Source organism: Streptomyces cyaneofuscatus (assembly GCF_042718795.1).
GTDB lineage: Bacteria > Actinomycetota > Actinomycetes > Streptomycetales > Streptomycetaceae > Streptomyces > Streptomyces cyaneofuscatus_A.
Genome location: NZ_JBHXOX010000002.1, coordinates 219186 through 276856, shown reverse-complemented (window position 1 = coordinate 276856; position 57671 = coordinate 219186). Strand labels below are relative to the sequence as shown.

The following is a 57671-nucleotide window of genomic DNA, read 5'->3' as shown; positions in this document are numbered from 1 at the left end:
CCGCCGCTGCACGAGTTCCTCCCGGACATCACCGAGCTGTCGGTGCGCGTCGCGCTCGCCGAGTCCCGCAAGGACGCCAACGAGAACGACCTGCGCCTCCTCCAGGCGGTCCACAAGCTGCACGAGCAGAACCCGATGCTGGGTCTGCGCGGGGTGCGGCTCGGGCTGGTCATCCCCGGTCTGTTCGCCATGCAGGTACGGGCGATCGCCGAGGCGGCCGCCCAGCGCAAGAACGCCAAGGGCGACCCGCGCGCCGAGGTCATGATCCCGCTCGTCGGTACGGTCCAGGAGCTGGAGATCGTCCGCGAGGAGGCCGACCGGGTCATCGCCGAGGTCCAGGCCGCCACCGGCACCGACCTCAAGCTGACCATCGGCACCATGATCGAGCTGCCGCGCGCCGCGCTGACGGCGGCCCAGATCGCCGAGGCCGCCCAGTTCTTCTCGTTCGGCACCAACGACCTGACCCAGACGGTGTGGGGCTTCTCCCGCGACGACGTGGAGGCCTCGTTCTTCACCGCGTACCTGGAGAAGGGCATCTTCGGCGTCTCGCCGTTCGAGACGATCGACAAGGACGGCGTCGGCTCGCTCGTCCGCAGCGCCGTGGAGGCCGGCCGGGCCACCCGCCCGGACCTCAAGCTCGGCGTCTGCGGCGAGCACGGCGGTGACCCGGAGTCGGTGCACTTCTTCCACGAGGTGGGCCTGGACTACGTCTCCTGCTCGCCGTTCCGCATCCCGGTGGCCCGCCTGGAGGCGGGCCGGGCGGCGGCGCAGTCGCGCGGGAGCGACAGCCGCTGATGCGGTACGAGTGACCAACTCCGGGGATTTATAAGGGAATTGGGCTGGATCCCTCACCGGCCCGCCATCCCGGCGAGATCCCCGGAACACCCAGAAGCGGCGGCACCCTGTGCGGGGGTGCCGCCGCTTCGTCTTGCCCGCGGAATATGTGGTGGACGCCGCCGGAAGGCGGCCCGTAGCGGAATACGAGCTACCGATGTGTCGTAGCCCACATTGCTTCGTTTAATGCGCAAAGAAATTGGGGTGGCCGCCCGGTGGATCGGAGGGGGACCGGGGTGCGGTCCATGGATCCCCACCCATGGACCGCACCCGGCTTTACCCCCGTCGGGTACGGAGCCGCACCGCCGCCCGCCGCCGCCGAACACACAAAGCCCCCCACGGCCTTCACGTGCTCATCCGGCGGGCACCGGATGCGTACCCGACGTCGTACAGCTTTTCGGGTGAAGCGGAACGGGGCGAGACGTTTCACTTCTGGCCGAAACCCCGTGGTGACCTCCTGTGACGCTGTGCATACCCTTCGGTGGGGGCAATTGCGGATGCAACAGGTGGGGGCGGTAGTGCTGCGGATCCATGTGTCCAGGCTGGACCTTTCGCGGGTGCGGATGGCCACGAGACCGGACGTGTTGTGGGAAACGATTCTCAGTTTTCACCGGCTGAGGGACCGGCGGGCTTCGACGGTCTTCGGGAAATGGCGGACAGAAACACGGGCTCGGTTGAATGGTGAAGCGCAACTGCTGTCGGCGGTCGTCCCGCCCCGCGGCTATTTCCCGGATTTCCTGACGCCCTCGCAGGAAGGCGCCGAGCCTTTCGGGCTCGACGTGGGAATGGAGGCCCTGCGGGACACCCCCGCCGACCGCATCCGCCGCGAGCTGGACCTGATGGCGGCCGGACGGCGGCGCCAGCGCGGCGGACGGGGCCCCGGCTGCCCGGACGCCGGCGCGGGACGGGGCACGGCCGCGCTGCCCGCCGCGCTCTCCGAGGGCCGAGCCGAACCCCTGGCCCGGCTCATCGGCGCCCTGCGGAGCTACCACGACGCCGCCGTCGAGCCGTACTGGCCGCACATCCGGGCCTCCATCGAGGCCGACCGGGCCGTGCGGGGCCGCGCGCTCCTGGACGGTGGAGCCGACGGGCTGCTGGCCACCCTGCCGCCGATGATCCGGTGGCGGGCGCCGGTGCTGGAGGCGGACTACCCCGTCGACCGCGACCTGTATCTCGACGGGCGGGGGCTGCTGCTCCAGCCCTCGTTCTTCTGCCGGGGCACCCCCGTCGTCTACCGCGACCCGTCGCTCCCGCCCGTGCTCGTCTACCCGGTCACCCACCCCGGCGCCCCGGAGTTCGCCGAGCCCGGACCCTGGCTCGGCCGGCTCGTCGGACACACCCGCTCCGCCGTCCTGCAGTCCATAGGCAACGGCTGCACGACGAGCGAACTGGCCCGCCGGGCCGGGGTGTCGCTCGCATCGGCGAGCCAGCACGCCTCCGTCCTGCGCGAGGCGGGCCTGGTCCTCACCCTGCGCCACGGCAGCTCGGTGCTCCACACGCTGACCCCGCTGGGCGGCTCACTGCTCCGGGGCGGGGCGCCGCTCGCGCTGTCCTGAGGGGCCCCGCCGGGGGTGGTGGAAATCCGTCGCGCGTTCGGCGATGAGTTCCGGGCGACCCCGCCGTCTACCCCTTCGACAGCGCCCACGGGGCAGCCTGCGGGACAGCCCGAAGGTCACGCCCTCGGGACAGCCCGAAGCACAGAGGAAGAGGCAACGACCATGGCTCAGATGATTTTCGTGAACCTGCCGGTGAAGGACCTGGAGACCTCGAAGGGCTTCTTCGAGAAGCTCGGCTACGGGCTCAACCCGCAGTTCAGCGACGACAGGACCGCGTGTGTGGTCATCAGCGACACGATCTTCGTCATGCTGCTGACGGAGCCGCGCTTCAAGGACTTCACCAAGAAGGACATCGCGGACGCCTCGAAGACGACCGAGGCCATCTTCGCCCTGAGCGCCGACAGCCGTGAGAAGGTCGACGAACTCGCCGACGCGGCCCTGGCGGCCGGCGGGTCCCCGGCGGGCGAGACGCAGGACCTGGGCTTCATGTACGGCCGCTCGTTCCAGGACCCCGACGGCCACATCTGGGAGGTCATCTGGATGGACCCCTCCGCCGTCGAGGGCGAGGCCTGAGCCACGCGGGCGTGCGCCGGGGCCACGGGGGAGCCCCGGCGCACAGGCGGGGCGTCAGCTACGGAACGGCCCCGTCACCTCGTACGTGATGCCCCCGGACGAGCTGCCGCTCGTGCCGCGCTGCGAGGAGAAGTAGAGCCGCGTGCCGTTCGGGGAGAACGCCGGGCCAGTGATCTCCGAGCCGGACTGGCCGGTGATCCGCAGGAACGGCGCCACCGTGTCGTCGGGCGTGATCAGGCAGATCTCCATGTTTCCGCCGTCCTCCGCCACGTACAGGTCGCCGGAGCCGGCCCGGGTGACGTTGTCGACACCCGTCAGCGGGGCGGCGCCGCCCGTCACCAGCGAGTCGTCGTACGCCAGCGAGATCGACGAGGTGTTCGCGTCGTACGCCCACACCCGGTTGTCGCCCTTGGTGGTGAACCAGCAGGTGCCCGCCGCGTAGAAGCAGCCCTCGCCGCCGTTGAAGACCTTGGCGCCGGAGACCTGGTGGCGGGTCTGGGTCGAGGAGGCGGCCGGGTCGGGAACGTTCGCCCAGGTCACCGGCCCGGAGGTGCCCGTACCCGCCACCAGGACCTGGAGCGTGCCGCTGGACAGGTTGCCCCAGGTGGTGGGCCGGAAGCGGTAGAAGCGGCCGTCGGTCTCGTCCTCGGTGAGGTAGACGTACCCGTGGTCGGGGTCCGCGGCCGCCGCCTCGTGCTTGAACCGGCCGAGCGCGGGCCGCCGCACGGAGGCGTTCACGCCCCACGGGTCGGTCTCGTAGACGTACCCCCGGGTGACCTCCTCGCAGGAGAGCCAGGTGTTCCACGGGGTGGAGCCGCCCGCGCAGTTGTTGTTCGTCCCCGACAGGATGCGGTACGCGGACGTCACCGTGCCGGAAGAGTTGAACCGCACGGCGCTCGCCCCGCCACCGCTGCCGGACGACACCTCGGCGTTGGACACGTAGATCCAGCCCGAGCCGTCGGCGTAGGTCGCCCCGCCGTCGGGGGCGCTGTGCCAGCGGTAGGAGGTGCCCGCCACGGTCTGCCCCGACCGGGCGATGATGCGGCTGGTGAAGCCGCTCGGCAACTGGATGCCGTTGCCGTTGGCCGCCTGCAGCGCGCCGTACGGGCCGGGGGCCGGCTGGGCGGGTGCGGCGGAGGCGGCGCCGCGCCACAGGGTGCCGCCGAAGGCCGCCGCCGAGGTGCCGACCACCGCCGTACGCAAGAAGGTCCGACGTTCCACGATCACTCCACGGATGAGTGAGGGCCCGCCGCTCCGGACGGACCGGCGGGTCGCGCGTCAGGACTATAGGAGTACGTAATTGACGCCCCGTCAATACGGGGTGAACGGCCGGGGGACGGCGACGGGCCGGGCGGTCACTCCACCCGCACCGCGTACACCGCCACCGAGACCTCCTCGTCGTCCAGGCACACGCCGGTCTCCAGGTCGAAGCGCTGCTTCAGCAGCGGCGAGGCCACGAACGGCCGCCCGCCCGCCGAGCCGAGCAGCCCGCGCGAGAGGACGTACGCCCCGGTGAACGGGTCCCGGTTGCCGATCGCCCGCACCACCCCCGCCCGGTCCATGAACAGGGCCGCCTGCCCGCCGTCCGGCAGCAGCACCGCGGCGCCGCGCCCCGGGCTCAGCCGGTCCGCGTCGCAGACGGTGAGCCAGCCCCCGTCGTGGGCGACCCGGACGACGGCAGCGTTCAGGGTTTCGGTGGCCATCAGGACGGGGTCCCTTCGAGGGTGCGGACGGCGAGCACGGGACCCGCGAGCAGCTCCAGATCGGGCTTGATCTGGTCCCGCTCGGGGACGAACCTCACCGAGGGATCCGGGGCGTCGGGGGCGTTGACGAAGCTCACGAACCGCCGCAGCCGCTCCGGGTCGTCGATGGTCGCGGCCCACTCGTCGCGGTAGCCGGACACATGGTCGGCCATCAGCCTCTCCAACTCGTCGCAGAGCCCCAGCGAGTCGTGGACGACGACGTCCCGTACGTGCTCCAGGCCGCCGTCGATCCGCTCCAGCCAGGCCGAGGTGCGCTCCAGGCGGTCCGCCGTACGGATGTAGAACATCAGGAACCGGTCGATGAGGCGCACCAGTTCGGCGTCCGACAGGTCCTGCGCCAGCAGGTCGGCGTGGCGCGGGGTGGCCCCGCCGTTGCCGCCGACGTAGAGGTTCCAGCCGCCGGCCGTGGCGATGATCCCGAAGTCCTTGCCCCGGGCCTCCGCGCACTCCCGGGCACAGCCGGAGACCGCGGACTTGAGCTTGTGCGGGGAGCGCAACCCCCGGTAGCGCAGCTCCAGGTCGATCGCCATCTTCACGGAGTCCTGCACGCCGTAGCGGCACCAGGTCTGCCCCACACAGGACTTGACCGTCCGCAGCGACTTCCCGTACGCGTGCCCGGACTCGAAGCCCGCGTCCACCAGCCGGGTCCAGATGAGGGGGAGCTGGTCGACCCGTGCGCCGAAGAGGTCGATGCGCTGGCCGCCGGTGATCTTCGTGTAGAGGCCGAAGTCACGGGCGACCTCGCCGATCACGATGAGCTTCTCCGGGGTGATCTCGCCGCCGGGGATGCGCGGGACGACCGAATAGGAGCCGTTGCGCTGGAGGTTGGCGAGGAAGTGGTCGTTGGTGTCCTGGAGGGACGCCTGCTCCCCGTCCAGGACGTAGCCGCTGGCGCCGAGCGTCGGGGCGAGCGAGGCGATGACCGAGCCGACCGTCGGCTTGCAGACCTCGCAGCCCTCCCCGCCGCGCGCCTCCTGCCGGCCGTGCGAGTCGAGGAGGGCGGCGAAGGAGGTGATGCCCAGCGTGCGGACGATCTCGTACAACTCGCTGCGGCTGTAGGCGAAGCAGCCGCACAGGCCGGTGTCCTGGTTCTGCGGGAGCAACTGTCCGATCACCGTGACGCAACTGCCGCAGCCGGTCCCGGCCCGGGTGCACTTCTTCACGTCGGGCAGGGTGGTGTGCTCGCAGATCGCGCCCTTGGTCACGTTGTGGCAGGAGCAGATGACGGCGTCGTCCGGCAGCGCCGAGGGGCCGAGCGCCACCGGCCCGCCCGCTCCGGCCGGCAGCACGAACTGCTCGGGGGGAACGGGCAGTACGCTCCCGGTCATCGGCCGCAGGGTCCCGTAACCGTCCGCGTCCCCGACCAGCACCCCGCCCAACAGGGTGCCGTCCGCGCCGATGACCAGCTTCTTGTAGACGCCGGAGCGGGAGTCGGCGTACACGACATCCAACGCGCCCTCGGCGCTCCCGTGCGCGTCGCCGAAGGAGGCCACGTCCACGCCGAGCAGCTTCAGCTTCGTCGACATGTCGGCCCCGGTGAACTCGGCCCGCCCGCCGCCGAGCACCTCGGCCACGGTCTCCGCCATCTCGTACCCCGGCGCGACCAGCCCGTAGACCCGCCCGTCGGACGCCAGCGCGCACTCACCGATCGCGAACACGGCCGGGTCGGACGTACGGCACTCCTCGTCCACCACGATGCCGCCCCGCTCCCCGACCGCGAGCCCGCAGTCGCGCGCCAGTTGGTCACGCGGCCGGACCCCGGCGGAGAACACCACCAGATCCGTGGCCAGCGAGGACCCGTCCGAGAGCGCCATCCCGTTCACGGCCCCGTCCGCGCCCGCGGTGACCGACTGCGTACCGACCCCGGTGTGCACGGTCAGCCCCATGTTCTCGATGGTCCGCAGCAGGGCCGCGCCGCCGCCCTCGTCCACCTGGACCGGCATCAGCCGGGGCGCGAACTCCACCACATGGGTGCGCAGCCCGAGCCCCTTGAGCGCCCCCGCCGCCTCCAGGCCGAGCAGCCCGCCCCCGACCACCGCCCCGGTCTCCGCCCCCTTCGCGTACTCCTCGATCGCGAGCAGGTCCTCGATCGTCCGGTACACGAAACAGCCCCGGGAATCCTTCCCCGGCACCGGCGGGACGAAGGGATACGAGCCCGTCGCCAGCACCAGCGTGTCGTACGGGAACACCGCCCCGGACCGCGCGGTCACGGTCCGGGCCGCCCGGTCGACGCTCTCGGCCGGGTCGCCGACGTACAGCTCGATCCCGTGCTCCGCCATGAAATCCGGTTCCACCAGCGAGAGTTGCTCGGGGGAGCGCCCGGCGAAGTACGAGGTGAGCTGCACCCGGTCGTAGGCGGGCCGGGGCTCCTCGCAGAGCACGACGATCCGGGCCCGCCCGGCGGCCGGGGTCAGCCCGCGCGCGGCCAGGGACTCCAGGAACCGCTGGCCGACCATGCCGTGTCCGACGAGGACGAAGGTGGGGGTGTTCGGGATGGTGGTGTCCGGGATGGTGGGGTCCGGCATCTCAGTGGCCTCCGTCGTCGGTGAGCAGGTGGAGCAGGGACATGGCGGGCGGCAGCGGTTCGTCGTCCTGCCAGGTGCGGGCGAGGCCGGCGACCGCGCCGAGGTCGCCCAGGAGCACCCCGCCGGCCAGCCGGCCGTCGCGGACGACGACCGTGCGGTACGCGCCCCGGGTGGCGTCGGCCAGCCGGACCACGTCGTCGCCCGGCAGCGGCCGGGCCTCGCCGAAGGCGGCGAGATCGAGCCCTTCGACGGGGCCCGGGGAGCGCAGCGAGAGCCGGGTCAGGGCCCGGGTGCCCTCGTACCGGGCGGGCCGCCCGGCCAGCACCTCGGCCAGCACGTCGGCCTGCTCCAGCGCGGGACCGGCCAGCCCGTAGAGCGTGGAGCGGTGCTCGGCGCAGTCGCCGAGGGCGTGGATGTACGGGTCCGAGGTGCGCAGTTCGTCGTCGACCACGATCCCCTTGCCGACCTCCAGACCGGCGGCCCGGGCGAGCCCGGTCCGGGGCCGTACGCCGCAGGCCAGCACGGTGAGGTCGGCGGCGAGCTCGTAACCGTCGGCGAGCTGGACGGCCCGTACGGCTGTCGGCGCGGTGGCGCGATCGGGTGTCGGCTCTGTGCCCCGTACGGACTCTCCGGTCGCCACGGTCGTGCAGCGCAGCCCCCGCACCCGGCACTCGGTGTGCACCTCCACCCCGAGCGCTTCCAGGTGGCCGCGCAGCAGGGCGGCCGCTTCCGGGTCGAGCTGGCGCTCCATGAGGTGCTCGCCCTGCTGGGCCAGCACCACCTGCGCGCCGCACTCGGCGAGCGCCCGGGCCGCCGAGACCCCGAGGAGCCCGCCGCCGATGACGACCGCCCGCGCTCCGGGGCGTACGGCGGCGCGCAGGGCCAGGGCGTCGTCGAGCGTACGGAAGGGGTGGACCCCGTCCGGCAGGGTGGTTCCGAGCCCGCGCAGCGGCGGCAGCACCGGGTTGGAGCCGGTGGCCAGGACCAGCCGCCCGTAGCGCAGCACGCTGCCGTCGTCGCAGTGGACCAGCCGGTCGGCCCGGTCGATGCGGACTGCCCGCACCCCGCGCCGTACCTCGGTGGCCGGCAGGGCGATGACGTCCGGGGCGTACCGCCCGGCCAGTACGTCGGCCAGCAGCACCCGGTTGTAGGGGGCATGCCGCTCCTCGCCGACGACGGTGACCCCGGGGACCCGCGCGGCGAGCCGGGCACCGGCCATCCCGGCGCCGATCACCACGACGGGCGCGTCGGCGCTCTCCCTCGTCTTCCTCATGGGCACGAGCGTGGACGGCGGGTGTTACCCGGCCGCATCCCGCCGGTTTCCCGGACGGAACCGTGCGCTCAGCGCCGCCCGGCGCCCCCTGTGAGAACGGCTCGCAGCCCTCCCCTTACTGTCGGGTCCATGCCCGACATCACCCTCACCACCCTGATCCTGCTCTGCCTGGCCGCGGCCGCCGCGGGCTGGATCGACGCGGTGGTCGGCGGCGGCGGGCTGCTGCTCCTGCCCGCCCTGCTGCTCGGCCTGCCGAACGTCCCGGCCGCCCATGTCCTCGGCACCAACAAGGCCGTCGCGATCGTCGGCACCTCGGGCGCCGCGATCACGTACGTCCGCAGAGCGCCGGTCCGGGTGGGGCTGGCGGTGCGGGTGGGGCTGATGGCGCTCGCCGGGTCGATGGCCGGGGCGTTCTTCGCCGCCGGGATCAGCAGCGAGGTGCTGCGCCCGGTGATCATGGTGGCGCTGCTCGGGGTCGCCGCCTTCGTCCTGCTGCGCCCGTCCTTCGGTACGGCGGCGGCGGGCGACACCGACGCCCGTCCGGTCACCCGGGCCCGGATCGTCACCGCGGTCGTGCTGGTGGGCGGCGGGATCGGTTTCTACGACGGCCTGTTCGGCCCGGGGACCGGCACCTTCCTGGTGCTCGCGCTCACCGCCGTACTCCACCTGGATCTGGTGACCGCCTCGGCCACCGCCAAGATCGTCAACGTGTGCACGAACGCGGGGGCGCTGGCGATGTTCGCGTACCAGGGCACGGTCCTGTGGCAGTTGGCCGCCGTGATGGCCGTCTTCAACCTGGCGGGCGGGATGGCGGGGGCCCGGATGGCGCTGAGCCGGGGGAGCGGATTCGTCCGGGCGGTGCTGCTGACGGTGGTGTTCTCGCTGGTGGCGAAGCTGGGCTACGACCAGTGGACGGCGTAGGAGCGTGTACGGGGCCGTATCCCGGGCTCACCGGAACGTATCCGGGGCTCACCGGAACGTATCCGGGGCTCACCGGAACGTATCCGGGGCTCACCGGAACGTATCCGGGGCTCACCGCACATCGGTGAGATGGGCGTAGGCCACTACGTTGCCCTGGTAGCCGGTCTCCTTGGAGAACCCGCCGCCGCAGGTGATCAGCCGCAGCGAGGCGTGCGGGGAGTCGCCGTAGACGCGCTGGTCGGGGAAGTCCTTGTTGTCGTACACCTCGATGGCGTCGATCGAGAAGACGGCCGTGCGCCCGTCCTCGCGGACGACCTCGACGCGGGTGCCCTTGGTGAGGGCGCCGAGGGCGTAGAAGACGGAGGGCCCCTCGGCGTTGTCGACATGCCCGGCGACGATCGCGGTGCCCCGGGCGCCGGGCGGGACCCCGCCGGCGTACCAGCCCGCGAGGTTGCGGTCGGTGTCCGGCGGGACGTCCAGGCTGCCGTCGGCACCGAGCCCCAGCCGCATCGTCGGCGCGTCCACCGAGATGCTCGGGATGCGGATGCGGACCGGGTCGGAGGGGTGCAGCGGTTCGGCGACGGGGGAGCCGGGCTGGAGCTGGGGGCCGGCGGCGAAGGCCTGGGCGCCGGAGGGCTGCGGCGGGATCAGTTGGTCGCCGGAGCCGTTCTGGACGAGCCAGATACCGCACAGCACGGCGATGCCCACCAGCCAGCCCCTGGCTTTCTGCGCGCTCTGGGACACGTCGTCGTCCTCGTCAGCGTGGTGAGTCTCGGATCGAAGGCGGGCCGGACGCGCTCGGGGACGCGCCCGGCCCGGTCGGTGAGGCTGCCTCCGGTGGCCTCCCGGGCCCCCCGGCCGGTGGCCTCAGCGGCTCTCGGTGGCCTCAGCTGCCCTCGGTGGGCTCGGTCCGCCGGCGCAGCAGCCACAGACCGCCCACGGCCGCCATGCCGATCACGCCGACGCCGAGGGCGACCTGCGTGGAGTTCGGCTCGACGCTGCCGCCGACCCCGGTCCGCACATGGCCGGACGGACGGTCGTGGTCGGGCCGGTCGGGCTTGCCGCCGCCGATCACCTTGAGGTCCCCGACGGCGTCCTTGCCGTTGTCGCAGGAGACGACGATCTCGTAGACGCCGGGCCGGGTGTCGTGCGGCACGGTGAACTGGCCGACGAGCACCTCCTTGTGCGTACCCTTGCGGACCTCGAAGTCCCCGGCGTCCAGGGAGTTCGCGTCACCGATGCCGGAGCCCTTGGGGCCGCAGGCGGTGGTGTTCACGGTGACCTTGGCGCCGGGAGGCGCGGTCGCGGGGGTGATCTCCAGCCGGCCGAAGTCATCGCCTGCGTACGCGGACGGGGCGGCGGTGAGACCGAGCGCTATGACGGTGACCGCGGCGGTGGCGGTACCGGTCATCAGGCGGGCAGGACTGCGCATGGGGATCCTCCGTGCAGACGGCGCGAGCGATGGTGTCCTGCCCCCGACCTAACGGGCAGCCGCCGCCGCACGCCTTCTGACGCCAGGTCAGCTTTCACCCGTACGGACCGGCGCGGCACCCTTGCTGCCGGAGATCGTCGCAGGTCACGGCGGTGCGACTGGGCCGTTCGGTCCGCGCCGCCGGTCCGGGTGCCGATCGAGTGAGGCTCACCGACAAGGTGTGACTCACATCACACACATGGGCTCGCGGAGTGCGGGCACACGCAAGACACCCCCCCACGGGACGGATCCCCGCCCCCACGGCAACCGCCCCCACCGGCCTACCCCCCTGGTCCCGGTGGGGGCGGTGTCGGATCCGGCGGGGAGGGATCACCCGGTGGGCGCCCGGCCCACACCGGCGCCCGTGCTCGCGCCCGCACTCCAGGAGATCGCCGGCGGCCGCACCCGCGCGCACAGCGGCTGCCCCTTCGCGTCGGTCAGCCCCAGTCGCCCGGTGAGCTGCCCGGAACGCGCGGCGGCTTCGAGGATCTCGGGCTCGATGTCGCTGAACATCAGCTTGGCGCGCCGGAACATGCTGAAGAGCCCGGCCTCGTCCACGGTCCCCCACGACAGATAGATGAACCGCCCGCCCAGCCGGTTCTGGATGTACGGCCCCGAGACCTCGACCCCGTCCGCCGTGGCTTTCGCCGCACACTCCAGGGTCCAGGAAGCGCTCGGAGCATCCCCGGGACAGAGTCCGAGCAATTCGCCGGGCCGGTCCTTGCGCTGAACTCCGACATGAATGTTCTCGAACCCGGGAAAGTCGGAGTCCGGCCCGCAGGTGCGGCCGGGGAGCGCTGAGGCCTCGATATGGATCTGCATGCTCCCCATGGTCCGTCACCGCGACAGAGCGGCCCTGCGAAGGTCGATTTCCGGCCAACCCTTAGAGAGGGTCCGCCGGCACACTCCCGTACACAGCCTCCAATCGCCCCATCACCCCCGCCATCTCCTCATCCCCACCGGCGAACTCCACCGCATCGATCCGCCGCACCGGTGCGATCCCCTGCGAGTTGCAGAGGAAGGCACCCCGGTACACGCCCAGCCCGTCCAGCGTCACGGCCCGCCGGACCGACGGCTCCCCGGCCGCCGCGAGGCCGCGCTCCAGCAGCGTCATGGTGGTGCCGATGAGCGCGGGGGCGTCCGGCCACACCACCGAACCACCGTCCCAGAAGCCGATGTTGGTGGTGGCCCCCTCGGTCACCACGCCGCCCGGCGCGGTCAGCAGGGCCTCGTCGAACCCGGCCCGCGCGGCGAGCATCCCGTAGTACGTCTGCCCGAACTCGCCCGGCCGCTTGATGTGCGGCACGGCCCGGGTGTACGGCACCGACATCAGGCTCCGGCCCCCGGGTGCCATCGAGGCGGGCTCACGGACGGCGACCATCACCCGCGTACGGCTCTCCCCGGGCGGCAGAAACCCGTGCACCCGTACGGCGGCGTCCCGCAGTCCGGCACGGTCCAGGGCGCCCCGGATCAGCTCGCGCACCAGGCCCCCGTCCAGCGGCAGTCGGAACACCTCCCGATTGGCCGCGTCCAGCCGCTCCAGATGCAGCCCGAGCCCTCGCACGCGTCGGCCCCTCACCTGCAGGGCGGTGAAGTGCCCGAACCCGAAGAGCGCGGGGACGCGGAGGTCCTCCTCGGTGGCGGGGCGTCCGTCCATCTCGACGTAGGGGAGGGGGAGGGCGGATGCGCTGGGCGAGTGATACGTCATCCGACCACCGTAGGCGGGGGAGGCTGCCTCATCGGACCGGAGAGGCTGCGCATGCAGCGCCCGGGCGTAGTCCCGACGTGGCGCGTGAAGTGCTGGTTCAGATGGGCCTGGTCGTGGAATCCGACGGCTGTGGCGACTTGGGCGGTCGCAGGCCGTCGAGGTGGCGGCGGCCTCGTGCAGAGATATGCCGACGGGTATCCGGGAGTCGAGCAGTTCGCGCAACCTGCCGGCCAGCCGGTTTGCCTCGCCGCTCGGGGCGCGGGGCCGAAGTGCGCCGAGGTGGACGTGGAGCCGCTCCCGGGTGAAGGAGAGGCGGCATTCGGATGCCAACTCGTCGCCGGCCTGGCCGAGAGAGACATGCGGCTGGTGGATACGGTGCCGCAGCAGCGCGTCATCGAGGACCGGGCTGTCCACCGCACCGCCGACCAGTCGCGATCCCCAGGAGGGCCGATGACCAAGGCGGCCGAGAACTTCGGCTAGGGCCGCTACCGCCGCCCCTCAGGGGGGTGGTCCGGCACGGCGCCTTCTCGGCTCACCCGTACGGCCGGCTGCCCGGCCGGTCGATCGGCCCGGTTCGCCATAGGCGCGGCGCACGGGCTGCCGGCCAGGCCGTCGTCGGGCTGCTCGGTGGGCGACGACGAGGACGCGATCCACCTCGTGCTCAAGGGCGCCGCGCCCACCCGGGTGATATCCAAGGACCCCCTGGTCGTGGCCTTCGGTGCTCAGGACACGGAGTTCGCCGCCCCGCGCACCAGTGGCTGCGGCCCCCTGGGGCGCGTGCTCGACCGGGCTTTGGGCCTGCCGTCGGCGGCGGGAGCGAACGCCTTCGCCATGGAGGTCACGGTGGCCATCCGGCCCTACGCGTAGGCCCGTCCGGGCGCCACTGGCCTCCGGGGCCGCATCGGGGCCGGATGCTCCCGCACGGGCATCGGCTTGACCTCAACCATGGTTGAGGCTGAAGGCTCGACGCCATGGACACCACATCCGCACCCACGATGTCCCCCGCCCCCCTCAAGGTCGCCGTCATCCTCGGCAGCAACCGCGAAGGCCGCTTCGGGCCGGTCATCGCCGACTGGTTCCTCGGCCGGGCCGCCCGCTACGACGGCATCGAGACCGAGCTCATCGATGTCGTCACCGCCCGGCTCCCCACCGCGCTCTCCTTCAGCCCCACCCCCGAGGAGGCCGCCCGGGTCGAGGCGGTCTCGGCCCGGCTGGCGGCGGCCGACGCGTTCGTCGTGCTCACGCCCGAGTACAACCACTCCTTCCCCGCCCCACTGAAGAACCTCATCGACTGGCACCGCGCCGAATGGCAGGCCAAACCCGTCGCCTTCGTCAGTTACGGCGGCAGGTCCGGCGGGCTGCGGGCCGTCGAGCAGCTCCGCCAGGTCTTCGTCGAGATGCACGCGGTCTCCGTCCGCGACACCGTCTCCTTCCACAACGCGGGCGCTCTCTTCGACGACGCGGGGAACCACCGGGACCCGGCGGACGTCGACGCGGCGGCCAAGGCGCTCCTGGACCAGTTGGTCTGGTGGGGCGACGCCCTGCGCGAGGCGCGAAACCGGCATCCGTACAGCGCCTGATCCCCTCCGGGCCGACAATCGGTGCACGGGCGGGAGCACCCCGCCGTCCGGGCAGAAGCCCGCCGTACTCCGAGGAGACCGACGATGACAGCGCCGCCGGCATGGCTGACCGTACTGACCACGACCGACAGCGAGGAGAAGGCCCACGAGCTGGCGCAGGGCGCGGTGGAGGCCCGGCTGGCGGCCTGCGCGCAGATCTCCGCGCCCGTCACCTCGGTCTACCGGTGGCAGAACGCCATCGAGTCGTCCGAGGAGTGGCAGGTGCTGTTCAAGACGGCGGCCGGGCGCTACGAGGAGCTGGAGGAGTACCTCCAGGAGGCGCACGACTACGACACCCCCGAGATCATCGCCATCCCGGTGATCCGGGGCAGCGCCCGTTACCTCGGCTGGGTCACGGCGGAGACGGCTCCCGCAGCCGCTCTGTGACGGCGGCCATGAGCACCCTGGATCCCGGCTCCCCGCCCACCGACGAGCTGCCGTTCTTCGTGTACGGGACGCTGCTCCCCGGCGAACCCAACCACGACCTGTTCCTCCGGGGCCGTACGTCGGGGGAGCGGGCGGCCGTCCTGCCCCGGGCCCTGCTGTACGACGGGCCCGGCTACCCGTACGCCATCGACGGCCACGGCCGCGTCCACGGCACCCTGCTCACCGCCGCGCCCGGGGTGTACGGGGAGCTGCTCGGGCTCCTGGACCATCTGGAGGAGTACCTCGGGCCCGGCCACCCGCGCAATCTGTACGAGCGGGTCGTCCGCGAGGTCGAGCTGCCGGGGGAGGGCGAAACAGGTCAGGAGCCCTCCGGGACGCGCGAGGGTCAGGAGCTCTCCGGGCCCCGCCAGGGTCAGGAGCCTTCCGGGTCCCGCGAGGGTCAGGAGCCTTCCGGGACGCGCGAGGGTCAGGAGCCTCAGGCGACCCGTGCCTGGGTCTACCTCGCCGCGGCCGCCGTCACCCGCTCCCTCCGGACCAGCGGCAGCGTCATCGCCGAGGGGCGGTGGGTCACCGGGCGGCCTCCAGGCGGACCGCGCACACCTTGAACTCCGGCATCCGCGAGACCGGGTCGAGCGCCGGGTTGGTCAGCGTGTTGGCCCGGCCCTCACCCGGCCAGTGGAACGGCATGAACACCGTGTCCGCCCGGATCGCCCCGGTGATCCGGGCCGCCGCCACCGCCCGCCCGCGCCGGGACGTCACCGCGACGGGCTCGCCCTCGGCCACCCCGATCCGCTCCGCCAGGCGCGGGTGCAGTTCCACGAAGGGGCCGGGGGCCGCCGCGTTCAGCTCGTCCACCCGGCGGGTCTGGGCCCCCGACTGGTACTGCGCCACCACCCGTCCCGTCGTCAGCACCACCGGGTACTCCGGGTCCGTCTCCTCGGCCGCCACCCGGTGCACCACCGGCACGAACACGGCCCGCCCGTCCTCCGTCGCGAACCGGTCCAGGAAGAGCCGCGGCGTCCCCGGGTGGTCCGCGTCGGGGCACGGCCAGAACACGCCGTCCTCCGCCGCGATCCGCTCGTACGTGATGCCCGCGTAGTCCGCCGCACCGCCCGCCGACGCCCGCCGCAACTCCTCGAACACCTCGGCCGGGTCGGCTGGGAACCCCTTGCCGTGGCCCAGCAGCCCGGCCAACGCGTGCAGCACCTCCAGGTCGCTGCGCACCCCCTCCGGCGGGTCGAGCGCCCGCCGCCGCAGCACCACCCGGCCCTCCAGGTTGGTGGTGGTCCCGCTCTCCTCCGCCCACTGCGTCACCGGCAGCACCACGTCCGCCAGCGCCGCCGTCTCGGAGAGGACGACATCCGCGACCGCCAGGAAGTCCAGGGAGCCCAGGCGGCGTTCGACGTGCGAGGCGTGCGGGGCGGAGACCACCGGGTTGGAGCCCATCACCAGCAGCGCCCGCACGTCCCGGCCCAGCGCGTCCAGCAGCTCGTACGCGCTCCGCCCCGGCCCCGGCAGGCTGTCCGGATCCACGCCCCAGACCTCCGCGACCCGGCGGCGGGCGGCCGGGTCGGTCAGCTTGCGGTAGCCGGGCAACTGGTCGGCCTTCTGGCCGTGCTCCCGGCCGCCCTGCCCGTTGCCCTGTCCGGTCAGGCACCCGTACCCGGACAGCGGCCGCCCTGCCCGCCCGGTGGCCAGGCAGAAGTTGATCCACGCGCCCACCGTGTCCGTCCCCTTGGCCTGCTGCTCCGGCCCCCGTGCGGTCAGCACCATCCCGCTCTCCGCCCCGCAGAACAGCTCCACCGCCTCCCGCAGCCGCGCCACCGGAACCCCGCAGATCCGCTCCACCAGCTCCGGCCAGTGCGCCATCGCCCCGGCCCGCGCCTCCTCCCACCCGCGTGTACGGCTCCGTACGAACTCCTCGTCCACCCGGCTCCCCGCCACCACCAGGTGCAACATCCCGAGCGCCAGGGCCAGATCGGTGCCGGGGCGGGGCGCCAGATGCAGGTCCGCCTGCTCGGCGGTGCGGGTGCGGCGCGGGTCGATGACGATCAGCCGGCCCCCGTTCGCCCTCAGTTCGGTGAGATACCGCAGGGCGGGCGGCATCGTCTCGGCGAGGTTCGACCCGACGAGGATCACGCACCCCGTCCGCGGGATGTCCTCCAGCGGGAACGGCAGCCCCCGGTCGAGCCCGAACGCCCGCTGGTGGGCGGCGGCCGCCGACGACATGCAGAACCGGCCGTTGTAGTCGATCTGCGAGGTCCCGAGCACCACCCGGGCGAACTTCCCGAGCGCGTACGCCTTCTCGTTGGTCAGCCCGCCCCCGCCGAACACCCCCACCGCGTCCGCCCCGTGCGCCGCCCGCACCCCGCCGAGCCCTTCGGCGATCCGCCCCAGCGCCTCGTCCCAGCCCGCCTCCTCCAGCTCACCGCCGGGCCGCCTCCGTACCAGCGGTGAGGTCAGCCGGACCCCCCGGCGCAGCACGGCGGGCGCACTCCGTCCCTTGCCGCACAACGCACCCCGGTTGACCGGGAACCCGGTGCGTTCCACCACCTCGGCCACCTCCGGGCCCGCCACCGGGCGCAGGATCATGCCGCACTGGAGGGCGCAGTACGGGCAGTGGGTGGGCGTCTCGGTACCGGTCATGGGGCCCAGCCTGCGAGAGCGGTATTACGGGGACGGGGGCACCCGGTTACGCCGCCGGAACGCCCGCCTCAGCCCGCCGCCCACCCCTCTGTGAGGTCCCCCCAGCGTCGGCCCCCCCCACGTCACGGCGTCGCCGACGCCAGCGCCTCCGTCACGCCCGCCTCCTGAGGCCCGAGGAAGCGCGGGTCGGGGCGGAACAGGGCGTCCAGAGCCGCCTTGCCCGACGCGGCCAGCTCCCGGGTGCCGCCGTAGTACCACGTCGCGTCCCGGGGCTCGTCGACCGCGACCCCGTACGCGTCGATCCCGGCGGAACGGCACAGGGTCGTCGCCCGGTGGATGTGGAAGCCCTGGCTCACCAGCACCGCCCGGTCGACCCCGAATATCTTCTTGGCCCGCACGCACGAGTCCCAGCTGTCGAACCCGGCGTAGTCGCTGACGATCCGGCCGTCCGGCACCCCGCGCTCGGTCAGATACGTGCGCATCGCGTCCGGCTCGTCGTACTCCACCCGGCTGTTGTCCCCGGTGACCAGGACGACCTTCACCTTGCCGGTGCGGAACAGCTCGGCCGCCGCGTCCAGGCGGTGGGCCAGATACGGGGTCGGCCGGCCCTTCCAGAGCCCGGCGCCGAACACCATGGCGACCTCCCGGACCGGGGCGTCCGCCGTGGTCCCCACCCGTGCGTCGGAGCCCATCCGCATCCAGGTCGCGGGCAGCAGCGCCAGCACGCAGAGGGCCATCAGCCCCTGCACGGCGAGCCGCCGTCCCCGGCGGGAGCGGGGCAGCCGGAGCGCGGAGAGCCGGGGCAGCCGCAGCCATGGTCTGTGCCTCTTCGCACCGCCCTCCGACGCCCGCCGCACCTCCGACGCCGGCCGCACTTCCGACGCCGGCGTATCCCGCTCCTCCGACGCCGCCCGCGCCCCCGGCGTATCCCGCGCGCCTCGCATTCCCCGCGTCCCCCGCATCCCTCGCACGAGAGCCCCCCCCTCATCGTCCGTACCGTCGTTCGGTCCCACTCCACCTGACGAGCGAAAGACCCGAAAGGTTCGCCGACCGGCAGAAAGGGGTGCAGGCCCCCGCCCCGCACACCGGCCACCACCCCACCGTGAGGGGGCGGAAAACCCCCGTGACCCTCACGCAACGGCCCGGCAACCTCCGCCCGGCACGATCGGGTCCATCACCACCCGGCCCAGCCCAGGCCACCACGCCGGCCGACCACCCAGCCCAGCCCAGCGTCCGGCCCGACCCCCAACCACCCCCCACCCCGACCCCCAACCACCCCCCACCCCGCCTCCCGGAACGGAACCCGCAGGCCCATGCACCGCACCCGCCCCCTCGCCGTGCCCCGGCCCCCCGCCGCACCCCGGCCGCCCACCGGCGCGTCCGCCCCGCCCACCCTCCTCGCCGTCGCCCACGGCAGCCGCGACCCGCAGGCCCTGCGGACCGTCCTCGCGCTCCTGGACCGGGTCCGCGACCTGCGCCCCGGCCTCGACGTCCGCCTCGGCCACATCGAGCTGAACCAGCCACTCCTCCCGGACACCCTGGACGCCCTGCGCGGGGCCGACGCCGTCCTCGTACCGCTGCTCCTCGGGCGCGGCCACCACGTCAAGCACGACCTGCCCGCCGCCGCGGCCGCCGCCCCCTCCGTACGCACCCGGATCGCCGCCCCCCTCGGGCCGCACCCCCTGCTGGTGGAGGCGCTGTACGGGCGGCTCGTGGAGGCGGGCTGGGACCCCGCCGACCAGGGGAGCCGCCGCGCCGCCGTGGTCCTCGCCGCCGCCGGGTCCCGCGACCCCGACTCGGCCCAGGACACCCGGCGTACGGCCCGGATGCTGGCCGAGCGGCTCGGCGGGGTGCCCGTCGTCCCGGCGTACGCCTCCGCCGCCACCCCCACCGTTCCCGCCGCGCTGCGCGCGCTGGCCGCCCGGGGCCGGCACCGTACCTTCGTCGCCTCGTACTTCACCGCGCCCGGCCGTTTCGCGAGCGCCGCCGCGAGTGCCGCCCCCCGCACCGCCGCCGTTCCGCTCGGCGCCCACCCCGCGATGGCCCGCCTCCTCCTCCACCGCTACGACCAGGCACTGTCGGCGACCGCACCCTCCGAGATGGTGAGCTTGCTCGCTTCCGCCTGACTCCCCGGCCCGCTCACGACACGTTGTCCGTCCCGGTCGCTACTGTCGGGACCATGGACGGCACACAGGGCGCACGCGGGGCAGATCAGACACACGGCACGCCAGTCACACAGGGCACACCTGCCGCACCAGCCACACCAGCCACACCAGCCCCCCACAGTGAGCGGGTCACCGGGAGCGGCTACGGGCCCGCCGACACCGAGCGCTTCGACACCGAGCAGGACAAGCGCCCCGGCCGCACCGCCTTCCAGCGCGACCGGGCCCGGGTGCTGCACTCCGCCGCGCTGCGCCGGCTCGCCGGGAAGACCCAGGTGGTCACGCCCGGCACGCGCTCCCTCGTCTGGGACGCCAGCCCCCGCACCCGGCTCACCCACTCCCTGGAGTGCGCGCAGGTCGGCCGCGAGCTGGGCGCGGTCCTCGGCTGCGACCCGGACCTCGTGGAGACGGCCTGCCTCTCCCACGACATGGGCCACCCGCCGTTCGGGCACAACGGCGAGCAGGCGCTCAACGACTTCGCCTCCGACTGCGGCGGTTTCGAGGGCAACGCCCAGTCGCTGCGGCTGCTGACCCGCCTGGAGCCCAAGCGGTTCGTCCACGACCCGCGCACCGGCGAGCTGGTCAGCGTCGGCCTCAACCTGACCCGGGCCGCCCTGGACGCCGCCACCAAGTACCCCTGGCCGCGCGGCGCGCACCCCACCGACCCGCACTCGGTGAAGTTCGGGGTGTACGCGGACGACCTGCCGGTCTTCGAGTGGGCCCGGAAGGGCGCACCCGAGGGCCGTACCTGCTTCGAGGCCCAGGTGATGGACTGGTCCGACGACGTGGCCTACTCGGTGCACGACTTCGAGGACGGGCTGCACGCCGGGCACATCGACCCCAACTGCCTCTACGCCGAGCCGGAGCGCGAGGAGATCTTCGCCGTCGCCATCGGCCGGTACGTCCCCGCCGACACCGACCCGCAGGAGCTGGCGGAGGCGCTGGACCGGCTGATCGACCAGGAGTGGTGGCCGCACGGGTACGACGGCTCCGCCGTGGCCCAGGCCCGCCTGAAGGACGCCACCAGCCAGCTCATCGGCCGGTTCTGCACCGAGGCCGAGACCGCCACCCGCGAGCTCTACGGCCCCGGCCGCCTGACCCGGTACGGAGCGGAGCTCGTCGTTCCGCGTACGGTCCGCAACGAGTGCGCGGTCCTCAAGGCGGTCGCCGACCGTTACGTGATGCAGCGCGCCGAGCAGGAGACCCTCCGCGCCGACCAGCGCATCGTCATCGCCGAGCTGGCCGCCGCGCTCACCGCCCGCGCCCCCGAGGGCCTGGAGCCGCACTTCCGGGCCCTGTTCGACCAGGCGCCCGACGACCACACCCGTAAGCGCGTCCTCGTCGACCAGATCGCGGCCCTGACCGACGCCTCCGCACGATCCCTGCACGCCGCGCTCACCGCCCGCCGTGACTGAGAGGCAGACTGGAGAAGACCGGAGAAATGACCACTGGGTGTGACCTGTCCGGGGCACACCCTCTTTCGCCATCACGCTGCGTGCGGGACGCTCGCAGCCGGGGGCGCCGCGCAGCACAGCACTGAGGAGGCATCAAGTGGTCGACGCACATCGGACGTTCGTCATCGTCGGAGCGGGACTCGCAGGGGCGAAGGCGGCCGAAACGCTCCGCGCGGAAGGGTTCACCGGCCGGGTGATCCTCATCGGGGACGAGCGCGACCACCCCTATGAGCGGCCGCCGCTCTCCAAGGGTTACCTCGGCGGCAAGGAGGAACGCGACAGCGTCTTCGTGCACGAGCGCCCCTGGTACGCGGGCGCCGACGTCGAACTGCACCTCGGCCAGCCCGTCACGGTCCTCGACCGGTACGCGAAGACCGTGCAGCTCGGCGACAACACCGTCATCCACTACGACAAGCTGCTGCTCGCCACCGGCTCCGAACCGCGCCGCCTCGACGTCCCCGGCACCGACCTGGCGGGCGTCCACCACCTGCGCCGCCTCGCCCACGCCGACCGGCTGCGCAACGTGCTGGCCGCCCTCGGCCGCGACAACGGCCACCTGGTGATCGCCGGGGGCGGCTGGATCGGCCTGGAGGTCGCCGCCGCCGCCCGGGGGTACGGGGCCGAGGTCACCGTCGTCGAGTCGGAGCCCACCCCGCTGCACCAGGTCATCGGCCCCGAGCTGGGCCAGATCTTCACCGAGCTGCACAGCTCGCACGGCGTCCGCTTCCACTTCGGCGCCCGCCTCATCGAGATCACCGGCCAGGACGGCATGGTGCTGGCCGCCCGCACCGACGACGGCGAGGAGCACCCCGCCCACGACGTGCTCGCCGCGATCGGCGCCGCCCCCCGCTCCGCCCTCGCCGAGGCCGCCGGCCTGGAGATGGCCGAGCGGGCGCACGGCGGCGGCATCGCCGTGGACGCCTCGCTGCGCACCTCCGACCCGCACATCTACGCCGCCGGGGACGTCGCCGCCGTCGCCCACCCGCTGCTCGGCGTCCGGCTGCGCGTCGAGCACTGGGCCAACGCCCTCAACAGCGGACCGGCCGCCGCCCGCTCCATGCTCGGCCAGGACGTGACGTACGACCGGGTGCCGTACTTCTTCTCCGACCAGTACGACCTGGGCCTCGAATACTCCGGTTGGGCGCCGCCCGGCAGTTACGACGAGGTGATCATCCGGGGCGACGCGGGGAAGCGGGAGTTCATCGCGTTCTGGCTCAAGGACCGCCGCGTCCTGGCCGGGATGAACGTCAACGTGTGGGATGTGACGGAGACGATCCAGGAGCTGATCCGGGCCGGTCAGCAGCACGACCCGGAGGCCCTGGCCGACCCGTCGGTGGACCTGACGTCCCTGCTCTGACGACCGCCCGGGGCGCGGAGCAGGCCGCCCGGGGTGGGGGGCAGGCCGCCCGGGGTGCGACGCAGGCCGCCCGCGCCCCGGGAAGCGTCCCCTTGCGACCCGGGCATACGGTGTTGCGCATGGAGCACGGCACCGACGAGCTGGACAGCCTCGTACGCAAACGTATCCGCGCCCTGCGGGTGGCGCAGGGCTGGTCCCTGGAGGAGCTGGCCGGCCGGGCGAACCTCAGCCAGTCCTCGCTCAGCCGCATCGAGAACGGGCAGCGCCGCCTCGCCCTGGACCAGCTCGTCACGCTCGCCCGGGCCCTGGACACCACCCTCGACCAACTGGTGGAGACCGCGTCCGACGACGTCATCATCAGCCCGATGATCGACGGCGCCCACGGGCTGATGCGCTGGCCCGTGAAGAGCGACCCCGGTATGACCGTCGTACGGCAGCGGATGACCGAGCCGCCCCCGGACAACCCGGCCCGGATGCGCGCGCACCCCGGCCACGAGTGGCTGGTCGTCCTCTCCGGCACCGCGGTCCTCATGCTGGGCCACCGCCGCTTCCGGGTGGAGACCAACCAGGCCGCCGAGTTCCCCACGATGCTGCCGCACGCGATCGGCGCCGAGGGCGGCCCGTGCGAGATCCTCGGCATCTTCGACCGCGACGCCCGCCGCGGCCACCTGCGCGACACCCGGCGCACCGGGAACGACTGCGCACCGGACCTGCCGCACACGACGTAAGGGCGTACGTCGTTGCGCGCCCGGCACAGGAGGCGGTCACCTTCTTGCCAATACCGGGAGAGATCGTGCGGCTGAGGCATGGTCGCCCTACGGTGGCCGCATGACCCACGCACACACCCACACGCACAGCCACCCCCACTCCCACTCCCAGTCCCACGACAGCCACGGCGAGGCGGAGATCCTCGACCTCGACGCCCAGGTCCTCGCCGACCACCTCACCGGCCTCACCGGATGGCTCCCCGTCCAGGCGCCGCCCCGCCGGATCGTCGACCTGGGCTGCGGCACGGGAACGGGCACCTTCGCCCTCCTCGACCGCTTCCCCGAGGCGCACCTCACCGCCGTCGACACCTCGGCCGCCCACCTCCAGCGCCTCCGCGAGAAGGCGTGCGCCCGGGGTGCGGAGGGGCGCGTACGGACCGTGCAGGCCGACCTCGACGCCCCCGACTGGCCCGACCTCGGCACCCCGGACCTGGTGTGGGCGTCGGCCTCGATGCACCACATGGCCGACCCGGACTGGGCTCTGCGCACCGTCCACGACCTGCTGGCCCCCGGCGGACTGTTCGCCGTGGTGGAGCTCTCCGGCTTCCCCCGCTTCCTTCCCGCGAACGCCCCCGAGGACCGCCCCGGCCTGGAGGAGCGCTGCCACGAGGCGAGCGACCGCTTCCACGCCGAACACGTGCCGCACCGCGGCGCCGACTGGGGCCCGAAGCTGACCGGGGCCGGATTCACCGTCGAGGACGAGCGCATCATTACGGTGGACCTCGACGGCTCCCGCAGCGAGGCCGTCGGCGCCTACGCCCTCGGCAGCCTCCGCCGCCTGCGCCACAGCGTGGCCGAGGCGCTCGCGCCCGAGGACCTGGCCGCGCTCGACCGGCTGCTCGACACCGAGGGCCCCGGCTCGATCCTGCGCCGTGACGACCTCGCCGTACGTACCGAACGCACCGTCTGGGCCGCCCGCCGGACCGGCTGACCACGCGCTCCGGCCGGGGCGGAGCCCTGCGGGGGTCGGGTTGTCGTCGCCCACCCGTAGACTTCATCCGTGGCTGGCAGGATCAACGACGACGACGTGAAGGCGGTACGGGACGCGGTCCCGATCGACTCCGTCGTGTCCGAGTACCTCCAGTTGCGCAGCGCGGGCGGCGGAAACCTCAAGGGACTCTGCCCCTTCCACGACGAGAAGTCCCCCTCCTTCCAGGTCAGCCCCGGCAAGGGCCTGTTCCACTGCTTCGGCTGCCAGGAGGGCGGCGACACCATCGCGTTCGTGATGAAGATCGACCACCTCTCCTTCTCGGAGACGGTCGAGCGCCTCGCCGCCAAGGCGGGCATCACCCTGCGGTACGAGGAGGGCGGCTACAACCCCTCCCACCAGCGCGGCGAACGCATCCGGCTGATCGAGGCCCACCAGGCCGCCGCCGACTTCTACGTCCGCGCGCTGGAGAGCCCCGAGGCCGAGATCGGCCGGAAGTTCCTCGCCGAGCGCGGCTTCGACCAGGACGCCGCGACCCACTTCCGCGTCGGCTACAGCCCGGCCGGCTGGGACCACCTCACCCGCTATCTGCGCGGCAAGGGCTTCAGCGACAAGGAGCTGATCACCTCCGGCCTCTCCCAGGACGGCCGCCGCGGCCCCATCGACCGCTTCCGCGGCCGGCTGATGTGGCCGATCAGCGACACCGCGGGCGACATCGTCGGCTTCGGCGCCCGCAAGCTCCGCGACGACGACAACGGCCCGAAGTACCTGAACACCCCCGAGACCCCGATCTACAAGAAGTCCCAGGTGCTGTACGGGATCGACCTGGCCAAGAAGGACATCGCCAAGGCCAGCCGGGCCGTCGTCGTCGAGGGGTACACCGACGTCATGGCCTGTCACCTCGCCGGGGTCACCACCGCCATCGCCACCTGCGGCACCGCCTTCGGCAACGACCACATCAAGATCCTGCGCCGCCTCCTGATGGACAACGGCAGCGCCCGCGTGATCTTCACCTTCGACGGCGACGCGGCCGGTCAGAAGGCCGCGCTGCGTGCCTTCGAGGACGACCAGAAGTTCGCCGCCGAGACGTACATCGCCATCGCCCCGGACGGCATGGACCCGTGCGACCTGCGGCTCGCCAAGGGCGACGACTCCGTACGCGACCTGGTCGAGCCGCGCACCCCGCTCTTCGAGTTCGCGCTGCGCCAGATCGTCGGCCGGTACGACCTGGAGACCCCGGCGGGCCGCGCGTCCGCGCTCGACGAGGCCGCCGCCGTCGTCGCCAAGATCAAGACCAGCAGTGTTCAGCGCGAGGTGGCGGTCCAGCTCGCCGGGTTCGTCGGCATCCTCGACCAGGAGTTCGTGGTCCACCGCGTCGCCCAGCTCGCCCGCTGGGCCCGTGACCGCGGCGAGAAGGGCGGCAGGGGCGGCGGTCCCCAGGACCGGCGCGGCGGCGCACCCCAGCAGCCCGCCCAGCCCGCCCAGGGCGTCCAGGGCGTCCAGGCCCCCACCGTTCCCTCCGGCCCCGCGCTCAACCTCCGCAGCCCCGCCCACCGCACCGAGCGCGAGTTGCTCAAGCTCGCCCTCCAGAAGCCCGCCCTGGTCTCCCCGGCCTTCGACGCGTACGGCGCGGACGAGTTCACCGCCCCGCCCTACGCGGCGGTACGCCAGTGCATCGAGGAGGCGGGCGGCGCCGAGCGGGGCCTCGGCGACGACCGCGAGTATCTGGTCGCCGTCATGGACGCGGCCCCCAACAACACCGTGCGCTCCCTCGTCACCGAGCTGGCCGTCGAGGTCTTCATGGGCCGGACGATCGACGAGACGTACGCCGGGATGCAGCTCGTCCACGTCCGGCTGCGCGCCGTCGACCGCCGTATCGACGAGGTGCAGGGCAGCCTCGCCCGCCTCGGCAGCAACGTGGCCCCCGAGGATCTGGCGGCCGCGCAGAACGAGGTCTGGGTCCTCCAGCAGTACGCGCAGTCCCTTCGGGCGCGGGGCGCCGACGCGCTCTGAGCGCGTAACCAATACCGCCGGGAGCAGTAACCGGCCGGTGACCGAACGGAATCAGAAAGTCCCCGCACGCCCCTCGTGGCAACCCTGTGCCGTGCCTCACACTGGGGCTCCCAGCGTCATCCGGCAGCGATCACTGGGAGGTCGCCCCCGTGCAGACCCGGACCGTGTCGACCACGACCGAGCACATGTCGGCGATTCCCGTGCAGAACCGGGCCGTCCACCACCCGGAGAACGATTCGGAGAACCGCCCGGAGGGTCTCCCGGAGAACAGCCCGAAGGATCTCCCGGAGGATCTCCCGGAGAACGCCCCGGGAGCCGCGGCCCGCCCGCCCGCGAGGCCACCCGAGGTGGTCATGAGCGCAGCCGAGGCCGTCATGGAGGAAGCGGAGCACGCCCCCGAACCCCGCGAGGCGCGGAGCCGGACGGACAGCGGCGGCCCCACCTCCGACCTCTTCCGGCAGTATCTGCGCGAGATCGGCCGCATCCCGCTGCTCACCGCCGCCGACGAGGTCGAGCTGGCCCGCCGCGTGGAGGCCGGACTCTTCGCCGAGGAGCGCCTCACCAACACCCCGGACCTGGACTCCCGGCTCGCCGGCGACCTGGACCGGCTCGTGGTCCTGGGCCGCACCGCCAAGCGCCGGCTCATCGAGGCCAACCTCCGCCTGGTCGTCTCCGTCGCCAAGCGGTACGTGGGCCGGGGCCTCACCATGCTCGACCTGGTCCAGGAGGGGAACCTCGGCCTGATCCGGGCGGTGGAGAAGTTCGACTACGCCCGGGGCTACAAGTTCTCGACCTACGCGACCTGGTGGATCCGCCAGGCCATGTCCCGCGCCCTGGCCGACCAGGCCCGCACCATCCGCGTCCCCGTCCACGTCGTGGAGCTGATCAACCGCGTGGTCCGCGTCCAGCGCCGGATGCTCCAGGAGCGTGGGTACGAGCCCACCGCCGAGGAGGTCGCCGCCCAGCTCGACCTGACCCCGGAGCGGGTCACCGAAGTCCTGCGCCTGGCCCAGGAGCCCGTCTCCCTGCACGCCCCCGTCGGCGAGGAGGACGACGTCTCCTTCGGCGACCTCATCGAGGACGGCGACGCCGCCTCACCCGTGGAGACCGCCGCCTTCCTCCTCCTGCGCGAGCACCTGGAGGCCGTCCTCTCCACCCTCGGCGAGCGCGAACGCAAGGTCGTCCAGCTCCGTTACGGCCTGGACGACGGGCGGCCCCGCACCCTGGAGGAGATAGGACGGATCTTCGGCGTGACGCGCGAACGCATCCGCCAGATCGAGTCCAAGACCCTCAGCAGGCTGCGGGACCACGCCTTCGCCGACCAACTCCGCGGCTACCTCGACTGATCCACCAGAACCGGCGGCTCAGTCCACCTCCGCCAGCGCCTCCGCGAACTGAGCGGCGTACAACCGGGCATACGCACCGCCCGCCGCCAGCAGCTCCTCATGCGTGCCCTGTTCCACGATCGACCCGCTCTCCATCACCAGGATCACGTCCGCGTCCCGGATGGTCGAGAGCCGGTGCGCGATCACGAACGACGTACGCCCATGGGCCAGGCGCGCCATCGCCTTCTGGATCAGCACCTCGGTCCGGGTGTCCACCGAGCTGGTCGCCTCGTCCAGGACCAGGATCACCGGGTCGGAGAGGAACGCCCGGGCGATGGTGATCAGTTGCTTCTCGCCCGCGCTGACCCCGGACCCCTCGTCGTCGATCACCGAGTCGTACCCGTCGGGCAGCGTCCGGACGAAGCGATCGGCGTGCGCCGCCCGGGCCGCCTCCTCGATCTCTTCCCGGCTGACCTCGCGCGCAGCGCCGTACGCGATGTTCTCGGCGATCGAACCGCCGAACAGCCAGGTGTCCTGGAGCACCATGCCGATCCGCGACCGCAGATCGTCCCGGGACATCTTCGCCACGTCGACCCCGTCGAGCGCGATCCGCCCGCCGGTCACCTCGTAGAACCGCATCAGCAGGTTGACCAGCGTGGTCTTGCCCGCCCCCGTCGGACCGACGATCGCGACCGTCTGCCCCGGCTCCACGCTCAGCGACAGATCCTCGATGAGCGGCTTGTCCGCCTCGTAGCGGAAGGACACCTTCTCCAGCGAGACCCGCCCGGTCAGCTCCTTCGGAAGCTCACCGCGCTCCGGGTCCGGACCCTGCTCCTCCGCGTCCAGCAGCTCGAAGACCCGCTCGGCCGAGGCGATCCCGGACTGCACCAGGTTGGCCATCGAGGCGACCTGCGTCAGCGGCATCGAGAACTGCCGCGAGTACTGGATGAACGCCTGCACGTCACCGATCGACAGCGTGCCCGAGGCGACCCGCAGACCACCGACCACGGCCACCAGCACATAGTTGATGTTCGAGATGAAGAACATCAGCGGCTGCATCAGCCCGCTGGCGAACTGCGCCTTGAACCCGGCCTCGTACAGCGCGTCGTTCTGCTCGGCGAAGTCCCGCGCCGACTCCTCCTGCCGCCCGAACACCTTCACCAGGGTGTGCCCGGTGTACATCTCCTCGATATGGGCGTTGAGCTTCCCCGTCACCCGCCACTGCTGCACGAACTGCGGCTGCGACCGCTTGCCGACCTGCGTCGCCACGACCACCGACAGCGGGATCGTCACCAGCGCGACCAGCGCCAGCAGCGGCGAGATCCAGACCATCATGATCAGTACGCCGACGATGGTCAGCAGAGAGTTGATGAGCTGCCCCATCGTCTGCTGGAGCGTCTGCGAGATGTTGTCGATGTCGTTGGTCGCCCGGCTGAGCACCTCACCGCGCTTGGCCCGGTCGAAGTACGACAGCGGCAGCCGCGCCAGCTTCGTCTGGAGGTCCTCCCGCAGTTGGAAGACGATCCGGTTGATCACCCGGATCGACAGCCGCGTGGCGACCAGCATCAGCGCCCCGGCGGCGACGTAGATCACCAGCACCGCCAGCAGCACACCGCCCACCGCACCGAAGTCGATGCCCTGCCCCGGGGTGAAGTCCACGCCCCTGAGCATGTCGGCCATCGATCCGCTGCCCTCCGCGCGCAGCCCCTCGATCGCCTCCGCCTTCGTCGTGCCCGCCCGCATCTGCCGGCCGACCACCCCGGCGAAGATCAGGTCGGTCGCCTTCCCGAGGATCTTCGGCCCGGCCACCGACAGCGCCACGCTGGCCGTCACCGCGCCCAGCATCAGCCACAGCGAGGCCTTCTCCCGGCCGAACCGTCTCAGCAGCCGCTTGCTCGACCCCGTGAAATCCATCGATCGCTCGGTGGGCGCGCCCCCGGCCATCATCCGTCCGCCCGGACCGGCCATTACGCGGCCTCCGCTTCCGTCAGCTGGGAGAGCACGATCTCCCGGTACGTTTCATTGCCGTCCATCAGCTCGTGATGGCTGCCGCTGCCCACGACCCGCCCCTCGTCCAGCACCAGGATCCGGTCGGCGTCGCGGATGGTGGAGACGCGCTGCGCCACGATCACCACGGTCGCCCCGGCCGTCTCGCGCGCCAGCGCGTCCCGCAGCGCGGCGTCGGTCGCGTAGTCCAGCGCCGAGAACGAGTCGTCGAAGAGATAGATCTCCGGCCGCTGCACCAGCGTCCGGGCGATCGCGAGCCGCTGCCGCTGACCGCCCGACACATTGGTGCCGCCCTGCGCGATCGGCGCGTCGAGCCCGTGCTCAAGCCCCTCCACGAACCCCTTGGCCTGCGCCACCTCCAGCGCGTGCCACAGCTCCTCGTCCGTGGCCTCCGGATTCCCGTACCGCAGGTTCGTCGCGACCGTCCCCGAGAAGAGGTACGGCTTCTGCGGCACCAGGCTCACCGTCTTCGCCAGCAGCACCGGATCGAGCGTCCGCACGTCCTCGCCGTCGACCAGCACCTCGCCGTCCGTCACATCGAACAGCCGGGGTACGAGAGAGAGCAGCGTGGACTTCCCGCTGCCGGTCGACCCGATGATCGCCGTGGTCTCCCCGGGCCGGGCCACCAGATCCACGGCCCGCAGCACCGGCTCCTCGGCACCCGGATACCGGAACTCCGCACCCCGCACCTCCAGATGCCCGTGCCGGCGCAGCTCGGTGACGGGAGAGACGGGCGGCACGACGCTCGACTCGGTGTCCAGCACCTCCGCGATGCGCTCGGCGCACACCTCGGCGCGCGGCACCATCATGAACATGAAGGTGGCCATCATCACGGCCATCACGATCTGCATCAGATAGGCGAGGAACGCGGTCAGCGCCCCGATCTGCATCCCGCCGCTGTCGATGCGGTGCGCGCCGAACCACACCACCGCGACGGACGACAGGTTGACCACCGTCATCACGGTCGGGAACATCAGTGCCATCAGCCGCCCGGTCGCCACCGACACACCGGTCAGCTCGGTGTTGGCCCCCCGGAACCGCTCCTCCTCGTAACGGTCACGGACGAACGCCCGGATCACCCGGTTACCGGTGATCTGCTCGCGCAGCACCCGGTTCACGGCGTCCAGCCGCTCCTGCATCGTCCGGAACAGCGGCCGCATCTTCGCCACGATGACGCTCACCGAGATCCCGAGCACCGGCACCACCGCCAGCAGCACGGCCGAGAGCGGGACGTCCTGGCCGAGCGCCATGTTGATGCCGCCGACACACATGATCGGCGCCGACACCATCAGCGTGAACGCCATCAGCACCAGCATCTGGACCTGCTGGACGTCGTTGGTGGTCCGGGTGATCAGCGAGGGCGCCCCGAACCGCCCCAGCTCCCGGGCCGAGAACGACTGCACCCGGTCGAAGACCGCCGCCCGCACGTCCCGCCCCAGCGCCGACGCGGTCCGGGCCCCGTAGAAGACGGCCCCCACATTGCAGAGCACCTGGAGCACGCTGACGGCGATCATCAGGCCGCCGAACTCCAGGATGTAGCCGGTATCGCCCTTGACGACACCGTTGTCGATGATGTCGGCGTTGAGGCTGGGCAGATACAGGGTGGCGCAGGTCTGGAGCAGTTGGAGGAAGACCAGCAGCGCGATGGGTTTCTTGTACGGGCCCAGGTGGGCGCGCAGGAGTTTTATGAGCACACGTGTCTCTCGGAGTCGGCGGAGGAAAGAGGCCGACCAAGTTTCGCGTACGCCGTACTCCAGCGGCGAACCCTTTTCCCCAAACTCCGGTCAAGGCTGGAGCGGGTCCCGCCTCTTACTGGCCGCCACCGAAAGCGCCGGGATGGATCTGATCCCGAGTCGCCCCGTACTGCTGGCGCACCGCCCGCCCCACCGCGAGCTCCTCGCCCGGTTCCAGCACCTGGGCGGCGGCGCCCTGCCAGGCCGGGGGAGTGCGCGGGTCGAGGGTGCCCTGCGAGACCCCGAGCGCCCACGCCGCCTGCCGGGCCGCGCCGAGCGCCGCGTACTGGGCGGGCTGCGGTACGACGACCTGCGTGCCGAACACCGCCGGAGCCAGCGCCTGTACGGCGGGCAGCTCGGCGGCCGCGCCCAGCAGGAACACGCGCCGCACCTCCACCCCCCGCCCGCGCAGCACGTCCAAGGCGTCGGCCAGCGAGCAGAGCATCCCCTCGAACGCGGCCCGCGCCAGGTGCTCCGGCTTCATCGACTCACGCCGCAGCCCGCTGAGGGTGCCGGCGGTGTGCGGGAGCTGCGGGGTGCGCTCGCCTTCCAGGTACGGCAGCAGTACGAGCCCGGAGGCGCCGGGCGTGGACTTCAGGGCGAGGGCCGACAGCTCCTCCAGCCCGTCCAGGCCGAGCATCTCGGTGGTCCCGCGCAACGCGCGTACGGCATTGGACACATGCACCACCGGCAGGTGCATCCCGGTGGCGTCGGCGAAGGAGGTGATCATCCCGCGTGGGTCGGCGAGCGCCTCGTGGTGCACCGCCATCACGGACCCGGAGGCCCCCAGCGACACCACCGCGTCGCCCACCGCGACCCCGAGCCCGAAGGCCGCGGCCATGGTCTCGCCGGTCCCCGCGGAGATCAGGAGCCCCTCGGGCGTGGTCCCGGCGGACTCGGCGGGGCCGAGCACCTCGGGCAGGGCGGCGGGGTGCCCGAGCGCGAGCTCCACCAGGTCGGGCCGGTAGGCGGCGGACCCGGCCGACCAGTAACCGGTCCCCGAGGCGGCACCCCGGTCCGTGGTCCGCCGGGCGGGCCGCCCCAGCAACTGCCACACGAGCCAGTCGTGCGGCTGCATCACGGCGGCGACCCGCTGCGCGTTCTCCGGCTCGGTCCGGGCCAGCCACCGCAGCTTCGCCACGGGCTGCGCGGCCTGCGGTACGGCCCCGACCGCCTCGGCCCAGGCCTGCCGGCCCCCGAGCGCGTCGACGAGATCGGCCGCGGCGACCTGCGCCCGCCGGTCGTTGCCGAGGAGCGCGGGACGCACGAGGTTGCCCTGCCGGTCCAGCGGTACGAGCCCGTGCTGCTGGGCGGAGACACCGATGGCCTGCACCCCTTCGAGCAGCCCGCCGGAGGCCGCCTCACCGAGGGAGAGCAGCCAGGCCTGCGGATCGACCTCGGTGGCCTTGGCCTCGACCGGGTGGGCGGCGTACCCCTCCCGGAGCACGGCGCCCGAGTCCGTGTCGCAGACGACGATGTGAGTGAAGGCGGAAGAACTGTCCAGCCCCGCGACTATGCCCATACGAAGATTCTGCCGCACCGCGGGACTTTCCCGTAACAGCCGCCTCACGTGACAAGGCCTACGTGAGGCTCAGCCCCTCAGGTGTTGGTCGTCCCCCAGTCGTCCTCGGCGCCGCCGTTCTGGCTGCTGCGCTCCTTCAGCGACCGGACACGCTCGGCGACGGAGGCGGGCACCCTGTCCCCGACCTTGTCGCTGACCGAGTGGTACGCCTTGCCGGCGATGTCCCGGCCGCTGTGCGCGGCACTCTCGGCGGCGTTGCGCACGGCGGGGTTCTCCGTGAACTGCCGGGCCGACTTCTTCAACTGCTCGTAACGCTCGCGCCCGGCTCGCGTGCCGAGCACGTAACCGAGGGCCACTCCGGCGATGAACGTGAGCCGGTACCGCATGGCTGCCACCCTTCCTACGCTTGGTGCGACGTGTGCAGCCCGCCTACCCGCGAGCACCCGAGATCACCCCGGGCGATACCGATTGGCGGAGCACCCCCCTGCTTGCGCTAATGTATGTGTCGCAGCGAACGCGCGCCGCCCGGCAGCCGCCAGGCAGGTACGATTTCGAAGCAACGCAGCAATCCCCTGTAGCTCAATTGGCAGAGCAGCCGGCTGTTAACCGGCAGGTTACTGGTTCGAGTCCAGTCGGGGGAGCGCGATCCCCTGTAGCTCAATTGGCAGAGCATTCGGCTGTTAACCGGAGGGTTACTGGTTCGAGTCCAGTCGGGGGAGCCGAACGGAAGAGGACCCTTCGGGGTCCTCTTTCGCGTGCCTCGCCGATGCCGTCCGGGGCCGCCTGTGGAGCCCCCGCGTGACTCTTTCGGGTCACTTCGATCTTCTCTGCAACCGGGCAGCACGCAGCGCCGTCCTCAAGATCAGGCGAAGTCGACCATCCGAAGCGAGAGATCGTATGACCGGCTATGCTGCGGCAGACGGTGCGCACACTTGTACGCGCCACGCCGAGACGGGGCGGTAGCTCAGCCGGTTAGAGCAGCGGACTCATAATCCGTCGGCCGTGGGTTCGAGTCCCACCCGCCCCACCGAGTGTCCCCAGGCAGAATCGTTCTTGCCTGGGGATACGTGTTTCCCGGGACGGTCTGTGGGGCGTGCACGCCGACGGCCCCGGCCAGGGGCCGGGGCCGTCACTGCTGCTTCGGAAAAGCTGTTGGAGCGGTCAGAACAGCGGCTCGTACCGGAGGGAGGGGAAGTAGTCCTGCTTGTCGCCGTCACGGTGGATGTCCCACGTGGCGCAGTGGAGGGAGCCGCCGTACTCGAAGACGTTGCGGAACGGAATCGGGAAGACCTCGAAACCGTGCGAGGAGAGAAGGTCCTGGAGGGGCTTCTCCTGCTCCTCGCAGATGACCTTGGTCGGCGAGATGCTCAGCACGTTCATCGAGAGCCACTTCGACGACTGGCAGTACATCGGCATCTCGTCGTTGCTCAGGACCGGCTGGGGCACATCGACCAGTTGCCAGTCGTTGTCGAGGAACATCTTCTCCTCGCCCTCGCGCAGCGGCCGTTCCGGATTGGTGAGGATCAGGCCGGGGCGCAGCGGTACGAAGGTGCAGTCGATGTGGGACGGGAAGAAGTCCAGCGGGAAGTGCACGGGGTGGACGCGGAAGCCGCGGGGTTCCAGGTGGCGCTTGAGCCAGTGGATGCCGGCCCGGTTGGTGGTCATCGACTCCTGGACCAGGATGTCGCGGCCCAGCCGGCTCATGTCGGCGGCGTCGAAGATCACCTCGTCCTGGGTGACGCAGAACTCGAACGAGTGCATCTTCGCGTGGCGCTCCTCCAGCGGCCACTCCCAGAAGTCCTCGCGGTACATGCCGTCCTTCATCGACGGCTTGGGCGCGGTCGTCCATCCCACCCGCGGGTCGGCGTTCCAGTACTCGTAGACCAGCTTCCGGTAGGGCTGGTACTCGAAGTAACGGGCGCGGCGCGACATGGTCGCCTCGATGATCTCGTTGCCCATGGTGATCATCACGTCGCGCGGGCAGACGGCGCAGTACTGGTTCTCGACCTCGAAGTCGGGGGTGGTGACCGGGGCGGAGAAGTCGTGCGTCTCGGGGCGGCGTACGGTCACGCCCTGGGATTCCAGGAGCCGGGCGAGACCGGTGAGTTCCTCATTGGCCAGATCTATGGCCTCCTTGGACTTCGGGCCCGTCGGGAACGGCTGGTCGGGAGCGTTGCGTATCGCGGGCCGGCTGCCTGGTTCAGCTGGTTCGAAGCAGGCGTTGTCGGCGGAGCCGACCACCATTTCCCGGAGGGTGTCCCACTCGTTCCACGAGTTGACGACGGGGGGGAAGTTGTTGGGCATGTGCGGTTACCTGTCTCTGCCGGAGCGTTCGATGAGGGAAGCGGGTCAGGCCGCGTCGGTCGCGGCGAGCGAGGCGGGCCGGAGGTCGGTCCAGTTCTCCTCGATGTAGTCGAGGCAGGTCTGCCGGGTGCTGTCCGACACCACCGCGCTCCAGCCGGCCGGGACCTCGACGAACGCCGGCCACAGGGAGTGCTGACCCTCGTCGTTGACGAGCACGTGGAAGACGCCGTCTTCGTTGTCGAAGGGGTTTGTCATGGTTTCAGTCTTTCTGTTCTCGGGGTTCGGCCTGGGCTGATTCCAGGCCTCGCGTGGGCCTCAGGTGAGTGCGGTGCCGAGGGCACGGGCGGTACGGCAGCGGAAGACGCTCTCCACGTCGACGGGCCGTCCCAGTTCCGTCTCGATCCGGCCCGCCAGGCGCAGGGCCGTCAGGGAGTCGCAGCCGAGCTCGAACACGTCTTCGTCCGCGCTGACGAAGTCGCGTCCGAGCACCTCGGCGATCAGCTCGCACATCATCTGCTGCCCTGGTTCGGCAGGTGGTGCGGGAGTGTGTTCCAGGAACCGGCCCGTCGGGAGGGCCAGCGCTCCGGGCAGCTCGATCAGCAGTTCCCGTAGACGATCGGCCACCTGCTGCCCGAGCGGTGCGTCGAACAGGTCCGGGCGGTAGCTGATCTCCAGCTCCAACTGCCGGCCGGGTGCGGCCATCAGCTTGAGCGGATAGTGATAGGCGTCGTGGCCGACGACATCCGTCAGCCGCAAGCCGTCGTCCGGACCGCTCGGCAGGGTCTCGGCGGTCGGGAAGTTCTCGAAGACGACGCAACTGTCGAACAGGGTCCCCAGTCCCACCGTCCGCTGGATGTCGCTCAGCGGGAGGTAGTGGTACTCCAGAAGTTCGGCGTGCTCGCCCTGGAGGCGTTCGAGCAGTTCGGCCACCGGCTCGGACGGGTCGAGACGCACCCGTACCGGCACCGTGTTGATGAACACCCCCACCATCTCCTCGACGCCGGGGAGTTCGGCCTCCCTGCCCGAGACCGTGGCCCCGAAGGTGAGGTCCAACTGCCCGGTCCGCCGGTGCAGGCACAGCGCCCAGGCGACCCGGACCAGGGTGTTGAGCGTGACACCGTGACGGCGCGAGATGTCGAGCAGCGCGGAGGTGTCCGCCTCGGAGAGGGCGACGACGATCCGCTCCGGAAGGACGCGTATCCGCGCGGTGTCCGTGCCGGGGCAGGCCAGCGTGGGCTCCTTCAGACCCGCCAGCGCCTCCAGCCAGGCCGTACGCGCCTTCTCGCGGTCCTGTTCGGCCAGCCACCGCAGATAGTCGGGGTAGTGGCCGGGCGCGGGCAGCCCGCTCGCGGTGCCGTGGTCGTAGAGAGCGAGCAGGTCGCGCAGCAGCAGCGAAGTGGTCCAGCCGTCCACCAGCAGGTGGTGCATGGTCAGGACGACTCTCTGCCTGTCCTCGCCCAGGCCGACCACGGTGCAGCGCATCAGCGGCGGGTCGGCGGGGTCGAAGCGCCGGCGCCGGTCGGCCGCCAGCACCGCCGCCAGCCTGTCGGCCTGTTCGCGCGGGCCGAGGCCGGCCAGGTCATGGACGTGCCACGGCATGGCCGTCCGCTCCGGGATCACCTGCACCGGCTCCCCGGACCGCTTCTGCACGAAGGCTGCCCGCAGCATCGGGTGCCGTTCCAGGAGAGCGTCGCAGGCGCTCCGGAACCGCTCGGCGTGAAGCCGGCCCTCGACCTCCAACGAGATCTGCACGTTGTAGACATCGAGGTCCCGGCTGTCGTACCGGGCGTGGAAGAGCAGCCCTTCCTGGAGCGGCGTCATCGGCAGGGCCTCGACGACGGGCAGGCCGATACGGGCGCCGAGACCGGCGAGCTCGGTGTCGTGCCGGTCGAGCGGTTCTCCGCCCAGTGGTCCGCCCTCCCGGGGAAGGGCGGGCGGCGTCGTCTGCCGCGCGACGATGGCCTCCGTGCTCGTCCCGTGCTCCACCAGCGCGCGCAGAGCCGCGAACCAGAGCCGGCCCAGCTCGGCGACGTCCTGGTCGGACAGGAGCCGACGGGCCCACAGCCAGTTGGTGACCAGGCGTGGCCCTTCCGCGCCGTCGTTGACCGCCGCGGTCAGTTCGACGACGTGCGCCATGGGCATACGGGGGTCGGCCCCGAGGGGCAGCACGTCCGACTCGGGGGCCACGCTCCAGTCGGTGGTCCCCGCACCGCCCTGTCTCCCGAGGTAGTTGTACCCGATCTGGGGTGCGGGGCGGGCCGCCAGCTCGGCGGCTGTCTCCTGGTTCAGGTAGCGCAGCAGACCGAAGCCGGTGCCGCGCCGGGGGATGGCTTCGAACTGGGCCGTGACCCGGCGCACGGCCTCGCCGAGGCGGGCTCCGGCCGGATCGTCGTCCGGAGCCCAGTCGGCGATCCTGGCGTCGACGCGTACCGGGTACAGCGTGGTCAGCCAGCCGACGGTGCCGGACAGGTCGACGTCCTCGGACATCTGCTCGCGGCCGTGGCCCTCGACGTCGACCAGTACGGCCGTGCTGTCGCCCGCATCGGGCGACCGGTCACGACGCCAGGCGGCGACGGCCACCGCGAGAGCGGTGAGCAGTACCTCGTTCGTGTGGGTGCCGAAGACGGCGGGCACGGTCGTGAGCAGCGGGGCGGTCAGATCCGGCGGGAGGGTGAGGGAGAGTTCACCGGCCGTCGCGTAGACGTCGTGCGACGGGGAGAGCTCCACGTCGGCGAGCCTGCCGTCACCCGGCCCCCGTCCTGTGCTGAGAGTCCTCCGCCAGTGGGGCAGCTCGTCCCGCAGAGCGGGTGCTTCCGCCGCGGCGCGGAGCAGCAGGCTCCATTCCCGCATCGAGAACGGCACCGGACCGGTCTCCGGGACGGCCCCCGCTGCCAGGCCCTGCCAGATGCCGTACAGGTCGGTCAGCAGGATGTGCCAGGAGACCGCATCGACGGCCAGGTGGTGGACGGTGACGAGCAACCTGCCCTGGGCGCCCTCGCCGGCGTCGAACCAGGACACCCGCAGCATGGCGCCCGCACGTGGGGCGAGGGAGTCGGCGTCCTCACGGGCGCACGCGGCGATCCGCAGACGGACACCTTCCGGCGCGAGACCCACGACGTCCACCCGGCGTACCGAGTTCCGCGACGTGACCGGGTCCACCGGGTCCAGCGTCAGCGTCCCGTCCTCCTGGAGACGTGCGCGCAGCGACTGATGCCGCTCGGCGAGAGTCCGTACGGCGGTGGCCAGCAGGTCGGCGTCGAGTGCGGCCGGCACCCGGAGCAGTGTCGACTGGTGGTACGCGTCGGTCGTTCCGCCCTGCTCCCGCAGCCAGAGCATGATCGGCGTCGCGGGGATCACGTCCGCCGACCACTGTGCCGCCGGGTCGGCCGCGCCCGGGCCGCCGTCCGCGGACTCCACCGCGCCGGTCGGGCTCACCACGAGAAAGGCGGCGAGAGCGCTGGCGGTGCGGTGGGTGAAGATGTGCTTCGGGGTCAGGTGGAAGCCTGCGGCGCGGGCGCGGACGACGAGTTGGATGGCGGTGATGGAGTCGCCGCCGAGGGCGAAGAAGTCGTCCGCCGCCACGGCGCTGTCCACACCGAGTACCTGGACGAACAGGTCGACGAGAACGGTCTCGACGCTCTCGTCCCGCGCCTGGTCCGCGCGCTGCCGCTGCCCGGACCCGCGCGCTTCGTCCGGGGCCGGCAGCGCGGCCCGGTCCACCTTGCCGTTCGGGCTCATCGGCAGTGCGGGCAGGGTGACGAACGCCGAGGGAACCATGCTCGCGGGCAGCCGCGCCCCGATCCGGTCCGCCAGCGCGGCAGGATCCGCGGACGGGTCGGCCGCCGGTACGACATAGGCCACCAACCGCTCGTTCCCGTGCCGGTCCTTCCGTACGGCTGCCGCGGCCTGGGCGACGGCGGGATCGGCCGCGACGACGGTCTCCACCTCGCCAAGTTCGATCCGGAAGCCGCGGACCTTGACCTGGTCGTCGGACCGGCCGCGGTAGACCATGGTGCCGTCGGGCCGCCAGTACGCGATGTCACCGGTACGGTACATCCGGGAACCGGGCGGGCCGAAGGGGTCGGCGACGAAGCGGGACGCGGAGAGACCGGGCCGGTTGACGTAGCCGCGGGCGAGCACGTCACCGCCGATGTACAGCTCGGCGGGCAGGCCCGCGGGGACGGGACGCAGGAAAGCGTCCAGGAGGTAGACCCGGGCGTCGGGGACCGGACGGCCGACCGGCACCGCACCCCCGGGCAGCGGGTCGCCGGGTTCCAGGCGGTACTCCATGCATCCCACGGTGGCCTCCGTGGGTCCGTACTCGTTCACGATGGTCACGCCCGGGTGGGCCTCACGCCATTGCGCCAGCGCCTCGGCGTTCAGCTGTTCACCGCCCAGGACCAGTTCCCCGGTCGGTGAGTACCAGTCGGACGAAGCCGTCAGCACCGGCAGGTGGCTGGGCGTTGCTTTGACGAAGGTGGGCGGCGGGGTGGCGCCGGGCGGGGCGTCGAAGTCCTCCAGATCGACGATGCGCACCAGACCGCCGGAGGTCAGCGGGCCGAAGATGCCGGTGACGGTGAGGTCGAACGAGGGCGGGGAGTGCACGAGCGCCTGTCCGGCGAGGCCGGGATAGGCGGCGCGGGCGAAGGCGAGGTAGCTGTCGACCGTACGGTGCTCGACGGCGACGCCCTTGGGCCGGCCGGTCGACCCCGAGGTGTAGATGACGTACGCGGCGTCCGCGAGCCGCAGCGGCGCGCCGCGTTCGCCGTCCTCCACGCGGTGCTCGGGCAGCAGCGCCAACTCGTCCTGGACGGCGGGGTCGGCGAGTGGGACGACCGACGGGTGCGTGATGAGCGCCGGGCGGGTGGTGCCGGCGCAGATGACGACGGACGGGGAGGCGTCGCCGAGCATGAACGAGACGCGTTCGGCGGGATAGGAGGGGTCGACCGGCAGATATCCGGCTCCCGCCTTCAGCGTGCCGAGCAGCGCCACGATCAGGTCCGTCCCGCGCGGCAGCGCCACGGCGACGAAGTCGCCGGGCTTCACCCCGCGGGCCAGCAGCAGCCGGGCCAGCCGGTTCGCCTCCGCGTCGAGCCGGCGGTAGCTGAGCGACCGCTCCCCGTCCGCCACGGCCGGGGCGTCGGGTGTGGCGCGCACCTGGTCCTCGAACCGCTCGGTGAGGGTCGCCGGTACGCGGGCGGGAACGTGACCGGACTCCGCTCGCCGGCCTCCCCAGTCGCCGATCACCTGCTCCCGTTCCTCGTGGGTGAGCAGCGGAACGGCGGCGACCGGCGTCGTGGGCCGTTCGGCGAATGTCCTGAGCAGCAACCTCAGCCGGGAGCCGATCAGTTCGATGCGTTCGGCGTCGAACAGGTCGGTGCGGTAGTTGAGTTCGAGCCGCAGGCTGGGGCCGGGGACGGCGAAGACACTCAGGGGGTAGTGGGTCGATCCGGTGATCTCCTGCTGTCCGGCCGCTTCCTCGTCGCCTTCCAGCGGCGTCACTCGCAGGCCGGCCGGACCGTCCTGTACGGCCTCCCGGTCGAAGGGCGCGTTCCCGAAGCCGGTGGAGGTGTCGAAGAGCGCGCCGAGCCCGGCCAGCCGCTGCACCTCGGCCAGCCCCAGGTGGTGGTGGGGTGCGAGTGCGGCCTGTTCGTTCTGGATCCGGGCGAAGAGAGCGGCCATCGAATCCTCGGGGGCGATCCGTACCCGTACCGGGATCGCGTTCATGAGCAGGCCCACGACCGAGTCGACCCCGGGGAGCTGTGGCGGGCGGCCGTGCACGGTCTGGCCGAAGACCACGTCGTCGCGCCCCGTCAGCAGCGAGAGGAGCAGTGACCAGGCGCCCTGTACAACGGTGTTGAGCGTGAGGCCGTGCTCCCGGGCGGTAGCGGTCAGCGCCGTGGTCGCCTGCTCGGACAGCGTCACGAAGGCCAGCCCGGGCATCGCCTCCGCGAAGGGCGCGCCAGGGGCGACGAGGGTCGGTTCGTCCAGACCGTGCAGAGCGTCGCGCCACGCCTCTTCCGCGGCGGGCCGGTCCTGGCGGGAGAGCCACCTGAGGAAGTCCGAGAAGGGGGTGAGGGGGCCGAGTCCGGCGTCGTCGCCGTCGCTCCGGTAGAACGCCAGCAGGTCCTGGAGGACGAGTGGCAGAGACCACCCGTCCAGCAGAATGTGATGATAAGTCATGATGAAGGCGTGGTGGTCGGGCGCCAGCCGGATCAGCGCGAACCGCATCAGCGGTGGCGCCCCCATCTCGAAGCGGTGCAGCCGCTCGTCCTCGAGGAAGGCCAGCAGCCTCTTCCGCCGCCCGGACTCGGACTCCGCCGACAGATCGAGTTCGGTCCACGGCGTCTCCACGACGCGGCGTACCAACTGCACGGGCTTCCCGTTGGCACGCAGCCGGAAACCGGCCCGCAGAACGGCATGGCGGCGGAGTGTGGCGGCGCAGGCCGCGCGCAGACGCTCCGCCGAGAGCTCCCCGGTCAGTTCGAAGCCGGCCTGGATGTTGTAGACGTCCACCGTCTCGGAGTCGTACAGCGCGTGGAAGAGCATGCCCTCCTGCAGTGGCGTGAGGGGCAGCGCCATCTCGATCGGCGACTCGGTCGCTTCGTTCACTGTGAGGTCTTCCCCGTGAGCGGTCGGTGGTGGCAGTGATAAGGCGGTGAGCGGTGTGCGGAGGACGTCGGCGCGGCCGACAGCGCGATGCTGCCGCACGGTTCGCGTGCGGGGACAGGCAGCCGACCGGCAGCTTCCCCGTCCGGCCCCCGCCCTCAGCGCAGCGTCGTTCCGAGGGCGTCGAGCGCCGCGGGCGCGCCGGTGAAGAGGTAGTCGTGCCCGCCGGGCAGCAGCCGGAGGGAGAACTCGCCCGCCGCGCAGTCCCGCCAGCGCTCCAACTGCGCCCCGCTGATCAGTGGGTCGTCCGCACCGCCGAGGACATGGAGCGGGCAGTCCACCCGCTCCGGCCCGGGCGCCAGGTAGGCCTCTGTGAGCGCGAGGTCGCGGCGGACGGTGCGCAGCGCGTACCGCAGATACGCCGGATAGCGCGACAGTTCTGAAGGGATGCCGCCGAAGCTGTCCAGCCAGGCGAGCAGCCCGGCGTCGTCCCGGTCCGATACACGCCGGCGCACCGGGGTGTGCGGCGACCGTGCCGCGGACACCAGCAGTGCGCGCGGCGGGGTCAGGCCGCGCCGCGCGATCCCGACGGCGATCTCATAGCCGAGCAGCGCGCCGAAACTGTGGCCGAAGATCGCGTACGGCAGGTCGAACTCGTCCGAGATGCCGTCGATCACCGCGTCGGCCAGTTCCTCCATGGTCTCCGGCAGCGGGTCCGTGCCGCGTACACCTCGGCCCGGCAGCTCCACCGTCGCGAGCTCCACGCCGGAGGGTGGGGCGAGACGCCACGGGGCGAACGAGGCCGCGCTGCCGCCTGCCTGCGGCAGACAGAACAGCCGCATCCGGGGCCGGGAAGCGCGGACCCGGCCCACGATCCAGGGACAGTCGTCCCGGGGAGCCGGTGCGCTTCGCGAGCCGGACGGGTTCCCTGAGCGGGTGGGTGGTGCGGCGGCAGTCATGCGCGTCCCGCCCCTTCGGTCGGCCGACGGTCATGCGGGGCAGCAGCCCCTTGTGGGCATCATGGTCCGGCGGGTGGCAGCGGGCCAGGCATGGGACCGGCAACCGGTCTGCCGCCAAGTTGCCCCACGGGTGCCTGGAGAGCCGTTCCGGGGCGCGTCAGACTCCACGAGCGTCAGTCCTGTTCCGTGCCCGAGGGGTGGACCGTAATCCAATGACCACAGTTCCGGACTCGGCGACCGGCGTGGCGGCCGCTCCTGGCGGGTCGGCCGCCACGACCGGCTCGGCCGAATCGACCTTCTTCACCCTGGACACCGTCACCGCGGACCTCATGGAGGTCGACGCGATGTTCAAGGCATTCTTGAACTGGGACTACGGCCAACGCGACAGCCGGGTGTGGAACCTCTACGAGAAGAACAAGCTCTCGCAGTGGAACGCCGCCACCGACATCGACTGGGACCACGAGATCCACTTCGGGTCGGAGATGTCGGAGGAGAGCGGGGGGAGACTCGCGTCCTTCGTCGTCGGCGAGGGAAGTCCCGTGCCCCGCGAACTGCTGACGCAGTTCCGCTGGCAGTACCAGTCGTGGATGTGCAGCCAGTTCCTGCACGGCGAGCAGGGTGCGCTGGTGACCACGGCCCGGCTGGTGGAGACGGTGCCGGACATGGATGCCAAGACCTACGCGGCCTCGCAGGTCGCCGACGAGGCGAGGCATGTCGAGGCGTTCGCCCGCTATGTCGACGAGAAGCTGGGCGACTCCTACCCGATCAATCCCGGGCTCAAGACGTTGCTGCACGATCTGCTGTCGGAATCCCGGTGGGACATCGTCTATCTCGGCATGCAGGTGGTCGTGGAGGGGCTGGCGATCACCGCGCTGCGGCTCGCGAGCAGCGGCTTCGGGGACCCGATCATCCGTCAGATCACCAAGATGGTCGCGAGCGACGAGGCCCGGCACATCGCCTTCGGGGTCACCGCGCTCACCGGCATGTACGGGCAGGTGACCGCCGCCGAGCTGCGTGAGCGCGAGGACTTCCTGCTGGAGGCCATCCAGCTGATGTCGCGCCGGTTCATGCTGCGCGAGGTCTGGGAGCGGATGGACCTCGACGTGGAGAAGGGGCTGCTTTTCGCGCGGACGAACCCGATGATGGCCACCTACCGGCAGATGCTGTTCCAGCAGGTCATCCATGTCCTGCGGCAGTTGGACATGCTCTCGGACCGGGTCAAGAGCCTGCTGCTGGCGGAGAACCTGGTGCGTCCCGAGATCATGGCGGTGACGCGCTGATTCCGGGCTCCTCCACCGTCGCGGGGGGGGGGGGGGGGCGCCGCGGGGGGGGGGGGGGGCCCCGGGGGGGGGGGGGGGGGCCGGGGGGCCCCCCCCCCCCGCGCCGCCCCCCCCCCCCCCCGGCGTTCTCGCTTCCCTCGCCTGGGCTCCCGTCCTACTTCTTCGCCGCGCGGAAGCCGTTGACGACGGCGATCAGGCTCGCGACCAGGACGATCAGCGCCACGCCGGTGTAGACCTCCGGCGTCGTGTTGTCCGTGACGTCCGCCAGGAAGTCCGGGTTGAAGATCTGCCGCTGCTGGATGATCCAGGCCAGCGGCAGCACGAACACCGCCTGGGCGATGGCGTGCAGGACGGCCAGCCGACTGGTCCAGCCGTGCGTGACCACGCGGACCAGAGCGAGCACGACGAGGCCGGCGAGCCCGATGAGGACCGGCCAGATCCACCCCGACCACAGGTCCGGGTCGAGTACGGCGATCCGCTCCCCGCCGTCGGTCCGGTAGGGCTCGGAGAGCTGCTGCCAGACGGTCAGGCCGAGCAGCACCGCGTACCAGACCGCCGTCAGGACGGCACCGAAGCCGACCTTCTGGGGCTCACGGGTCTCGGGCAGGTCGTCGGGGGTCCAGTCGGTGGTACGGATGAGAGTCCCCTTCCGGTGGCCGGCGCGCTCGGCGACGGCGAACAGCACGGTGAGTACGGTGACCATCTGGGCGCCGACCGTGAAGACCGTCTCGACGCCGGCGCCCACGGCCGCCCCGAGGCCGTTGCCGTCCACGATCTCCAGCAGTACGAACACGGCGGTGATCACCGGCAGCACGGTGGTCAGCAGGAAGGCCAGCAGCCGGATGTAGGTCGGGTAGAGATCGGGGCCGATCAGGGCGAGCGGCCGGTCGGCGTAGCGCGCGGCGTGCCGGATCGGATCGCCCATCTCGCTCAGCACCTCGCGCTCGACCGTCTCGGGGCGGGCCGGGTCGCGTGCTTCGATGGTGTCGGCGATGGTGGTGCGCAGCTCGTCGGCGATGTCGTCGCGCTGATCCGCGGGCAGCCGCCTGACGACCTCGTGCACGTAGCGCTCGGTGAGCGTGTTCGTGCTCATCCATTCTCCTTGGTAAGCCGTGAGATCGAGGCGACGAGGTCCTGCCATTCGCGCACCAGTGAGGTGCGTACCCGGGAGCCCTCGGGACTCACCCGGTAGAACTTCCGTGGCCGGGACTCGTCGGTGTTCCATTCGCTGGTGAGCAGGCCTTGCTTCTCGAGTCGGCGCAGCAAGGGATAGAGGGTGTTGCCGTCGACGGTGACACCCGCGTCGTTGAGTGTCTCCAGCAGTGCGTAGCCGTACTGCGGCTTGCGGAGCAGCGCGAGGCAGGCCAGGACGACCGTGCCGCGCCGCAGCTCCTGGGCCTGGCCAAGAGCGATCTCTTCTGTAGCCATGCACTGCACTGTACTGTGCGGCACACACTATTGTCACGCGTACGGTTCGTCCAGGACCGATCAGTCCGCTGCGACCGGCGCGTCCGCCTCCGCCGTCAGCGGTCGGGTCGTCGCGTCGAACTCGCCCGCGCAGAGCGCCTTCCAGATGACTCTCCGGCGCGGTTTTCCGCTGGAGGTGACCGAGACACCGCCACGGGGCAGTTCGACCATGTGGAGCTCCGCGTCGCCGAGCCACTCGGAGAGAACCTCGTGGGCGGCCTCCCGCCAGCCGGGCCGCACGCCGCCGAACACCGCCACGCCGGTCGGTACCCCGTCGCGTACCCCCAGCAGGACGGCGACGCGCCGCTCGGGAATGCCCCGGTGGTGCAGCAGGGCCTCCAGGCTCTCGGCGAAGACCATCTTCCCGTTCATCTTCAGCCCGTCGCCGAGCCGGCCGATCACGAAGAGCTGCCCGTCCCGCAGGAAGCCCGCGTCACCGGTGGCGAGGCCCCCGTCATCGACGCTGGTACCTGAGGCGGACCCGGTGGTACCGATGTACCCGCTCGCGATCGACACCCCGGTGACGACGATCTCGCCGACCCGTCCGTCCGGTAGTTCCTCCCCGTCCTCGGACAGGATCCGCACCGTCCTGCCCTCCAGCGGACGGCCGCAGCCGACCACCGCCGCTCCGGCGAGGGATGCCGCGTCACCGGCGTCAGGTGCCTGCGCCGACCAGCCCTCGCCGGGGGCCAGACCGGTCACCGCGAGGGTCGCCTCGGCACTGCCGTACGCGGGGAGCAGCGCGCCGCGGTCGAGTCCGTGCGGTCCCAGCAGCGCGTGGAAGTCCTCCAGCACCTGCTGGTCGACCCGCTCCGCGCCGATGATCACGCACCGGACCGAGTCGAAGCGCAGCTCCCGCAGGTCGGCCGGCCTCACCCGGCGAAGGATGTACGCCAGCCCGAAGTTGGGCATGGCCGTCATGACGGCGCCCTGGTCGCTGATGCAGCGCAGATACCGCAGCGGCGAGCGGATGAAGTCGTCCGGCTGCATCATCCAGCCGTCGAAGCCGGTGACGACGACGTTCAGCAGGAAGCCGACGAGACCCATGTCGTGGTGGACCGGCAGCCAACTGATCGCCGGGTACTGGGGCGCGCAGCCCAGCCACTGCCCCATTCCGGCGAGGTTGGTCTCCAGGGCGTCGGCGGAGATCAGCACGCCGCGCGAGAAGCCGCTCGACCCGGAGGTGAACTGGATCAGCGCGGTCTCCGGCAGCGGCATCGGCCGCTCCAACGGCTCAACCCCGACCACGAGTTCGTCGAAGGCGACCGGCTCCTCCAGCCCCAGCCCACTCGCGATCTTGCGGATCTGTTCCAGCGACTCGTCGTCGCAGACGGTGAACCGGGGCGCGGCCGTCGCGAACAGATGGCTCGCGTGCCTCTCGTACTCGTCGGCGCGCTGGAAGGCGAAGGGCGGCGGGATGGAGCACGGCGTCGCACCGGCCGCCAGCGCGCCGAAGAACCCGGCGACGAAACCCGGGCTGGAGCGCAGCACCAGGGCGACCACGTCGCCCTGCCCGACCCCCCGCGCCCGCAGGGCGGCGGCGGTTCTCAGCACCAGCGCGGCCAGATCACGGTAGGACCAGAAGTCCCATCCGTCGGCGGAATCCGCGTAGTACAGGCCGCGCTCGGTGGACGGCTGGTCCAGCCAATCGAGCAGGCCTCGGTTCCGGTCTCCCAACGTCCCTGTCCTCTCCCATGGTTCACGGCACTTCCGGCACACGCGAGGCGTGGCGCCGTGCCCGGCTCGCCGCAGCATCACCCGCCTCCCGTACGAGAACCAGGCAAGCGGCCGGTAACTCGGCCCGGACCGGGCGGCATTTCGACCAGCGCCGCTGATTGCCGGTTCGGTTGCCTGGTTACCGCACGGGCGGGCGATGCAGCATCGTCGCGAGATCCGGGCCTCCAGGCTCGCGGGGATGCACGAGAGAGCGGTTACGACCCGATGACTTCACGCGCCGAGAACGGTCTGCTGCCGCTGACGGCGGCCCAGCGGGGGGTGTTCTTCGCCCAACGGCTCGACCCCGCCAACCCGGCCTACAACACCATGGTGGCCATGGAGGTACGCGGGCCGCTGGACGGCGGGCTGCTCCAGCGCGCGATCCGCCGGGCCGAGGGGGAGAGCGGAAGCTTCGACGTCGAACTGGTGGAGCGGCCGGACGGTACGTACCAGCGGCCGGTCGCACCCGGCTGTTCGACCTGGCAGGAGTACGACTTCAGCGATGAACCGGACCCCCTCGCCGCCGCGCGGACGCTGATCGACCGCGACCGCGCGACCGCGCTCGACCTGGAGAAGGACGCGCTGTCGGCGCACATCCTGATACGGGTCGGAGCCGATCACCACGTCTGGTACCAGCGCAGCCACCACATCCTGTCCGACGCCTTCGGGTCGGTGCTGCACTCGCGCCGGATCTCCGCGTGCTACGAGGCGCTGGCCGCCGGGACGGAACCCGACGGTGAACCGCTGGGGCGGCTCCAGGACCTGCTGGCGGACGAGAGCGACTACCGTGCGTCGGCGGACTACACCGCCGACCGGGCGTACTGGGCGGGCGTCTTCGCCGACCGGCCCGAGACGGCCGCTCTGGCGACAGGAGCGCCGACGACCGCGGCGGGCATGGCGATCGCCACGACGACCGTGCTTCCACCGGACGGACTGCGGGCGCTGCACACCGCCGGGCGGGCCGCCCGCACTCCCTGGACGGTGCCGATGCTGGCGGCGGTCGCCGCCTATCTGCACGGGATGACGGGGGTTCAGGACCTGACGATCGGGGTGCCCACCACCGCGCGGCTCGGCGCGAGGTCCCAGAACGTGCCCGGGATGCTGTCGAACACGCTTCCGCTGCGGATCACCGTCGACCCGGCGGCCGACCGCGCCAAGCTGGTGCGGCAGGTCGCGCGGCGGCTGGGGGAACTGCTCACCCATCAGCGCTACCCGTACGACGAACTCCGGCGTGACCTGCGCATGCTCGGCACCGAAGAGCAGTTGTTCGGGGTGCTCGTGAACATCATGCCGTCGGGGTCGGAGACCGCGTTCACCGGGCGCGAGGCCGAGGTCATGGCCCTGTCCGGCGGACCGGTCACCGACCTCAACATCACCTGCCACCCCGATCCGGGCGGCCGGGGCATGCGCATCGAGTTCGAGGCCAACCCCGACCGGTACGGCCTCGCCGAACTCCGCACGCACCAGGACCGGTTCACCGACTTCCTCTCCCGCTTCCTCGCCGCTCCCGCAGACGTGCCGCTCGGCCGCCTCGACGTCCTGACCGCGGCGGAACGCACGCGGGCACTCGCCGCGGACAGCCCTCAGCAGGACACGGAACCCGTCGTCCCGCGTACCTTCCCGCAGCTGTTCGAGGAGCAGGTCAGGCGGACCCCGCACGCCTGTGCCGTGCTCTCCCCGACCGAATCCCTCGACTACGCGGCGCTCAACGTCCGTGCCAACCGGCTGGCAAGGGTGCTGGTCGGGCGAGGTGCCGGCCCCGAGCGGCTGGTGGCGGTCGCCCTCCCGCGCGGCAGTGCCGCCCTGACCGCCACGGTGGCGGTGCTGAAGTCGGGCGCGGCCTGTCTCCCGGTCGACCTCGACTACCCGCGGTCCCGGGTCACCGCCATGCTCGACGACACCGCACCGCTGCTGCTGCTCACGACCCGCGCCGCCGACGACGCCACGCTCGCCCCCGAGGTGCCGCGCCTGTACCTGGACGGGGCGGCCGCCCCCGTCGACCACCCGCCGGCGGACGGCGACACCGACGGCGGCGATCTCGACGACCGGGACCGCCGCACGTCCCTGCGCCTCACCCACCCGGCGTACGTCATCTACACCTCAGGGTCGACCGGCAGGCCCAAGGGCGTCGTCGTCACGCACACCGGCCTCGCCGCGCTGACGCTCCACCAGAGCGACCTGCTGCGCCTGACCCCCCGGACCCGCGTACTCCAGTTCTCCTCGCCCAGTTTCGACGCCTCCGTATGGGAGCTGTGTGCGGCGCTCCTCACCGGCGCCGCCGCGGTGGTCGCGCCGGCCGAACGGCTCACGCCCGGGCCACCACTGGCCGAGCTCGTCGCCGAACTCGGCGTCGACTGCCTGCTGCTGGCCCCGTCCACGCTGGCTGCCATGCCGGCCGGGGGGCTTCCGGACGGCATCAACCTGGTCGTCGGCGCCGAGGCGTGCCCGCCGGACCTGGTCGCACGCTGGTCGCCCGGCCGGCACATGGTCAACGCTTACGGCCCCACCGAGTCGACGGTCATCGCGACCCAGACCGGCGCGCTGTCCGGGCGGACCGTCCCGCCCATGGGCCGTGCCGTCCCCGGCACCCGCGTCCGGCTGCTCGACGACGCGCTGCGGCCGGTGCCGCCCGGAGTGGCGGGCGAGGTGTATCTGAGCGGCGACGGGCTCGCCCGCGGCTACCTCGGCCGTCCCGGAACCACCGCGGAACGTTTCGTCGCCGACCCCTTCGGCGCGCCCGGCACCCGGATGTACCGGACGGGAGACGTGGCACGGCGGTCGGAGAGCGGCGAGCTGTCCTACCTGGGCCGTGCCGACAGCCAGGTCAAGGTCCGGGGCTTCCGCATCGAACTCGGCGAGGTGGAGAGCGTTCTCGCCGAGGCACCCGGAGTCGACCGTGCCGTGGCGGCCGTCCGCGAGGACCGGCCGGGACACAGGCACCTGGTGGCCTACGTGACCCCGGCGGCCTCCGGTGTGCGGCCGGATGCGGGGGCGTTGCGTGAGTTCGTGGCGGGGCGGTTGCCGGAGTACATGGTTCCGGCGGTGGTGATGGTGGTGGGGTCGTTCGCTCTGACGCCGAACGGGAAGGTGGACCGGGGGGCGTTGCCGGTGCCGGAGTTCCGGGCGGCGGAGGTGTACCGGGCTCCGGTCACCGAGCGGGAGCTGGTGTTGCACGAGGTGTTCGCGGAGGTGCTGGGGCAGCCGCGTATCGGTGTCGACGACAGCTTCTTCGACCTCGGCGGCGACTCCATCATCGCCGTACAGGTGGCGTCCGGGGCCCATCGGGCCGGACTCGCCATCGCCGTCAAGGACGTCTTCGTCCACAAGACCATCGCCAAGCTCGCCGAGGCGGCCGAGGACGTCGGCGAGCGGGCCGCGACACCGCGTGCCGGGAGCCTGGTGCGGATCGACGCGGAAGAACTCGACGAGCTCGAAGCCCAGTGGGGGACAGCACTGTGAGACAGACATCCCTGGAAGCGGTCCTGCCGCTCTCGCCGTTGCAGCAGGGCATTCTCTTCCACGCCCTCTACGAGGAGGGACAAGCCGGCAGCGGGAACATCGACTTCTACAACGTCCAGACGCCGCTGGAGCTGACCGGGGCACTCGACACCGACCTGCTGCGTGCCTCCTGCGGCGCGCTGGTCGGCCGGCACGCGAGCCTGCGGGCAGGATTCCTGCGCCGCCGCTCGGGCGAGGCCGTCCAGGCCGTCGCGCGGGTGGTCGAGCCGCCGTGGGAGGAGATCGACCTCTCCGGCTTCGGCCAGGATGAAGTGAGGCCACGCCTCTCCCGGCTGCTCACCGAGGAGCGCGCGAGGCGCTTCGACATGGCGAAGCCGCCGCTGCTCCGGTTCACGCTGATACGGCTCGCACCCGACCGGCACATCCTGCTGATCACCAACCACCACATCCTGCTGGACGGCTGGTCGCTTCCCCTGATCCTCGGCGATCTGTTCCGCATCTACGGGGACGGCGGCACGGCGGATCGGCTGGAGCCGACGGTGCCCTTCCAGGACTATCTCGGCTGGGTCGGCGAGCAGGACAGGGACCGGGCCGAGCGGGCCTGGAAGGGCGTGCTCTCGGGGGTCGACGGCGCCACGCTCGTCGCGGACGGGGCAGGCACCGGCTCCTCGGACCGGGGACAGCGGCGCGTCGTGACGGAGCTGTCCGAGCGGACCACGGCGGAACTCACCGCCCTGGCGCGGAGCCGCGAGCTCACCGTCAACACCCTGGTCCAGGGCGCCTGGGCGCTGTTGTTGACCGAGCTGACCGGGCGCCAGGACGTCGTCTACGGGAACACCGTCGCCGGCCGCCCACCGGAGCTCCCCGGCAGCGACCGCATGGTGGGCCTGATGATGAACACCGTGCCCACCCGGGTCCGGATCGACCCGGCAGAGCCGGTGGCGGACCTGCTGGCCCGTATCCAGCACGACCACACGGCCGTGATGGGTCACGAATACCTCGGCCTTGCCGAGATCCACCGCGCCGTAGGCGCCACCGAACTCTTCGACACCACCGTCGCCTTCGAGAACGTTCCCGTGGAACGGGCCGTCCAGGGCGCCTCGGTGCCCGGGCTCGACGTCGGCCTTCTGCGGGACGCCGTCGACGAGGCGTTCGAGGGCACCCACTACCCGCTGAGCCTGGCCGTCCACCCCGGAAGCCGGCTCCGCTTCGAACTCAACCACCGCGAGGACGTCTACAGCGCCGATACCGCGAGCGGCGTACTGCGGCGCCTGACCGGTCTGCTGGAGGACATCGCCGCCCGGCCCGACGAGCCGGCCGGGCGGCTCCCCGCGCGGACGGACGCCGAGCGGCGCGAGATCCTGCGCGAGGCGAGCGGACACGCCGTCGAGCGGCCGGCCGGGACGCTGCCCGGTCTGTTCGAGGCACAGGTCCGCGCGACGCCCGACGCGGTGGCCGTCGCGGACGGCACGACCAGCCTCACCTTCGGTCTGCTCAACGCCGACGCCAACCGCCTGGCCCGGCTGCTCGCAGCCCGCGGCGTGGGACCGGGCGACATCGTCGGTGTCGCCGTGCCGCGCTCCACGGACGCCGTCGTGGCGATCCTGGCCGTCCTCAAGTCGGGTGCGGCGTACCTGCCCATCGACATCGACCACCCCGCCGAGCGGATCGCGGCGATCTGCGCGGAGGCCCGACCGGCCCTCGTCCTGGCTTCCGTCGCCACGGCGGGCGACGTACCCGCATCGGTGCCGGCGCTGCTGCTCGACGAGACCCTTCCGCCCGCGGACGGGACGGACCTCGACGACGACGACCGCACCGGTGCGCTGCTGCCCTCCCACCTCGCGTACGTCATCTACACCTCGGGCTCCACAGGGCGCCCCAAGGGTGTGGCGGTGGAACACCGCAACCTGGCCAACATGTTCCACAGCCACCGGGCGAACTTCTTCGAACCCGAGCGGGCGAGGGCGGGCGGCCGGCCGCTTCGTGCCGCGCTCACCAACTCGCTCGGCTTCGACGCCTCCTGGAGCCAGCTCCTGTGGATGGTGGCCGGACACGAGTTGCACATCGTCGGTGACACCGTGCGCAAGGATTCTCTGGCACTCGTCCGCCACGCGGTACAAGCACGGATCGACGTGGTCGACACCACACCCTCCGTCGCACGGCAGATGCTCGACGCGGGCATGTTCGAAGCGGCGGGGGAGCGGCACCGCGTGCGAGTCCTCGCGCTCGGCGGCGAGGAGGTGGGCGACGACCTGTGGGCCGAACTCCACGGCGTACCGGGCCTCTCGGTCTACAACCTCTACGGTCCCGCCGAGTGCACGGTCGACGCGATGCTCTGGCACCCCGGCGGCTCAACCGGTGAGGCGGTGGACCCGCCCGCCATCGGTGTCCCCGCCGACAACACCCGGGTCTATCTCCTGGACGCGTTCCTGCGGCCGGTGCCGGCCGGGGTCGTCGGCGAGCTGTACATCGCCGGTGACGGGGTCGCCCGCGGGTATCTCGGCCGCCCGGGCCTGTCGGCGGAGCGCTTCGTGGCCGACGTGTTCGGCCCGGCGGGTGCCCGGATGTACCGCACCGGCGACCTGGGGCGCCGCCGGCCCGACGGTGTCGTGGAATACCGCGGCCGGTCCGACTTCCAGGTCAAGGTACGCGGCCACCGCATCGAACTCGGCGAGATCCAGGCCGTTCTGGCCGACCACCCCTCGGTGGGCCAGGCGGTCGCGGCGGTGTCCGCCGACGCCGAGGGCGTACGGCGGATCGTCGGATACGTACGGGCGGCCTCCGGTGTGCGGCCGGATGCGGGGGCGTTGCGTGAGTTCGTGGCGGGGCGGTTGCCGGAGTACATGGTTCCGGCGGTGGTGATGCTGGTGGGGTCGTTCGCTCTGACGCCGAACGGGAAGGTGGACCGGGGGGCGTTGCCGGTGCCGGAGTTCCGGGCGGCGGAGGTGTACCGGGCTCCGGTCACCGAGCGGGAGCTGGTGTTGCACGAGGTGTTCGCGGAGGTGCTGGGGCAGCCGCGTATCGGTGTCGACGACAGCTTCTTCGACCTCGGCGGCGACTCCATCGTCTCGATGCAGCTCGCGGCCCGCGCCCACCGCGCCGGTCTCGCCATCACCGTGAAGGACGTCTTCGTCCACAAGACCATCGCCAAGCTCGCCGAGGCGGCCGAGGACATCGAGGCGGAGGCCCCCACGGCGGCGGACAGTTCCGGCACCGGGCCGCTGCTGTCGCTGAACGACGCCGAACGGGCGGAGATCACCGCCGGCGGACACGAGCTGACCGGCGTACTGCCTCTCACCCCGCTCCAGCAGGGCATGCACTTCCACGCCCTGCTGGCCGCCGACGGCATCGACGTCTACACCGCCCAGGCACCCGCACGGCTGGAGGGACCACTGACGCCCGCCGTGCTGCGCAAAGCGTTCGACGCGGCTCTCGCCCGCCACACCGCGCTGCGCGTCTCGTTCCGGCTCCTGGCATCGGGCCGTTCCGTCCAGGTGGTGCACGAGGGCCTGCGCGTCCCGTGGCGGGAGATCGACCTCTCCGGGCACGGTGAGGACGAACGCCGCCGGCGGCTGGCGGAGCTGGTCGACGAGGACCGCGTCACCCGCTTCGACCTCACCGCCCCACCGCTGATGCGGGTCACCCTGGTCCGGCTCGGGACCGACGACCACGCCCTGCTGACCACCTACCACCACGCCCTGCTCGACGGATGGTCGCTGCCGCTGTTCTTCCGTGACGTCTTCTCCCTCTATGCCCGCGGCGGAGCCGACACGGACCGGCCGGTGGCCCAGTTCACCGGCTTCCTCGGCTGGCTCACCCGCCAGGACGATGAGGCGGCGACGCGGGCCTGGAGCCAGGCCCTGGCCGGTATCGACGAACCGACGCTGGTCGCCCCTGGCGCCGACGCGGCCACCGCTACCGTGCCCCACCTGGTGACGGAGGTCCTGGACGCGGAGGGTACGGACGTGCTCACCGCCGCGGCGCGCGGCGCGGGCCTGACGCTGAACACGGTCGTCCAGGGAGCCTGGGCGGTGGCACTCGGTCACCAACTGGGGCGCGACGACGTCGTGTTCGGTGCGACGACCGCCGGGCGCCCACCGGAACTGGCCGGCGTCGAGGATATTGTCGGCCTGTTCATGAACACCGTCGCCGTACGGGTACGGCTGGACCCCGTACGACCGCTCGACCAGATCCTGACCGACCTCCAGTCGCACCAGGCCGAGCTGCGCCCGTACCACCACGTCGGGCTTCCCGACGTGCAGCGGGCTCTGGGGCTGGGGGAGCTCTTCGACACCGTCATCGGCTTCGAGAACACCCCCTTCGACGGGGCGGCCATCCAGGAGCAGGTCCCGGGCCTGCGGATCTCCCTCGACGAGGAGCCCGTACCCGGCGCTTCCCACTATCCGCTCAGCCTGGTCGTCATGCCCGACGAGCGGCTCAGCCTCGAACTCAGCTATCGTGCCGACCTGTTCACGGCCGCGGCGGCCGGGGCGCTGCTGGCCCGGGTGCGCAAGATCCTCGACTGCTTCGTGCGCGACCGGACCGTACCTCTGGGCCGGATCGACCTGCTCACGGACCGGGAACGCGATCAGCTCCTGGCCGCGGCGGAAGGGGCGGCCCACGAGCGGACGGCGACCTTCCCGGAGCTCTTCGAGGAGCACGTACGGGCCACACCCGACGCCGTCGCGGTGTACGACCACGAGCTGGCCCTCACCTACGGGGACCTCGACGTCCAGGCCAACCGGCTCGCCCGCGCGCTGGTGGACCGGGGCATCGGCCCGGAGCGTGTCGTGGCGATCGCGATGCCGAAGTCGGCACGGTCCGTCCTCGCGGTGCTGGCGGTCCTCAAGGCCGGCGCGGCCTATCTTCCGCTGGACCTCGGCTACCCGCCGGACCGGCTCCGCTACCTGATCGGTGACGCGCGGCCGGATCTCGTCCTCACCACCGGTGCGGGCGCGGCGGTCATGGCCGAGGCCGGTGCGGGGAAGGTGCTGTGCCTGGACGGGCCCGGGCCGGCTGCCGGGAACGTCACCGAACTCCTGGACCCGGAAGCGGAGCTGACCGCCGGTCTGTCCGGGGCGACTCTCACCGACGCCGACCGGATCGCGCCGCTGCGGCCCGCGAACGCCGCCTATCTGATCTACACCTCCGGGTCGACCGGCCGCCCCAAGGGCGTGATGGTGTCCCACCTCGGCATCGCCGCTCTGATCGCCCAGCAGCGTGAGGGGCTCGCGCTCCGTCCGCAGGAGCGGGTGCTGCTGTTCGCCTCGCCGAGCTTCGACGCGTCCGTGTGGGAACTGGCCACGGCCCTCCTGACCGGGGCGAGTGCGGTGACCGCGGACCCCGACGAGCTGCTCCCCGGACCGGCCCTGGCGCGCACCGTGGCGCGCCACGGTGTGACCGCGCTCCTGCTGCCGCCGTCCTCGCTCGCCGTACTGCCCGAGGACGCCCTGCCCCACGGGGTCACCCTCGTCGTGGGCGGCGAGGCGTGCCCGCCGGACCTGGTCGCACGCTGGTCGGCCGGGCGTCGCATGGTCAACGCGTACGGTCCCACCGAGGCGACCGTCATCGCGACGATGAGCCGCCCGCTGTCCGGGCGGACCGCTCCGCCGATGGGCGGGCCGGTCGTCGGCGCCCGGGTCCATGTGCTGGACGGCTCCCTGCGGCCGGTGCCCGTCGGGGTGGCGGGTGAGCTCTACCTGGCGGGCCAGGGCCTCGCCCGCGGCTATCTGCGGCGGTCCGGGCTCACCGCGGAGCGTTTCGTGGCCGACCCGTTCGGACCGCCGGGCGCGCGGATGTACCGTTCGGGCGACGTGGCGCGGCGCACGGCGGGCGGGGGCCTGGAGTACCTGGGCCGCGTCGACGAGCAGGTCAAGATACGGGGCTTCCGTATCGAACCGGGTGAGATCGAGGCGGTGCTCGCCGCCGACCCCTCGGTGGGGCAGACCGTCGTGGTCGTACGGGAGGACACCCCCGGCTCACCACGCCTGGTGGCGTACGCGACCCCGGTGGCGGCCGGCCCGCTCGACCCGGCCGCGCTCCGTGAACGCGTCGCCGCCGTGCTGCCGGAGCACATGGTGCCCGCGGCCGTCGTCGCCCTCGACCGACTGCCGGTGACGCCGAGCGGCAAGCTCGACCGCGCCGCTCTGCCCGCTCCCGACTTCTCCGGAGCCGGCGGCGGCCGGGCACCGCGGACCGAGCGCGAGAAGCTGCTGTGCGCCTTGTTCGAGAAGGCACTCGGCACGGAGGGCGTCGGCATCGACGACAGCTTCTTCGACCTGGGGGGCGACTCGATCGTCTCGATCAAGCTCGTCACGATGGCCTACGCGGCGGGCCTGGACATCGCCCCGCGCGACGTGTTCGCCCACAAGACCGTGGCGGCGCTCGCCACCGCGGTCAAGGACCTGGTTCCGGCGGCGGACGCCGACGAGGCCGACTCGCAGGAACCGCTGATCACCCTGGACCAGAGCGAACTCGACGAGTTCGCCGAGGACTGGCGGTAGCCGGCCCCGCACACCCGCGGCCGACGCACCACCGAACACGCACCACCGAACACGCACCACCGAACACGCACCACCGCACCGAGCGCCATCACCGGACCACGAAAGGCCTGGACCCTGCCAGGCCGGTCCGGTGCGCACCACCACGCGGCCCGGCCACCCGGCGCGGACCGCACAGGACCGAACGACGGACGACCCGAGCGGTCACGACCAGGTGAGGACAACCGACATGACCAGCAGCACCCCGACTGTTGACGTACCTTCCCCGGACGTGGCCGCGGCGGCCCTGCCGGGGAAGGACCGCGGCGACACTCCCGCCGAATACCACCTGGACACCACCGAAGTCACTCAGTTGGAGGAGGCCGCCGCACGGCTCCGTGACGCCCACGGGGCACCCGGCCTGCCGGACTTCTACGACCACGCCCACACGGCCGAGGAGCTTCTGCCCGCCGGTCTGCGCAGATTCCTCCTCTCCTACCGCAGGACCGAGAGGTCCGCCGCATGCCTGGTGCACGGCTTCCCGGTGGACGACGCGCTGATCGGACCCACACCCGACCACTGGCGCCACGCCATCCGCTCCGACGCGGCCCGGTCCCAGGAGCTGTGGCTCGCGATGTGCGGCATGGCGCTGGGCGACCCGTTCGGCTGGGAGACCCTCCAGGAAGGGCGCATCATCCAGAACATCCTGCCGATCCGGGGCGACGAGCTGCGGCAGAGCGGCTACGGCAGCGAGAGCCTGCTGGAGTTCCACACCGAGGACGGCTTCCACCCCAACCGCTGTGACTACCTCCTGCTCTTCGGGCTGCGCAACCCCGACCTGGTGCCGACCATCG

General features: G+C 72.1%; 41 protein-coding genes and 3 tRNA genes (2 of these 44 cut by a window edge). 23 read left to right on the top strand and 21 right to left on the bottom strand.

Going from position 1 to position 57671, the window contains the following annotated elements:
- The 3 genes from ppdK to ACFWRT_RS02885 all read left to right on the top strand — a co-directional run.
- On the top strand, positions 1 to 795 hold the 3' end of the coding sequence (gene ppdK / locus ACFWRT_RS02895; RefSeq protein ID WP_380952697.1) for a pyruvate, phosphate dikinase. It extends 1917 nt beyond the left edge of the window; only the last 795 of its 2712 coding nucleotides appear in the window; its start codon lies off the left edge, out of view; its stop codon occupies positions 793 to 795.
- 557 nt (positions 796 to 1352) lie between these two features.
- The gene (locus tag ACFWRT_RS02890) at positions 1353 to 2390 is read left to right on the top strand and encodes an ArsR/SmtB family transcription factor (RefSeq protein ID WP_380952731.1); all 1038 of its coding nucleotides are present in this window, start codon (positions 1353 to 1355) and stop codon (positions 2388 to 2390) included.
- A gap of 162 nt (positions 2391 to 2552) precedes the next feature.
- The gene (locus tag ACFWRT_RS02885) at positions 2553 to 2963 is read left to right on the top strand and encodes a VOC family protein (protein ID WP_380952698.1); all 411 of its coding nucleotides are present in this window, start codon (positions 2553 to 2555) and stop codon (positions 2961 to 2963) included.
- Positions 2964 to 3017: 54 nt separating this feature from the next.
- Here the strand turns inward: ACFWRT_RS02885 and ACFWRT_RS02880 are convergent, their stop codons facing one another.
- The 4 genes from ACFWRT_RS02880 to ACFWRT_RS02865 all read right to left on the bottom strand — a co-directional run bounded on the left by ACFWRT_RS02880 (position 3018) and on the right by ACFWRT_RS02865 (position 8524).
- Entirely contained in the window at positions 3018 to 4184 is a 1167-nt protein-coding gene (locus ACFWRT_RS02880; protein ID WP_380952699.1) for an alkaline phosphatase PhoX, read from the bottom strand.
- Between the two features lie 134 nt (positions 4185 to 4318).
- Positions 4319 to 4666 carry a nitrite reductase small subunit NirD gene (gene nirD, locus ACFWRT_RS02875; RefSeq protein WP_380952700.1) on the bottom strand — a complete coding sequence of 116 codons (348 nt, stop codon included), beginning with the start codon at positions 4664 to 4666 and terminating at the stop codon, positions 4319 to 4321.
- Complete coding sequence (gene nirB / locus ACFWRT_RS02870) at positions 4666 to 7251, bottom strand: nitrite reductase large subunit NirB (RefSeq protein ID WP_380952701.1); 2586 nt, start codon at positions 7249 to 7251, stop codon at positions 4666 to 4668. The genes nirD and nirB overlap by 1 nt, the downstream gene beginning before the upstream one ends.
- A gap of 1 nt (position 7252) precedes the next feature.
- Complete coding sequence (locus ACFWRT_RS02865) at positions 7253 to 8524, bottom strand: NAD(P)/FAD-dependent oxidoreductase (protein ID WP_380952702.1); 1272 nt, start codon at positions 8522 to 8524, stop codon at positions 7253 to 7255.
- Positions 8525 to 8653: 129 nt separating this feature from the next.
- Here ACFWRT_RS02865 and ACFWRT_RS02860 point away from each other — a divergent pair, with 129 nt between their 5' ends.
- Positions 8654 to 9445: a TSUP family transporter gene (locus tag ACFWRT_RS02860; protein WP_327218111.1), complete on the top strand. Its 792-nt coding sequence runs from the start codon at positions 8654 to 8656 to the stop codon at positions 9443 to 9445.
- A gap of 111 nt (positions 9446 to 9556) precedes the next feature.
- Here the strand turns inward: ACFWRT_RS02860 and ACFWRT_RS02855 are convergent, their stop codons facing one another.
- The 4 genes from ACFWRT_RS02855 to ACFWRT_RS02840 all read right to left on the bottom strand — a co-directional run bounded on the left by ACFWRT_RS02855 (position 9557) and on the right by ACFWRT_RS02840 (position 12624).
- Positions 9557 to 10189, bottom strand: a complete 633-nt coding sequence (locus ACFWRT_RS02855; protein WP_380952704.1) for a class F sortase — start codon at positions 10187 to 10189, stop codon at positions 9557 to 9559.
- Positions 10190 to 10331: 142 nt separating this feature from the next.
- Complete coding sequence (locus tag ACFWRT_RS02850; RefSeq protein WP_380952705.1) at positions 10332 to 10877, bottom strand: hypothetical protein; 546 nt, start codon at positions 10875 to 10877, stop codon at positions 10332 to 10334.
- A gap of 369 nt (positions 10878 to 11246) precedes the next feature.
- Entirely contained in the window at positions 11247 to 11738 is a 492-nt protein-coding gene (locus ACFWRT_RS02845; RefSeq protein WP_380952706.1) for a DUF5990 family protein, read from the bottom strand.
- A 61-nt stretch (positions 11739 to 11799) separates the two neighbouring features.
- On the bottom strand, positions 11800 to 12624 hold the full coding sequence (locus ACFWRT_RS02840) for an aminotransferase class IV (RefSeq protein WP_380952707.1): 825 nt from the start codon (positions 12622 to 12624) through the stop codon (positions 11800 to 11802).
- Between the two features lie 357 nt (positions 12625 to 12981).
- On the opposite strand from ACFWRT_RS02840, the gene ACFWRT_RS02835 reads away from it, so the two are divergent.
- The 5 genes from ACFWRT_RS02835 to ACFWRT_RS02815 all read left to right on the top strand — a co-directional run bounded on the left by ACFWRT_RS02835 (position 12982) and on the right by ACFWRT_RS02815 (position 15235).
- Entirely contained in the window at positions 12982 to 13104 is a 123-nt protein-coding gene (locus tag ACFWRT_RS02835; protein WP_381121211.1) for a hypothetical protein, read from the top strand.
- Positions 13105 to 13251: 147 nt separating this feature from the next.
- Positions 13252 to 13491, top strand: a complete 240-nt coding sequence (locus ACFWRT_RS02830; RefSeq protein ID WP_380952709.1) for a hypothetical protein — start codon at positions 13252 to 13254, stop codon at positions 13489 to 13491.
- Positions 13492 to 13595: 104 nt separating this feature from the next.
- Positions 13596 to 14204 (top strand): NADPH-dependent FMN reductase, encoded by a 609-nt coding sequence (locus ACFWRT_RS02825; RefSeq protein ID WP_380952710.1) that lies wholly within the window; start codon positions 13596 to 13598, stop codon positions 14202 to 14204.
- Between the two features lie 84 nt (positions 14205 to 14288).
- Positions 14289 to 14630, top strand: coding sequence for a divalent-cation tolerance protein CutA (gene cutA / locus ACFWRT_RS02820; RefSeq protein WP_018511635.1), 342 nt, complete (start codon positions 14289 to 14291; stop codon positions 14628 to 14630).
- Entirely contained in the window at positions 14627 to 15235 is a 609-nt protein-coding gene (locus ACFWRT_RS02815) for a gamma-glutamylcyclotransferase family protein (protein WP_380952711.1), read from the top strand. Before cutA ends, ACFWRT_RS02815 begins: the two co-directional genes overlap by 4 nt.
- Here ACFWRT_RS02815 and ACFWRT_RS02810 read toward each other — a convergent pair.
- Entirely contained in the window at positions 15198 to 17276 is a 2079-nt protein-coding gene (locus ACFWRT_RS02810; RefSeq protein ID WP_380952712.1) for a molybdopterin oxidoreductase family protein, read from the bottom strand. The two genes, ACFWRT_RS02815 and ACFWRT_RS02810, sit on opposite strands and share 38 nt — an antisense overlap.
- 122 nt (positions 17277 to 17398) lie before the next feature.
- The gene (locus ACFWRT_RS02805) at positions 17399 to 18220 is read right to left on the bottom strand and encodes a SanA/YdcF family protein (protein ID WP_380952713.1); all 822 of its coding nucleotides are present in this window, start codon (positions 18218 to 18220) and stop codon (positions 17399 to 17401) included.
- 369 nt (positions 18221 to 18589) lie between these two features.
- Here ACFWRT_RS02805 and ACFWRT_RS02800 point away from each other — a divergent pair, with 369 nt between their 5' ends.
- From ACFWRT_RS02800 to ACFWRT_RS02770, 7 genes are all read left to right on the top strand, one after another.
- Positions 18590 to 19402: a sirohydrochlorin chelatase gene (locus ACFWRT_RS02800; RefSeq protein ID WP_380952714.1), complete on the top strand. Its 813-nt coding sequence runs from the start codon at positions 18590 to 18592 to the stop codon at positions 19400 to 19402.
- Between the two features lie 53 nt (positions 19403 to 19455).
- Positions 19456 to 20853, top strand: coding sequence for a deoxyguanosinetriphosphate triphosphohydrolase (locus ACFWRT_RS02795; protein ID WP_380952715.1), 1398 nt, complete (start codon positions 19456 to 19458; stop codon positions 20851 to 20853).
- Positions 20854 to 20989: 136 nt separating this feature from the next.
- Positions 20990 to 22249, top strand: a complete 1260-nt coding sequence (locus ACFWRT_RS02790) for an NAD(P)/FAD-dependent oxidoreductase (RefSeq protein ID WP_380952716.1) — start codon at positions 20990 to 20992, stop codon at positions 22247 to 22249.
- A gap of 119 nt (positions 22250 to 22368) precedes the next feature.
- Positions 22369 to 22977: a helix-turn-helix domain-containing protein gene (locus tag ACFWRT_RS02785; protein ID WP_237325731.1), complete on the top strand. Its 609-nt coding sequence runs from the start codon at positions 22369 to 22371 to the stop codon at positions 22975 to 22977.
- Positions 22978 to 23077: 100 nt separating this feature from the next.
- Entirely contained in the window at positions 23078 to 23947 is an 870-nt protein-coding gene (locus tag ACFWRT_RS02780; RefSeq protein ID WP_380952717.1) for a class I SAM-dependent methyltransferase, read from the top strand.
- A gap of 69 nt (positions 23948 to 24016) precedes the next feature.
- The gene (gene dnaG / locus ACFWRT_RS02775; protein WP_380952718.1) at positions 24017 to 25957 is read left to right on the top strand and encodes a DNA primase; all 1941 of its coding nucleotides are present in this window, start codon (positions 24017 to 24019) and stop codon (positions 25955 to 25957) included.
- 149 nt (positions 25958 to 26106) lie between these two features.
- Positions 26107 to 27303, top strand: a complete 1197-nt coding sequence (locus tag ACFWRT_RS02770) for an RNA polymerase sigma factor (RefSeq protein ID WP_380952719.1) — start codon at positions 26107 to 26109, stop codon at positions 27301 to 27303.
- Positions 27304 to 27321: 18 nt separating this feature from the next.
- On the opposite strand, the gene ACFWRT_RS02765 is transcribed toward ACFWRT_RS02770, so the two are convergent.
- From ACFWRT_RS02765 to ACFWRT_RS02750, 4 genes are all read right to left on the bottom strand, one after another.
- The gene (locus ACFWRT_RS02765; RefSeq protein WP_380952720.1) at positions 27322 to 29250 is read right to left on the bottom strand and encodes an ABC transporter ATP-binding protein; all 1929 of its coding nucleotides are present in this window, start codon (positions 29248 to 29250) and stop codon (positions 27322 to 27324) included.
- On the bottom strand, positions 29250 to 30983 hold the full coding sequence (locus ACFWRT_RS02760) for an ABC transporter ATP-binding protein (protein WP_380952722.1): 1734 nt from the start codon (positions 30981 to 30983) through the stop codon (positions 29250 to 29252). Before ACFWRT_RS02760 ends, ACFWRT_RS02765 begins: the two co-directional genes overlap by 1 nt.
- 115 nt (positions 30984 to 31098) lie before the next feature.
- Positions 31099 to 32544 (bottom strand): FGGY family carbohydrate kinase, encoded by a 1446-nt coding sequence (locus ACFWRT_RS02755; protein ID WP_380952723.1) that lies wholly within the window; start codon positions 32542 to 32544, stop codon positions 31099 to 31101.
- A 77-nt stretch (positions 32545 to 32621) separates the two neighbouring features.
- A complete protein-coding gene (locus ACFWRT_RS02750) occupies positions 32622 to 32930 on the bottom strand; it encodes a YtxH domain-containing protein (protein WP_380952732.1) in 309 nt (102 codons plus the stop codon).
- A gap of 182 nt (positions 32931 to 33112) precedes the next feature.
- Here ACFWRT_RS02750 and ACFWRT_RS02745 point away from each other — a divergent pair.
- The 3 genes from ACFWRT_RS02745 to ACFWRT_RS02735 all read left to right on the top strand — a co-directional run bounded on the left by ACFWRT_RS02745 (position 33113) and on the right by ACFWRT_RS02735 (position 33571).
- Positions 33113 to 33185, top strand: a tRNA-Asn gene (locus ACFWRT_RS02745).
- Between the two features lie 5 nt (positions 33186 to 33190).
- Positions 33191 to 33263 (top strand) — tRNA-Asn (locus ACFWRT_RS02740).
- A gap of 234 nt (positions 33264 to 33497) precedes the next feature.
- A tRNA-Ile gene (locus ACFWRT_RS02735) sits at positions 33498 to 33571 on the top strand.
- 134 nt (positions 33572 to 33705) lie between these two features.
- Here ACFWRT_RS02735 and ACFWRT_RS02730 read toward each other — a convergent pair.
- The 4 genes from ACFWRT_RS02730 to ACFWRT_RS02715 all read right to left on the bottom strand — a co-directional run bounded on the left by ACFWRT_RS02730 (position 33706) and on the right by ACFWRT_RS02715 (position 42416).
- Positions 33706 to 34848 carry a glycine amidinotransferase gene (locus tag ACFWRT_RS02730; RefSeq protein WP_380952725.1) on the bottom strand — a complete coding sequence of 381 codons (1143 nt, stop codon included), beginning with the start codon at positions 34846 to 34848 and terminating at the stop codon, positions 33706 to 33708.
- Positions 34849 to 34893: 45 nt separating this feature from the next.
- Entirely contained in the window at positions 34894 to 35103 is a 210-nt protein-coding gene (locus tag ACFWRT_RS02725) for an MbtH family protein (protein ID WP_031126055.1), read from the bottom strand.
- A gap of 60 nt (positions 35104 to 35163) precedes the next feature.
- On the bottom strand, positions 35164 to 41460 hold the full coding sequence (locus ACFWRT_RS02720) for an amino acid adenylation domain-containing protein (protein WP_380952726.1): 6297 nt from the start codon (positions 41458 to 41460) through the stop codon (positions 35164 to 35166).
- Between the two features lie 155 nt (positions 41461 to 41615).
- Entirely contained in the window at positions 41616 to 42416 is an 801-nt protein-coding gene (locus ACFWRT_RS02715; RefSeq protein WP_380952727.1) for a thioesterase II family protein, read from the bottom strand.
- A gap of 212 nt (positions 42417 to 42628) precedes the next feature.
- Between ACFWRT_RS02715 and ACFWRT_RS02710 the strand changes: the two genes are divergently transcribed.
- Positions 42629 to 43696 (top strand): diiron oxygenase, encoded by a 1068-nt coding sequence (locus tag ACFWRT_RS02710; protein ID WP_380952728.1) that lies wholly within the window; start codon positions 42629 to 42631, stop codon positions 43694 to 43696.
- 154 nt (positions 43697 to 43850) lie between these two features.
- Here the strand turns inward: ACFWRT_RS02710 and ACFWRT_RS02705 are convergent, their stop codons facing one another.
- From ACFWRT_RS02705 to ACFWRT_RS02695, 3 genes are read right to left on the bottom strand one after another with little or no spacing between them, the layout of a single operon-like run.
- Complete coding sequence (locus tag ACFWRT_RS02705; protein WP_380949373.1) at positions 43851 to 44789, bottom strand: HAAS signaling domain-containing protein; 939 nt, start codon at positions 44787 to 44789, stop codon at positions 43851 to 43853.
- Positions 44786 to 45124, bottom strand: a complete 339-nt coding sequence (locus ACFWRT_RS02700) for a PadR family transcriptional regulator (protein WP_018961692.1) — start codon at positions 45122 to 45124, stop codon at positions 44786 to 44788. Before ACFWRT_RS02700 ends, ACFWRT_RS02705 begins: the two co-directional genes overlap by 4 nt.
- A gap of 60 nt (positions 45125 to 45184) precedes the next feature.
- On the bottom strand, positions 45185 to 46840 hold the full coding sequence (locus tag ACFWRT_RS02695) for an AMP-binding protein (protein WP_380949374.1): 1656 nt from the start codon (positions 46838 to 46840) through the stop codon (positions 45185 to 45187).
- Positions 46841 to 47104: 264 nt separating this feature from the next.
- Between ACFWRT_RS02695 and ACFWRT_RS02690 the strand changes: the two genes are divergently transcribed.
- The 3 genes from ACFWRT_RS02690 to gntD all read left to right on the top strand — a co-directional run.
- Complete coding sequence (locus ACFWRT_RS02690) at positions 47105 to 50338, top strand: amino acid adenylation domain-containing protein (RefSeq protein ID WP_380949375.1); 3234 nt, start codon at positions 47105 to 47107, stop codon at positions 50336 to 50338.
- Entirely contained in the window at positions 50335 to 56841 is a 6507-nt protein-coding gene (locus ACFWRT_RS02685) for an amino acid adenylation domain-containing protein (protein ID WP_380949376.1), read from the top strand. Before ACFWRT_RS02690 ends, ACFWRT_RS02685 begins: the two co-directional genes overlap by 4 nt.
- Positions 56842 to 57067: 226 nt before the next feature.
- Positions 57068 to 57671, top strand: the 5' portion of a protein-coding gene (gene gntD, locus ACFWRT_RS02680) for a guanitoxin biosynthesis L-enduracididine beta-hydroxylase GntD (RefSeq protein WP_380949377.1). The gene runs 485 nt beyond the window's last position; 604 of the gene's 1089 nt are visible here — the first part of the coding sequence; it begins with the start codon at positions 57068 to 57070; its stop codon lies beyond the right edge, outside the window.

Bases quoted from the DNA above. Each gene is read 5' to 3' on its own strand.
- ACFWRT_RS02885 (WP_380952698.1), top strand. From the start codon at position 2,553: ATGGCTCAGATGATTTTCGTGAACCTGCCGGTGAAGGACCTGGAGACC.
- nirD (WP_380952700.1), bottom strand. From the start codon at position 4,666: ATGGCCACCGAAACCCTGAACGCTGCCGTCGTCCGGGTCGCCCACGAC.
- nirB (WP_380952701.1), bottom strand. From the start codon at position 7,251: ATGCCGGACCCCACCATCCCGGACACCACCATCCCGAACACCCCCACC.
- ACFWRT_RS02865 (WP_380952702.1), bottom strand. From the start codon at position 8,524: ATGAGGAAGACGAGGGAGAGCGCCGACGCGCCCGTCGTGGTGATCGGC.
- ACFWRT_RS02860 (WP_327218111.1), top strand. From the start codon at position 8,654: ATGCCCGACATCACCCTCACCACCCTGATCCTGCTCTGCCTGGCCGCG.
- ACFWRT_RS02850 (WP_380952705.1), bottom strand. From the start codon at position 10,877: ATGCGCAGTCCTGCCCGCCTGATGACCGGTACCGCCACCGCCGCGGTC.
- ACFWRT_RS02845 (WP_380952706.1), bottom strand. From the start codon at position 11,738: ATGCAGATCCATATCGAGGCCTCAGCGCTCCCCGGCCGCACCTGCGGG.
- ACFWRT_RS02840 (WP_380952707.1), bottom strand. From the start codon at position 12,624: ATGACGTATCACTCGCCCAGCGCATCCGCCCTCCCCCTCCCCTACGTC.
- ACFWRT_RS02835 (WP_381121211.1), top strand. From the start codon at position 12,982: ATGCGGCTGGTGGATACGGTGCCGCAGCAGCGCGTCATCGAGGACCGG.
- ACFWRT_RS02825 (WP_380952710.1), top strand. From the start codon at position 13,596: ATGGACACCACATCCGCACCCACGATGTCCCCCGCCCCCCTCAAGGTC.
- cutA (WP_018511635.1), top strand. From the start codon at position 14,289: ATGACAGCGCCGCCGGCATGGCTGACCGTACTGACCACGACCGACAGC.
- ACFWRT_RS02810 (WP_380952712.1), bottom strand. From the start codon at position 17,276: ATGACCGGTACCGAGACGCCCACCCACTGCCCGTACTGCGCCCTCCAG.
- ACFWRT_RS02805 (WP_380952713.1), bottom strand. From the start codon at position 18,220: ATGCGAGGCGCGCGGGATACGCCGGGGGCGCGGGCGGCGTCGGAGGAG.
- ACFWRT_RS02800 (WP_380952714.1), top strand. From the start codon at position 18,590: ATGCACCGCACCCGCCCCCTCGCCGTGCCCCGGCCCCCCGCCGCACCC.
- ACFWRT_RS02795 (WP_380952715.1), top strand. From the start codon at position 19,456: ATGGACGGCACACAGGGCGCACGCGGGGCAGATCAGACACACGGCACG.
- ACFWRT_RS02785 (WP_237325731.1), top strand. From the start codon at position 22,369: ATGGAGCACGGCACCGACGAGCTGGACAGCCTCGTACGCAAACGTATC.
- ACFWRT_RS02780 (WP_380952717.1), top strand. From the start codon at position 23,078: ATGACCCACGCACACACCCACACGCACAGCCACCCCCACTCCCACTCC.
- ACFWRT_RS02765 (WP_380952720.1), bottom strand. From the start codon at position 29,250: ATGGCCGGTCCGGGCGGACGGATGATGGCCGGGGGCGCGCCCACCGAG.
- ACFWRT_RS02755 (WP_380952723.1), bottom strand. From the start codon at position 32,544: ATGGGCATAGTCGCGGGGCTGGACAGTTCTTCCGCCTTCACTCACATC.
- ACFWRT_RS02750 (WP_380952732.1), bottom strand. From the start codon at position 32,930: ATGCGGTACCGGCTCACGTTCATCGCCGGAGTGGCCCTCGGTTACGTG.
- ACFWRT_RS02730 (WP_380952725.1), bottom strand. From the start codon at position 34,848: ATGCCCAACAACTTCCCCCCCGTCGTCAACTCGTGGAACGAGTGGGAC.
- ACFWRT_RS02725 (WP_031126055.1), bottom strand. From the start codon at position 35,103: ATGACAAACCCCTTCGACAACGAAGACGGCGTCTTCCACGTGCTCGTC.
- ACFWRT_RS02715 (WP_380952727.1), bottom strand. From the start codon at position 42,416: ATGACTGCCGCCGCACCACCCACCCGCTCAGGGAACCCGTCCGGCTCG.
- ACFWRT_RS02710 (WP_380952728.1), top strand. From the start codon at position 42,629: ATGACCACAGTTCCGGACTCGGCGACCGGCGTGGCGGCCGCTCCTGGC.
- ACFWRT_RS02705 (WP_380949373.1), bottom strand. From the start codon at position 44,789: ATGAGCACGAACACGCTCACCGAGCGCTACGTGCACGAGGTCGTCAGG.
- ACFWRT_RS02700 (WP_018961692.1), bottom strand. From the start codon at position 45,124: ATGGCTACAGAAGAGATCGCTCTTGGCCAGGCCCAGGAGCTGCGGCGC.
- ACFWRT_RS02690 (WP_380949375.1), top strand. From the start codon at position 47,105: ATGACTTCACGCGCCGAGAACGGTCTGCTGCCGCTGACGGCGGCCCAG.